Source organism: Streptococcus halichoeri (assembly GCF_009870755.1).
Lineage (GTDB): Bacteria > Bacillota > Bacilli > Lactobacillales > Streptococcaceae > Streptococcus > Streptococcus halichoeri.
Window position 1 is genome coordinate 1 of the sequence record NZ_WLZU01000003.1, and the last position, 57,671, is coordinate 57,671.

The following is a 57,671-nucleotide window of genomic DNA, read 5'->3' on the forward strand; positions in this document are numbered from 1 at the left end:
TTGCATTTAATTGGAAGAAAGGGCATCAGTGAATATTGTTGACCAATTGTTAAGACAAGGAAAGTCATTATTATCTCCCTTTGGACTATAACAAATTGGACAACAATATTAACTACGGGAATGATTCTTTAATGGTTTTACATACAAAAATGGCAAAATAGTGTATAATAAAAGGGTTATAGCAAATCAAGAAAAAATACGTTTGGTGCTAGTTGATCATTATTATTTTGCTTCTTACTTTCCTCAAGTTAAAAAGCAAGAACCCATCCTATTATTTCCAGATTTGTTACGTGAGCTTGTGGCAACTTATTTGAAAGAAAAATAACTAGAAAGGAGTTCCATGAAAAAAGAAATCTCAGAAGACATGTTTAACTACAACAAATTTCCCGGTCCGGATTTTGTCTTGATAGATCAAGTAGTCAAAAGCGGTGATATTGAGTTTCATCTTGTAGAAAATGTTAAAAATGCCTTTGACACTAAGCACTTTGGGCAACGCTACACCGATTTTCTCTTGAAATATGATTATTTAGTCGGAGACTGGGGTAATGAGCAATTAAGAATCCGTGGTTTCTATAAAGACCAAGACAATATAAGACGCGCTAGCCGTATTTCTCGTTTAGAGGATTACATCAAAGAGTTTTGCAATTTTGGCTGTGCTTATTTTGTGCTTGAAAATCCAAATCCAAAAGAAGTTACTTACGAAGAGGAGCGTCCTATGCGCCGTAAGAGGACTTCCAGAGGCAGAGGCGCAAAGGGGAGTACTAATGCGAATCGCACTGGTGCATCTAATAAAGCAAAGAAAGCTAAAAGGCAGAAAAAAGAAAGTGGTAAGGCTGATAAAGGTGTGACGTTTACTAGCAAGCAAAGGACTCCAAAGAACCGTCCTAAATCAGCAAGCCCAGAAGCGAAGCCTGAGAAAATGGCCAAAACAAAGAATTCTCATTTTATAATTCGAAAGAAAGATAAGTAATTCATGAAACCTTCAATATACAGTTTAACGTGCGATGAACTCATAGAGTGGACTCTTACACATGGTCAAAAGGAATTTAGAGCAAGGCAGATTTGGGACTGGCTTTATAAAAAAAGAGTTCAGTCCTTTGATGAAATGACGAATATTTCCAAGGATTTTGTGACGCTTTTAGCAGATAACTTTGTGGTTAATCCCTTAAAACAAAAGGTAGTTCAAGAATCAGCTGATGGGACAGTCAAATATTTATTTGAATTGCCAGATGGGATGCTGATTGAAACGGTATTGATGCGTCAGCACTATGGCCAGTCTGTTTGTGTAACCACGCAAGTTGGCTGTAACATTGGCTGTACCTTTTGTGCAAGCGGCTTAATTAAAAAGCAACGCGATTTAAATAATGGCGAAATTACAGCTCAGATTATGATGGTGCAACATTACTTTGATCAACGTGGGCAAGATGAACGCGTTAGCCATGTGGTGGTGATGGGAATTGGCGAGCCTTTTGATAATTACACAAATGTGATGAAATTTCTAAGAACCATTAATGATGATAAGGGCTTAGCTATTGGCGCGCGCCACATTACCGTGTCAACCTCTGGTTTAGCACATAAAATTCGTGACTTTGCAAACGAAGGTGTGCAGGTTAATTTAGCTGTATCTTTGCATGCTCCAAACAATGAGCTACGTTCAAGTATTATGCGTATTAACCGTTCTTTTCCACTAGAAAAGTTATTTGCTGCTCTAGAATACTATATTGACACGACTAATCGGCGTGTGACTTTTGAGTATATTATGTTAAATGGGGTTAATGACCATATTGAACATGCTCAAGAACTAGCTGATCTAACTAAGAAAATTCGGAAATTATCCTATGTCAATCTGATACCTTATAATCCTGTCTCTGAGCATGATCAGTATTCGCGTAGTCCCAAAGAGCGCGTATCAGCTTTTTATGATGTTTTAAAGAAAAATGGTGTGAATTGTGTCGTACGACAAGAGCACGGTACTGATATTGATGCAGCTTGTGGTCAATTGCGCTCTAATACCATGAAAAAAGATCGGCAAAAAATTGTTGCAGAGGCCTAAGGAGATGCGGCAATTGCTAAAGGCATTAGTGAACAGAAAAAAAGATGTGTTAGTCATCTTAGTGGCTCTCTACTCCATGTGCTGGCCTTGCAGTGTTTTTGACCGTTCACACAGGTTTTACAATATCAGACGTCTCATATTATTTACTGGGGTCACTTACCTTTCTTATTGGCCCTTTTTAACTCATTTTGGACCTTGGGATAAAGCGAAACCATCAAGCAAGCAGGCTGGCTGTTTATACAAAATACTTTGAATAGGCTGTTGTTCTTTTCCACTTGTCTTTGTGCTTCATTTTGGGACTGAGCGTTTTCACAACCCAGTGCGCAGCAGCCTCTTGCTTAGCCTAGCGATGAGCCTGACCCTGAAGAGATCCAACTTTTATAGATCTCTTATTAGATGCGAAGCGTAACTTTGAGGCAGCTGACTTATGGACCAATTCTTTGTGCGCATTGCTTGCATATTATGGCTATCGCTTTATAATAGACTATATTAGGAAATCATAAGTTCTCTCCAATGGAGAGACTTTTTCTTAGCTGTGCAAAATAAAATGAGCTGTAGAAGAAAAAACTAAAAAGTAGTAGGTAGAAAGGAAAGCCATGTCAATTATTTCCAAACTGTGGTGGTTTTTTAAACAAGAAAAGAAACCTTATCTCATCGGCATTATTTCTTTAAGTGTGGTTGCGCTGTTAAACCTTATCCCACCTAAAATAATGGGGCAGGTAATTGATGCGATTACTTCGGGTGATTTAACTAAAAGTCAGCTTTTGTTGCAACTTTTTTGGTTGGTAGTGGTTGCATTTTTAATGTATGGTTTACGCTATATTTGGCGGATGTGTATTTTTGGAACTTCTTACCGTCTAGGTCGGATTATGCGTTTTCGTTTATTTGAACACTTTACGAAAATGTCGCCATCTTTTTATCAAAAGTATCGAACGGGGGACTTGATGGCGCATGCGACCAATGATATTAATTCTTTAACGCGCTTAGCTGGGGGTGGTGTCATGTCAGCAGTTGATGCTTCGATTACAGCCCTAGTGACCTTAGTGACGATGTTTTTTACAATCTCTTGGCAAATGACCCTAATAGCTGTTTTACCCTTGCCCTTGATGGCATATGCTACTAGCCGGTTGGGACGAAAAACACACCAGGCTTTTGCTCAGTCACAAGCTGCATTTTCAGATTTGAATAATAAGGTTCAAGAAAGTGTAGCAGGGATAAAAGTAACCAAATCGTTTGGCTACCAAGAAGATGACGTTGCCGCTTTTCAGAAGGTTAATCAAGCAGCCTTTCATAAGAATCTAAAGACCATGACCTATGATGTTATGTTTGATCCAGTTGTCCTTCTTTTTATAGGAGCTTCCTATACCTTGACCCTTTTAGTTGGGGCTGTCATGATTAAAGCTGGTCAGGTCACGATTGGTAATTTGGTCACCTTTATTACTTATCTAGATATGCTGGTTTGGCCTTTGATGGCAGTGGGTTTTTTATTTAACGTGGTGCAAAGGGGTTCGGTTTCTTATGAGCGCATTACTGAGCTATTAGCACAAGAAAGTGATATTAAAGAGGCAGCACATCCTTTGCCAACCATTACAAATGGGCAGATTGCCTTTGAAATTAATGCTTTTCAGTATGCTGATGAAAAGACTTTAGAAGCCATTCACTTTGCTCTTGAAAAGGGGCAAACCCTTGGCTTGGTCGGTCAAACGGGCGCGGGCAAAACAACCCTGCTTAAGTTGCTCTTGCGTGAATACGATGTTACAGATGGTTACATTAGCTTAAATGGCTATAATATTAAAGATTATCGGCTAACAGACCTACGTTCGTTAATGGGCTATGTGCCCCAAGATCAATTTTTATTTGCCACCTCTATTTTGGAAAATATTCGTTTTGGTAATCCAGACTTAAGTTTAGAAGCTGTGCAACATGCTGCTCAATTGTCCTATGTTGATCAAGATATTATGGCGATGCCTGCGGGCTTTAATACCTTAATTGGTGAAAAAGGAGTGGCCTTGTCTGGTGGGCAAAAACAACGCATTGCGATGAGTCGGGCAATGATTTTGGACCCAGAAATTCTGATTTTGGATGATTCGCTCTCAGCAGTTGATGCCAAAACAGAATTTGCCATTATTGAAAACCTAAAAGCAAGTCGCCAGGGCAAGACAACTATCATTACAGCGCATCGTCTCAGTGCAGTTGTCCATGCTGATTTGATTTTAGTACTGCAAAATGGCCGTATTATCGAACGCGGCCGTCATGATGATTTGATACAAAACAAGGGCTGGTATGCTCAGACGTATCAGGCTCAACAAATGGAAATGGAGGAGGTTGCTGATGCCTAAACTTAATCAATGGCAAGTCTTTAAGCGCTTGCTCAGCTATCTCAAGCATTATAAGTGGCTCACGGCACTAGCCCTAGGACTGTTGCTTTTGACTACTGTTGTTAAAAGCTTGATTCCCTTGGTTGCTTCCTATTTTATTGATCATTACTTGAGCACACTCAACCAAACTGCTCTGCTTTTGCTGCTTGGCTATTATGGCATGTATATCCTACAAAGCGTGATGCAGTATTTAGGAAACCTCTTTTTTGCCAAAGTATCCTACAGTATTGTTCGTGATATTCGACAAGATGCTTTTGCCAATATGCAAAAACTAGGCATGTCCTTTTTTGATCGTACACCAGGTGGCTCCATTGTGTCACGGATTACTAATGATACCGAGGCCATTAGTGATATGTTTTCGGGGATCTTATCCAGCTTTATTTCGGCTATCTTTATCTTCAGTGTGACCTTGTATACTATGTTGGTCCTTGATGCTAAATTAACGGGCTTGGTGTTGCTCTTTTTGCCCTTTATTTTTATTTTGGTAAATAGCTACCGCAAAGTATCGGTTGCCGTCATAGCAAAAACCAGGAGTCTGCTGAGTGATATTAATACCAAGTTAGCTGAAAGCATTGAGGGCATCAGAATCATTCAGGCTTTTGGTCAACAAGAGCGCTTAAAAGCAGAATTTGAAGCCATTAATGCAGAACATGTGGCTTATGCTAATCGTTCCGTCGCACTAGATAGCCTCTTTCTTCGTCCAGCTATGTCTTTGTTGAAGCTACTGGCTTATGCCGTACTGATGACCTACTTTGGCTTTAAAGGCTTAGAGGGAGGTTTAACAGCAGGTCTGATGTATGCTTTTATCCAATACATTAATCGACTGTTTGATCCCTTAATTGAAGTCACTCAGAATTTTTCAACACTGCAAACCTCGATGGTTTCAGCAGGTCGAGTTTTTAGCCTCGTTGATGAAACGGGTTATGAGCCTCAACAAGGGACAGAGGACTTAGCAGTAACACAAGGTGATATTGCCTTTAAAAATGTCAGTTTTTCTTATGATGGCCATACAAAAATTCTCGATAATATTTCTTTTTCAGTGAATAAAGGTGAAACCATTGCCTTTGTTGGTGCGACTGGTTCGGGAAAGTCATCGATTATTAATGTTTTGATGCGTTTTTATGACTATCAATCAGGTCAAGTATTACTAGATGGTGTAGACATTCGACGATATGCCACAGCAGAACTGCGTAAGGCCATTGGTTTGGTACTGCAGGAGCCTTTTTTATATCATGGAACCATCGCCTCCAATATCAAGATGTATCAAAATATCACTGATCAAGAAATCCAAGAAGCGGCGCAATTTGTGGATGCTGACCAGTTTATTCAAAAGTTACCTGATCATTATGCAGCTGCGGTATCAGAACGCGGTCAGAGCTTTTCAACAGGCCAACGTCAATTGCTCGCTTTTGCCAGGACAGTCGCAAGCAAACCGAAGATTCTTATTTTGGATGAGGCAACTGCTAATATTGACTCGGCTACTGAACAATTGGTGCAAAACTCCCTTGCTAAAATGCGCAAAGGACGAACAACCATTGCCATTGCTCATCGCTTATCAACTATTCAAGATGCAAACTGTATCTATGTCTTAGATAAAGGGAAAATTATTGAAAGCGGCCGGCATGAAGACCTGCTTGCAGCCAAAGGCACCTACTACAAGATGTATCAGTTACAAGCTGGTATGATGAAAACATAAAATGACTAACTAACTGACTGAGAATAAGATAAGTGTGATTACCTTGAAATCATAACTGCTGTCTTAAGCTCAGTTTTTTTATTGCCAAAAAAAGACAATATAGCTAGCAAGGGAGAGAAAGGGAACAAAAGGAATGCGCTTTTTCTGGCTTAAAAGACAATATACAAAGCCAAGTAGGCTGGCTACCTGTAGTACCCACAAGAGCGCGAAAAAGGGATAGAGAAGGGCTGCTGTAGCTAGGAACAAAAAATCACCAGGACCAATGCTCCTTAGATATTGTCTAGCTATAACAGCTAAAGCCACCAGGCACCAAAAGATTGGGTTTGCAGGCCAGACACAAGTCAGGCAGATAGTTGGTATGAACCAAAAAATAAAGGGAAACGATTGCTGGTGCCAGTCATAGATGCTAAGTAGGAGTGTAAAAAGCACCCAAAACCCAGCCTTAGCTAACGGTAGTGGCCAAAGCCAAAGAAAACCAGGTAAACATGCACTGCAAGCTAAAGAAAGCCAAAGACTGGGCCATGCACTTGTACAATTAAGAAAAGCTAAAAGCCAACATAGTAGTTTTTGTAAAGTTCTCATACCTCTTTATTCGAAAATTCTATCCCAATGCATCTCCTAGTTGCCGATTTTTTTCTGGCATTGCGCTAGCTTTTTGTAGGACGTTGTGTGAAAGGCTAGTCATTGCAGGGCAAAGCAGGGAGCAAAACTGCGTAGCTGTGCGATATTATCAAAACCCAGCGAGTAAGGCAAGTGCCTTTAAATGAGTGAGGTAAGGCTAGAGCAAACGTTTGCGCCTTTGCTTGAAATGCCTTGTAGATTTTGATAAAATGTGAACATATGAAAACATTATTTGATGTTCAACAGTTGTTGAAGCGTTTTGGGATTTATGTTTATCTTGGTAAGCGTCTTTATGATATTGAGATGATGAAAATCGAATTGCAACGCCTTTATGATAATAACTTGATTGACAAAGATGACTATTTACGAGCAGAATTAATCTTACGTCGCGAGCATCGTATTGAAAGGGAACAAGAAGGGTAAGCATAATGAGTCAAAAATTATTAGGAATTGATTTAGGTGGTACTAGCATTAAATTTGGCGTCTTGACGCCAGAAGGCCAAGTGCAAGAAAAGTGGACAATTGAGACCAATATATTAGAAGATGGCAGGAACATTGTGCCAGATATTGTCGCTTCAATCAAACATCGGCTCGCGATGTATGGTTTGACTAAGGACGATTTTATCGGAATTGGTATGGGATCACCCGGTGCAGTTGATCGCACGCAAAAAACCGTTACCGGTGCCTACAATCTCAATTGGAAAAAAACACAAGAAGTTGGCTCAGTCCTGGAAAAAGAATTGGGCATTGCCTTTGCGATTGATAATGATGCCAACGTTGCCGCTTTAGGAGAACGTTGGGTAGGAGCTGGTGATAATAAACCTGATGTTGTCTTTATGACCCTAGGAACAGGTGTAGGCGGTGGTATTATCGCTGATGGGAATCTCATTCATGGTGTCGCTGGTGCAGGGGGTGAGATTGGCCACATGGTTGTGGAACCAGATGACGGATTTCAATGTACTTGTGGCAATATTGGCTGCCTAGAAACAGTTGCCTCAGCAACAGGTGTTGTCAAAGTTGCTCGTTTATTAGCAGAATCCTATGCAGGTTCTTCACGCATTAAAGCAGATATTGATAATGGTGAAGCGGTATCAAGTAAGGATATATTTAAGGCCGCAGAAGCTGGGGATCGTTTTGCAAACGCTGTTGTTGAGAAGGTTTGTCGGTACTTAGGGCTTGCTTCAGCCAATATTTCTAATATCTTGAATCCAGATTCTGTAGTCATTGGCGGAGGCGTTTCAGCAGCTGGCGAATTTTTACGAAGCCGGGTAGAAACTCACTTTATGCACTATAGCTTCCCACAGGTGCGCAATACAACGAAAATCAAGATTGCCGAGCTGGGCAATGACGCTGGAATTATCGGCGCTGCTAGCCTAGCCCTTCAATTTTTAGAAAACTAAATCCAAATAGAATAGGAGGAGCAGATGTCTCCTGTCACACTTGTCTTTTTCATTGTTCTACTAGCGATACTTGCTTACATGTTTTGGCGTTACTATGCCTTTAAAAAGAGTGTCACACAAATTGATAACGAAACCTTTAAAGCGATGATGCGCCACAGTCAAATTATTGATCTTCGCGATCCAGCAAGTTTTCAACGCAAACACATTCTTGGGGCGCGTAATTTTTCTGAGCGGCAATTTGCGGTTGCCTTATCAGCGCTGCGCAAGGATAAACCGATTTTGCTTTATGAAGGTTCAAGGCCCACTTTTGCGCCTAAGGCTGCGCGTCAATTGAAAGCTGCTGGTTACACTGATTTATACTTCTTAAAAACAGGCTTTGATGCTTGGGATGGCAAAGTCAAATAACCGTAAGTTTAAGCTAGGTCACCATCTAGCGGGAGCTTTTCTTGTGACCTTGCTGTTTGTTTTATGAAAAACGTATAAAAGGATGAAAGGGCAACTGGGTGGAGAGCATCACTTCTGTTTAGTCCTTTTTTGTTTTTGTTGGACGCATGAAGCAGCTGAAAACATTTACAATTAGCCGATTCCTGTTTTTTCAAGAAAATTATGGTATAATTGTTCAGTTATAAAATTAAATGCTACAAGAGGAAAACATGACACAAACTAGAGATGACATCCGTAACGTTGCAATTATTGCGCACGTTGACCACGGAAAAACAACACTTGTTGATGAACTATTAAAACAATCCCACACCTTAGATGCCCGTAAAGAGCTTGAGGAGCGGGCGATGGATTCCAATGATATTGAAAAAGAACGGGGCATTACCATCTTGGCCAAAAACACGGCTGTGGCCTATAATGATGTCCGTATTAATATCATGGATACCCCAGGGCACGCGGACTTTGGTGGTGAGGTTGAGCGGATCATGAAAATGGTTGATGGTGTTGTTCTGGTTGTGGATGCCTACGAAGGCACCATGCCGCAAACTCGTTTTGTGTTGAAAAAAGCTCTTGAGCAAAATCTGATTCCGATTGTTGTGGTTAACAAAATTGACAAACCATCAGCTCGCCCAGCAGAAGTCGTAGATGAGGTGCTTGAACTTTTCATTGAACTTGGTGCTGACGATGAACAGTTAGAATTCCCAGTTGTTTATGCTTCAGCAATCAATGGAACCTCATCGTTGTCTGACGATCCAGCTGATCAAGAGCATACGATGGCACCTATTTTTGATACCATCATTGATCACATTCCAGCTCCAGTTGATAATTCAGATGAGCCATTGCAATTCCAAGTGTCGCTTCTTGATTACAATGACTTTGTCGGACGTATTGGTATTGGACGTGTTTTTCGTGGTACTGTTAAAGTGGGTGACCAAGTGACCCTCTCAAAACTAGATGGCACAACTAAGAATTTCCGCGTGACCAAGCTCTTTGGTTTCTTTGGACTTGAACGCCGTGAAATCCAAGAGGCTAAGGCTGGTGATTTGATTGCCGTTTCAGGTATGGAAGACATTTTCGTTGGCGAAACCATTACTCCTACAGATTGTGTCGAAGCCCTACCGGTTCTTCGTATTGACGAACCAACACTTCAGATGACTTTCTTGGTCAATAACTCGCCTTTTGCCGGTCGTGAAGGGAAATGGATTACCTCTCGTAAAGTAGAAGAACGTCTCTTAGCCGAGCTTCAAACCGATGTTTCCTTGCGGGTTGAACCAACTGATTCTCCAGATAAATGGACTGTTTCAGGTCGTGGGGAATTACACTTGTCTATTTTGATTGAGACAATGCGCCGTGAAGGTTATGAATTGCAAGTTTCTAGGCCAGAAGTTATCATCAAAGAGATTGATGGCGTCAAATGTGAACCTTTTGAACGGGTACAAATTGATACACCAGAAGAATATCAGGGAGCTATTATCCAATCCTTATCAGAGCGTAAAGGTGATATGCTTGATATGCAAATGGTGGGAAATGGTCAGACCCGGTTGATTTTCTTGATTCCAGCGCGTGGCTTGATTGGCTATTCAACAGAATTTTTATCAATGACGCGTGGCTATGGTATCATGAACCATACCTTTGACCAATATTTGCCAGTGGTTCCAGGCGAAATTGGTGGTCGCCATCGCGGTGCTCTTGTTTCCATCGAAAATGGCAAAGCAACAACTTATTCCATCATGCGTATTGAAGAGCGCGGTACAATCTTTGTCAATCCAGGGACAGAAGTCTATGAAGGCATGATTGTCGGAGAAAATTCACGAGAAAACGATCTTGGTGTCAATATTACAACGGCTAAGCAAATGACAAATGTGCGTTCTGCAACTAAGGACCAAACAGCTGTCATTAAAACTCCTCGAATTTTGACACTTGAAGAGTCGTTAGAATTCTTAGCTGATGACGAGTATATGGAAGTCACACCAGAAGCCATTCGACTACGCAAACAAATTTTGAATAAGGCAGCGCGGGATAAGGCAAATAAAAAGAAAAAATCGGCAGAATAACCTCCCACCCTACTTGACTTGCAGTTAAACAGCTGTCAAAAATGATTGAGGTCCAATATGTTTTATCTCATAGTCGCTGTGCTGATTATTTCTTATTATTTATTTATGGCACCAAAAAGCGTGCGTAACACTCTAACAATGATTGGGGTCGTTGGGATTTTAGCAACCTTGCTGGTGCTTGCCTGCCTAAGTCTTGTCAAGTTTATGCAGTCACCCCCTGAAATTTTGATTGCCTTGGGCATGATTGCCTTAGCTGTTTTTGCGATCAGAGATATTCAGCACATGTCAAAAAAATAAACTTATAAGAGAGCTGTTCTTTGGAGCAGTTCTTTTGTGTATCCTAAAACCAGTGCCAGATCAAGTCTTAGCAAGCATGCGCTAGCCGCTGCTCAGCCGTTCCCTTTGCGGTTAAAAAGGCTAGTTAGGTTGTTAGTCAGTTTTTTTAAAATAGTTGCACTAGGAAGGTTGAGCGAAAAAAGCGACCGATTTTTAGCGCTGCTTAGGGTTTTACTTGGATGCTGCTTCATCTTGAAAAATCAACTAAATAAGGTTAGAATAGTAGGGAAATCTTAAACTAACAGATAGAGTGAACCTATGAAACAGATAACAAGCTTTTTACATAAAAAAGTCCTCATTTTAGGTCTGGCCAAGTCCGGTGAAGCAGCTGCCCGCTTGCTGCAAGCCTTAGGAGCGATCGTCACCGTAAATGATGCGAAACCTTTTGCTGAAAACCCTGCTGCTCAATCCCTCTTAGAAGAAGGGATAAAAGTCATTTGTGGTAGTCATCCTGTTGATTTACTAGATGAACAATTCGTCCTGATGGTCAAAAATCCAGGAATTTCTTATGCTAACCCCATGGTAAAAGCTGCACAAGCAAAGGGAATCCCTATTTATACAGAAGTCGAATTAGCTTATCTGGTTTCAGAAGCACCAATTATCGGCATTACTGGCTCCAACGGGAAAACAACGACAACCACGATGATTGCGACTGTTTTAGAAGCTGGGGGGCAAGCGGCCCGCCTATCAGGGAACATTGGTTACCCAGCTAGTGAGGTTGTTAAAACTGCTAAAGCGACTGATACGCTTGTAATGGAGCTCTCTAGCTTTCAATTGATGGGTGTGGAGCACTTTCACCCTCGTATTGCAGTGATTACTAATTTGATGCCAACACATCTGGACTATCATGGTTCGTTTGAGGCCTATGTTGCTGCCAAATGGAACATTCAAAAGCAAATGACTGCAGATGATTATATTGTGCTGAATTTTAATCAAAGCATTGCTAAAGAATTAGCCCAAAAAACCAAGGCCCAAGTGCTTCCTTTTTCAACGCATGAAAGAGTTGAAGGAGCCTACCTACAAGATGGTCACTTATATTTTAAAGAGGAGCGCATTATGGCTGCGGCTGAGGTGGGTGTGCCTGGCAGTCACAACATTGAAAATGCTTTAGCAACTATTGCGGTGGCAAAGCTATCTGGCATCAGCAATCAGGATATTCGGACCAGCCTAATGCATTTTACTGGTGTCAAACACCGCTTGCAGGCACTCGGTCAAGTTAAGGGAGTCACCTTTTATAATGACAGTAAGTCTACCAATATGTTAGCCACTCAAAAAGCACTGTCAGGCTTTGATAATGCTAGAGTGATTTTAATTGCTGGTGGTCTAGATAGAGGCAATGAATTTGACGACCTTGTCCCTGATTTGACTGGTCTTAAACAGATGGTAGTATTAGGTCAGTCAGCACAGCGGGTCAAACGCGCAGCTGATTTAGCCAAAGTCCCTTACATGGATGCAAAGGATGTGCGGGATGCGACGATCAAAGCTTTTGCAATGGCTAAAGCCGGTGATGTAATTTTACTAAGCCCAGCTAATGCCTCCTGGGACATGTATCAAAACTTTGAAGTTCGTGGTGAGGAGTTTATTGCCACTGTTGAAAGCTTAAAAGGAGAATAAGCGTGGCTAAAAAAATGATGTTTACGGGAGGCGGCACGGTTGGCCATGTCACCTTAAACTTGCTCCTGATTCCTTATTTTATTAAAGACGGCTGGGAAATCCATTATATTGGAGCCCAAAATGGTATAGAACAAGAGCAGATCCAAAAATCAGGTCTGCCGGTGACTTTCCATGCCATTGCTACGGGGAAATTGCGCCGCTATTTTTCATGGCAAAATTTTGCGGATGTCTTTAAAGTTGTTTGTGGTATTTTGCAATCTCTGGTCATTTTAGCTAGGGTGCGACCCCAAGCACTGTTTTCCAAAGGTGGCTTTGTTTCAGTGCCACCAGTGATTGCTGCTAAAATGCTGGGAGTTCGTGTATTTGTGCACGAATCGGATTTATCCATGGGCTTAGCAAATAAAATTGCCTACCGTTTTGCGACTACCATGTATAGCACTTTTCAGCAGCCAAGCCAACTAACCAAAGTTAAACATGTTGGTGCAATTACAAAGGTAAGAGAAGGGGCAGTTGACCCCAGTCTCTTGCCGCAAATTGAGGAGATTAAGGCTCAGTTTGACAGAAGTTTGCCAACGCTGCTTTTTATTGGGGGGTCAGCAGGTGCTAAGGTCTTTAATGAATTCATTTCCAAAACCAGTGATTTGTTGGAGCATTATAATGTTATCAACATTACAGGTGATGCTGATTTAAAGGGGTTATCAAGGCATCTCTACCGGATTGATTATGTGATAGATCTTTATTATCCTTTGATGGATTTGGCTGATATTGTGATTACCCGTGGTGGTTCTAACACTATTTTTGAATTAGTAGCGATGGCAAAACCACATCTTATCGTCCCACTTGGCCGTGAAGCAAGCCGGGGTGATCAATTAGAAAACGCGGCTTATTTTGAAAAGCAAGGCTATGCAGTCACTCTTTCTGAGGAAGATTTAACCTTTGCTCACTTGCAAGCAAAACTGAAGCATCTATTACACAACCAAAGAAGTTACCAGGACAATATGCAACATTCCAAGGAGTTGACATCACCAGAAAAATTTTATAACCTATTAAAAAATGACCTAAGCTCTAAACCGAAAGAAAACTAAATGACACAAGAAAAGCACAACAAGCCAAATGATCAAGAGCCAGTTGTTTTAACGGAATGGCAAAAGCGCAATATTGAGTTTTTACAGAAAAAAAAAGCTAAAGAAGCTGATGAATACAAATTAAAAGAAAAGCTGCGCATTAAGAAACGTCAAGAGATACAAACCAAACCAACCTCTGATGATTCCTCACCAGCTGATCAGACATCAGATTCTACAGATGATTCCAAAACATTGTCAAAATCAGTTAAAAGCTCTGGCAAGAAGGCTGCAAAGAAGACAAAGTCAGCAAAAAAAGCCAAAGCAACTAAAATCAAACCGGTTAAGAAACAGCCACGAACTAGATCTAAAAAAGAGCTAGCCTTTATTAAAGCTTTACCCGTTTTACTGATTAGCACCTTAGTCTTGGCTCTATCTGGTTATTTTGTGACGCCTTATAGTCAAGCTAAAAGGATTACAATCACTGGGAATACACATGTTTCTAAAGCACAGCTGATACAAGAAAGTGGCATCAAGTCTTCAGATTATTGGATCAAACTTTTGTTTGGTCGAAAGCATTATGAGCATAACCTTATTTCTCAAGACATTTGGGTTAAAGATGCTAAAATCAAGTACCATTTTCTTAATCACTTTACCTTTAAGATCAAGGAACACCGAATTATTGCTTATGCTCAAACGCAAAAAGGCTACCAGCCAATATTAGAAAATGGTCGGCGCGTAGCAGCAATCTCTAAGGACTCCTTACCAAAATCGTATTTGATTATTAATTTGGAAGATCAACAGGCCATTCAAGAGCTTGTTCGAGATTTAGCCAAGTTACCAGCAGACTTGGTGAAGGATATTAAATCTATCAATTCAGCAAAATCGAAAACAACCACTGATTTGCTCGTCTTAACGATGCAAGATGGAAATATTATTCGCCTTGCCCAAAGCCAGTTGCCTAAACGGTTGCCTTACTATTTAAAAATTAAAAAGAATCTCAAGGAACCTTCAATTGTGGATATGGAGGTTGGGATTTATACTACAACCCAGGCCATTGAAGCAAAGGCTGTTGATGATAAGTCTGACTCTAAGAAGGCTGATGAGCCTAAGGCTCCTACTAATCAAGCACAGGAGCAAACTATACCTGCAACCTCAACAACTCCCGCAAATGCTCAAGCGGCACCAGCAGGTACTGCTGCCCAGGTCCAAGGAGGCGATACCGCATCGCAAGAGCCACCTTCTGGTCAGGGTCATGAATGAGAAATGTGATGGGCACAAAGTGCCGTGAAATAGGTTGTTTTTACGCCTTTTAAAAAATTAAGATTCTATAACAAAAAACGTGAAATGATAACATTTTACGTTTTTTTATGGTATAATGTTTCCTGAATGATTCTGTTTTGAACAGTGTTTAGAATAGTATAAGTTTGGAAAGATAGTGAGGGCAAGTGAATGGCTAGAAATGGCTTTTTTACTGGTTTGGATATAGGGACTAGCTCCATAAAAGTGATGGTTGCCGAATATATCTCTGGTGAGATGAATGTCATCGGAGTTAGCAACGTTCCTAGTACAGGCGTAAAAGACGGAATAATTATTGATATTGAAGCGGCAGCACAAGCAATCAAAGCAGCCGTTGGACAAGCAGAAGAAAAAGCAGGCATCACCATTGAAAAAATCAACGTTGGCTTACCTGCTAATTTATTACAAATTGAACCAACCCAAGGAATGATTCCTGTCCCAAGTGAATCAAAAGAAATCAAAGACGAAGACGTTGATAATGTCGTTAAGTCAGCTCTCACAAAGAGCATTACACCTGAACGTGAAGTGATTTCCTTAGTTCCAGAAGAATTTGTTGTGGATGGCTTTCAAGGTATTCGCGATCCTCGGGGAATGATGGGAACCCGACTTGAAATGCGTGGCCTCATTTACACTGGACCAACGACTATTCTGCATAATCTTCGTAAAACAGTGGAGCGAGCAGGTATCACTGTTGAAAATATTATTATCTTGCCTTTGGCAATGACAAAATCAGTCCTAAACGAAGGAGAACGTGAATTTGGTGCGACCGTTATTGATATGGGTGGCGGCCAAACAACAGTCGCTTCGATGAAAAGCCAGGAACTTCAGTATACTAATATCTATACAGAAGGTGGCGACTACATTACAAAAGACATTTCCAAGGTTCTTAAGACATCAATGTCAATGGCTGAAGCCTTGAAATTTAATTTTGGACAAGCTAATGTTGCTGAAGCCAGCTCTACCGATACAGTTAAGGTAGATGTGGTTGGCAGTGATGAGCCCGTAGAAGTAACCGAACGCTACCTTTCAGAAATTGTTTCTGCTCGGATTCGTCACATATTGGACCGAGTAAAGCAGGATTTGGAACGGGGACGTTTGTTAGATTTGCCAGGAGGGATTGTCCTTGTTGGTGGTGGAGCTATCATGCCTGGTGTTGTCGAGGTTGCCCAAGAAGTATTTGGAGTCAATGTCAAACTTCATGTGCCAAATCAAGTAGGAATTCGCAACCCAATGTTTGCGAATGTCATTAGTTTAGTAGAGTATGTTGGTATGATGTCTGAGGTTGAGGTAATTGCTCAAAATGCAGTGGCTGGTGAAGAATTATTAAGACGAAAACCAGTTGATTTTTCAGGCAAAGAAACCTATATTCCAGCATATAATGAATCTAAGACAGGTTCGCCAACTTTTGAACCACATGCTCCGGTCTCTGACAGCTATCGTAGCAAAGATTCGGATCGGCCAAAACGTGACTATGGCGCTAAACTCCGTGGTTTCTTTGGCAGTATGTTTGACTAAAAGTAAAAGTGAGGAATAAAAATGGCATTTTCATTTGATGCAGCATCAGTACAAGGTGCTTTAATAAAAGTAATTGGTGTCGGTGGTGGCGGCGGTAACGCGATTAACCGAATGATTGATGAGGGAGTCGCAGGGGTTGAATTTATCGCAGCAAACACTGATATTCAAGCACTAAGCTCCTCTAAAGCCGAAACAGTAATTCAGCTTGGCCCTAAATTAACTCGCGGTCTTGGTGCTGGAGGCCAACCAGAAGTTGGGCGCAAGGCAGCTGAAGAAAGCGAAGAAGTATTAACAGAAGCCCTATCTGGCGCGGACATGGTCTTTATTACGGCTGGTATGGGAGGCGGCTCTGGAACGGGAGCTGCGCCGGTTATTGCCCGCATCGCAAAAGGCATCGGCGCCTTAACCGTAGCAGTCGTAACTCGTCCGTTTGGCTTTGAAGGCAATAAACGTGGCAATTATGCCATTGAAGGTATCCAAGAACTACGTGAACAAGTTGATACCCTTCTTATTATTTCTAATAACAATTTACTTGAAATTGTTGATAAGAAAACACCACTTCTTGAAGCCCTCAGCGAAGCAGACAATGTTCTTCGCCAAGGTGTTCAAGGAATTACTGACTTAATCACGAGTCCTGGTTTGATTAACCTTGACTTTGCAGATGTGAAGACAGTGATGGCTAATAAGGGTAATGCTCTTATGGGAATCGGAGTTGGTTCTGGCGAAGAACGCATTGTTGAAGCAGCTCGTAAAGCTATCTATTCTCCACTACTTGAAACAACTATTGATGGTGCAGAAGATGTCATCGTTAACGTGACAGGTGGATTGGATATGACCTTGACCGAAGCAGAAGAAGCTTCTGAAATTGTTGGGCAAGCGGCAGGTAATGGTGTGAATATTTGGCTAGGAACTTCCATTGATGACAGCATGAAAGATGAAATCCGTGTCACAGTTGTTGCGACAGGAGTTCGTCAAGATAAGGCTGATAAGGCGGCAGGTTTTCGTCAACCACGAAGCTACAATCAAAGCAACCCACAACAGTCAGCAGGTGCTCAGTATGCAAATGAACAAACACAAGCACAAACGGCTTCTCAACCTAGCTTTGAACGTCGTTCAAGCTTTGACTTTGATATGGGAGAAACACGTGATATGCCAATCTCACATGGTCGCTCACCTAAGTCAACGCATAATCAAGGCTCCGCTTTTGGTAACTGGGATTTAAGACGTGATAACATTTCTCGTCCAAATGAAAGTGAACTTGATAATCAATTACATATGTCAACTTTCGAAACTCCAAATGACGATAATGGAGACGACGAATTAGAAACACCTCCTTTCTTTAAAAATCGTTAAACATGGATTTAAAAACACATAAAGATGTTGTTTATTCACAGGTTGCTAAAGCCATTGCCAAAGCAGGTCGTCGTCCAAATGACGTAACGATTGTGGCTGTGACCAAAACGGTTGACATTCAAACGACCGCTCAGCTCATTGATTTAGGGGTCACTGATTTTGCTGAAAACAGAGTTGATAAATTTTTGGCCAAGCACCAAGCTCTAAAAGACAGACCGGTTCGTTGGCATTTCATTGGTAGCTTGCAAAGGCGAAAAGTAAAAGAAATCATTAACGACATTGATTACTTTCACGCACTTGATTCTGTTAAGTTAGCCAAAGAAATTGATAAACGAGCCGACCATCCGATTAAGTGCTTTCTTCAGGTCAATATTTCGCAAGAAGAAAGTAAGCACGGTTTTCTAGTCTCAGAAATTGATCAGGCATTAAATGAAATTGCTGCGCTTTCAAAAATTGAATTGGTTGGCTTAATGACCATGGCTCCTTTAAAGGCGAGTAATGAGGAAATTAACCGTATTTTTCTGGCAGCTAGTCAACTTCGTCAAACCTTAGCCCAAGCAAATCGCAAGCGCATGCCATTCACCGAATTAAGCATGGGGATGAGTAATGATTATCCGATTGCAATCAAAAACGGAGCAACTTACGTGCGAATTGGAACAGCCTTCTTTAAGTAAATGGAGAAAATGATGGCAGTAAAAGATTTTTTTAATAAAGCAATCTCATATTTTGATACCGATGACTTAAATGACGTTGAAGAGGAGCATTTTGAGGACGCGCAAGAAGAACCCGAGCGACCTAATCGCGTCCAAGCTACAACTGCAGCGACTCAAGCTGCTCCAAATATGAGAACAACACATGAATCCTCACAAGCCCACCCTTCTGAACGTGCTCAGCAAGCGTCAGCTCGAGCAAATATTAGCTATAAAAAAGAGCCGCGTGGTGAGAAAAGCACAGCTGCTAATCGACAAGACCATTATCAGCAGTTGGCAAATCAAGAGCAAACAACGATTGCTTTAAAATACCCACGAAAATATGAAGATGCGCAAGAAATTGTTGATTTATTAATCAGTAATGAATGTGTTTTGATTGATTTTCAGTATATGTTGGATGCCCAAGCAAGACGCTGCCTTGATTTTATTGATGGTGCAAGTAAGGTATTATATGGCAGCTTACAACGTGTCGGACCTTCTATGTATTTGTTGACCCCATCAAATGTATCTGTTAATATTGAAGATATGAATATTCCAAATCCGGGCCAGGATATTAGCTTTGATTTTGATATGAAGAGACGTTAAGCTTATGATTTTTGTACTGCTCATATTATTAAAATTAATTAAAGTATATTCTTACCTCTTGATTGCCTATGCCCTGTTATCCTGGTTTCCAGGTGCCTACAATACTTGGTTAGGAAGAATACTTAGCGACATAGTGGAACCCGTATTGAAACCATTTCAATCCTTTCACTTGCAATTTGCAGGACTCGATTTCACCATTCTTATTGTGATTTTAGTCATGAATTTTGTGAGTGACTTACTCATAAAGATTTTAGTTGGATGATAAAGGACAGTACTATATATCAGCATTTTCACCCTGACGAATATGCGTTTATTGACAAAGTAAAAGATATAATACAGCAAGTAGATCAGACCTATGCCTGGCAAGTAACCGATTTTGTCAATCCTCGGGAGCTGACCATCATTCAAAGCTTAGTTGCCCAGGCGCAACTGACTTGTTTTACGTCAAGTGATCTATTTCTAAGTGAATACCAGCGTGTTATTATTGCACCAGAGTATTATGTCTTAGATCCGGAAGATTTTGATATGGCTTTGATTGAGATGACCTATAATGCAAAGTTCAACCAGATTAGGCATTGCCAAGTTCTTGGAACCTTGCTAAATGAATTAGGTATCAAGCGATCCTTGATAGGTGATATTTTGATTACAGATGGTAACATCCAAGTAATGGTTGCACAAACACTTGTTGATTATTTGTTAGGGACAATTTCAAAGATTGGTCGTGCAAGCGTTCAGCTAAAGCAAGTCCCCCTATCTGAACTTAAACAGGTGAAGGATTTATCGGAAAAAGAGACTGATCTGTTAACGTCTAGTTTGCGACTTGATCGACTGATGGCAAGTGTACTAAAGATGTCACGTCATCAGGCTATCAGATTAATTGAGTCAGAAAAAGTAAAAGTTAACTATCGCCCACAAACCAAATCTGCCCTGACTCTTGCTGAGGGCGATTTAGTGAGTGTACGAGGCTTTGGACGGTTTCGATTCATTCGACTGAATGGTTTAACAAAACATGGTAAATATAAGGTGACGCTAGGAAAAACCTTGCATAAATAAGGAGACATAATGGTACTTACAGCACTTGAAATTAAAGATAAAACATTTAAAACAAAACTGCGTGGTTACAGCGAAGAAGAAGTTAACGAATTTTTAGATATTGTCGTTGATGACTATGAATCACTGGTTAAGCAAAATCGTCAATATGCTTCACGGATTAAGCAGCTGGAAGAAAAACTAGCTTATTTTGATGAAATGAAAGAATCATTGAGCCAGTCTGTTATTTTAGCGCAAGAAACAGCCGAAAAAGTGAAAGCTAATGCGAATTCAGAAGCGACAAATTTAGTGAGCAAGGCTAATTATGATGCGCAATATTTACTTGACGAATCAAAAGCCAAAGCCAATCAAATGTTGCGTGATGCAACCGATGAAGCCAAGCGTGTAGCTATTGAAACAGAAGAATTGAAACGTCAAACGCGTGTTTTCCATCAACGCCTCATTTCCTCAATTGAAGCACAGTTAACGTTGGCCAATGCGCCTGAGTGGAATGAATTGTTGCAACCAACTGCTATTTATCTGCAAAATTCGGATGCCGCTTTTAAAGAAGTTGTTAAAGAAGTTCTTGATGAAGACCTGCCAGAAGCTGATGACAGTGCTTCATTTGATGCAACCCGTCAATTTTCAGCCGAAGAAATGGCAGAATTACAGCGCCGTGTTGAAGAAAGTAACCGTGAATTAGAAGCGGCACAATTAGAACACACTAACAGTTTTGATACTTCCAACCAAGGCGTTAACTTAAACGAAACGCAAACCTTTAAATTAAATATTGAAGACTACGAAAAACGCGATTAAGTGTTGATATTTACAGCAAGCAAGTGATGATGAGAGACTTGTAATCCCTTGACATTTAATTATCATTTTCGCATCTTTCTAGCTGAATTCAGTAAGTTAGGAGGTCTGCTCACCTTACGAGCAATTGAGAGGCTAACTCCTTTTGTGTTAGTCTGAATTAAGGTGGTACCACGAGCTTTCGTCCTTTATTGTGACGAAGGTTTTTTATTATCAGTAAGGAGATAACTGCATGAAGTTAAAAGATACGCTTAATCTGGGCAAGACAGCCTTTCCGATGCGGGCCGGTTTACCAACCAAGGAACCTAAGTGGCAAGCCGCCTGGGATCAGGCCGATATTTATCACAAGCGTCAGCAATTAAATGAAGGCAAACCAGCCTTTCATTTACATGACGGCCCTCCCTATGCTAATGGGAATATCCATGTAGGGCATGCACTTAACAAAATTTCAAAAGATATTATTGTTCGGGCAAAATCAATGTCAGGCTTTCGTGCTCCCTATGTCCCTGGGTGGGACACTCATGGCCTTCCTATTGAGCAGGTCTTAGCTAAGCAAGGGGTTAAACGCAAAGAAATGGATCTGGTTGCCTATCTTGACATGTGCCGTGATTATGCCCTTAGCCAGGTAGATAAGCAACGCGCTGACTTTAAAAGGCTAGGAGTCTTGGCAGATTGGGAAAACCCATACATTACCTTGAAGCCTGAATACGAAGCTGAACAGGTGCGTGTCTTTGGAGCGATGGCAGCTAAAGGTTATATTTATCGCGGTGCTAAACCAGTTTACTGGTCCTGGTCGTCAGAATCAGCATTAGCTGAAGCAGAAATTGAATACCACGACATTGATTCTACATCGCTCTATTATGCCAATAAGGTCAAAAATGGTAAGGGCGTCCTAGACACTGATACTTACATTGTTGTATGGACGACAACTCCCTTTACCGTGACAGCTTCGCGTGGGTTAACTGTTGGTCCGGATATGGACTATGTAGTGGTACAACCAGCAGGTCAAAGCCGGAAATATGTGGTCGCACAAGGTCTTTTAGATAGCTTAGCGGAGCGTTTTGGTTGGACAAGCTTTGAAATCCTAGCTCAGCATAAGGGGACTGAGCTGGAAATGATTGTGACAGAGCATCCGTGGGATCCAGAAGTTGACGAGCTTGTTATTCTTGGTGATCATGTTACCCTTGATTCAGGTACAGGTATTGTCCATACGGCGCCAGGCTTTGGTGAGGATGATTATAATGTCGGAATTAAATATGGCCTAGAAGTTGCTGTTACTGTGGATGAGCGCGGCTTGATGATGGCTAATGCAGGTCCTGATTTTGCTGGTCAATTTTATGCCAAGGTCACCCCTTTGGTTCAGGAAAAATTGGGTGACCTCTTATTAGCCAGCGAAGTCATCACCCATTCTTATCCTTTTGATTGGCGGACCAAAAAACCAATTATCTGGCGAGCTGTGCCTCAATGGTTTGCATCGGTTTCGGATTTTCGGCAGGAAATTTTGTCGGCAATTGAAAAGACCAGCTTTAAACCAGCTTGGGGTCAAAAACGTCTCTATAATATGATTCGTGACCGGGGCGACTGGGTTATCTCGCGTCAGCGTGCCTGGGGCGTGCCACTTCCTATTTTTTATGCTGAAGATGGCACAGCTATCATGACAAAAGAAGTTACTGATCATGTCGCAGATCTCTTTGCAGAACACGGCTCGATCATCTGGTGGCAAAAAGAAGCCAAAGATCTCTTGCCAGTTGGTTTTACCCATCCAGGTTCACCAAATGGGCACTTCACTAAAGAAACGGATATTATGGATGTCTGGTTTGATTCAGGTTCTTCTTGGAAGGGAGTCATGGCTGCGCGAGAAGAGTTAGCCTATCCTGCTGATCTTTATCTGGAAGGCTCAGATCAGTACCGCGGCTGGTTTAATTCATCCTTGATCACTTCGGTTGCTGTTAACGGCCATGCTCCTTACAAGTCCATCTTATCACAAGGCTTTGTGCTTGATGGTAAGGGCGAAAAAATGTCCAAATCATTAGGGAATACCATTCTTCCTAGTGATGTTGAAAAGCAATTTGGAGCGGAAATTTTACGGTTATGGGTCACTTCGGTTGATTCAAGTAATGATGTCCGGATTTCGATGGATATTTTGAAGCAGACCTCTGAAACTTACCGTAAAATCCGCAATACCTTACGCTTCTTGTTAGCTAATACTTCTGATTTCAATCCTCATCAAGATGCAGTTAGTTATGAAAATCTTAGCGCAGTTGACCGTTACATGGTAATCAAATTTAATCAATTGATTGCAACCATTAACCAAGCCTATGCTGACTATGATTTTATTAGCATCTATAAATCAGTGGTGAATTTTGTTACAGTAGATTTATCAGCCTTTTATCTGGATTTTGCTAAGGATGTGGTCTACATTGAAGCAGCCCACAGCATTGAGCGCCGCCGCATGCAAACCGTGTTCTATGATATTCTGGTGAAAATCACTAAACTCTTAACACCAATTCTTCCTCATACAGCAGAAGAAATTTGGTCTTATCTAGAATATGAATCAGAAGAATTTGTCCAACTTACTGAGATGCCTTTGGCTGAATCCTTCCCTGATCAAAAAGCAATTCTAGAAGAATGGGATGCTTTTATGACTCTACGAACACAGGCTCAAAAGGCACTTGAGGAAGCTCGTAATGCCAAAGTAATCGGCAAGTCATTAGAAGCCCACTTAACAATTTATGCTAGCCAAGAAACCAAAACCCTCTTGACCACACTAAATAGCGACATTGCCTTGTTAATGATTGTGTCACAATTAACCATTACTGATGAAGCAGCTAAGCCAGCAGACGCTGTGACTTTTGATGGTGTAGCCTTTACAGTTGAGCGGGCTCAAGGTGAGGTTTGCGAACGTTCTCGTCGCATTGATCCAACAACACGCATGCGCTCTTATGGGGTGGCTGTTTGTGATGCTAGTGCTAAGGTCATTGAAGAAAATTTCCCAGAGGCTGTTGCAGAAGGCTTTGAAAGATAGGCCTAAATTCTGTGTGACAGATAAGGAGACAAACAAAAAAAGAAACCAGAGCTTTCTTGTTTAGATTGAAGAAAATGTCCGTTGTGACGATTTTTTTCAATCTTTTTTTACGGTATCGCTAAAAACAAAAAAACTCCTAGAAGGTTGACATGTCAACATTTCTAAGAGTAGTCACTTATTTAGCCACCGTATTTTTTACTAAAAATAAGAAGGGATGTTTGCATTTTTGAAAGAAGTCCGAGTTTTTTTAGCCTTGGGCCTTGGCCTTAATAGGAAAAGACATTTCAATTAAATTATTGGTATGAATGGTTTTGATGTGTTCATTCTGCACGATATGGGGATTTATCTTTCGTTTTAGGAAAAATTCGCGAATGACTGCTAATTCTTCGTCCTTGATAGCCCGGTATTTATTAGAAATTAAAATCTCATAATGCTTTGGCGCCTGCGTGAAAACCACATCTGTATTTCCAGCCGAATAGACTTCGACCAGCCGTGCATCAGTGTTTTGTAATTGACTCATGACGAGCTCAGGATGACTACTAGTTGTGTTAATTAGTCTCATAATTTCCTCCTTTTGCTCTGCTAGCTTCACAGGGCAAATCCTATAAACAATCGTTTTAATGATGGCGGGCTTGCCATGCTTTTACGCCCCATTGATGACTTCCGCGTTTGAGAAGTTTGATAGCTTCTGGAATAGGAAACCAAGCTAGCTGGTTAAAATCCTCTAGAGGTTCAGCTAAGTCGATATAGTCGGTGACTTCATAAAGATAGGCAGGATTGTGGAAATAGGTATCTCGGTGACGGGAATAGAAGTATTCATCAGCTTGGCCATAGTAATAACCAAGCGTGGCCGAAAAGCCGAGTTCTTCTTTCAATTCTCGCTCAAGTGCCTGCGTATGGGTCTCTGGGCCTTCAATTTCACCGCCTGGTAAAAACCATGCGCCATTGGGGGCTTGAACGAGAATGATCTGATCTTTATTTTGATTTGGAATAATGGCATAGACTCCTAAGCGTTTCTGATAGTCTACATTATCTTTTTTTTCTCCGAAAACTGGAATTGCCATAAGCTTTCTCCTTTGCCCTTATTATACTAAAAAATAGGGAAATAATCTTTGATTTTGCTAAAAATTTAGCGCTGGATGAAAAAACCTTCATTTTCAAAATTAGAAAATGAAGGTTTTGGGCTTTAATGGCTGGGCTGAGCAGCTTCTTCGCTTTGATTGGCTTTGATTGCAATGTGTCCATTACTTGTCATCATGGCACGTAAGTTTTTCTCAGTTGGGTGTTCAAGGTAATAATCGGTAATAGCATCTTCAATATGCTCTTGGATGGTGCGACGTAAGGGCCGTGCCCCCATTTTTGGATCATAACCAAGCTCTACCAATTTTTCTTTAACTTTGGTAGTGACATCAAGGTGGAGACCGTTGCGTCCAAGCCGATCATTGACATTGACTAGCATTAGATCAACAATTTTAAGAAGGTCTGGTTTAGAGAGTGCAGCGAATTCAACAATGGCATCAAAACGGTTCATAAATTCAGGGCTAAAGAAGTTACCTAGTTGTCCCAGTACCGAATTGGTCCGACCTTCGCGCGCAGCACCAAAACCAACTGACGCTTCAGCATTGCCTGTTCCAGCATTTGAGGTCATGATAATAATGGTATCTTTAAAGCTAACTGTGCGCCCTTGACCATCAGTGAGGCGACCATCATCAAGTACTTGAAGAAACATATGCATCACATCTGGATGGGCCTTTTCGACTTCGTCAAGAAGAATGAGCGAGTAGGGATTACGACGAACTTTTTCAGTTAGTTGACCAGCCTCATCATAACCAACATAGCCTGGAGGTGCTCCGACCAATTTGGATACGGCATGTTTTTCCATGTATTCAGACATATCAAAACGAATCATATTTTCGTCAGAGCCAAATAATTCAATAGCTAATTGCTTAGAAAGCTCGGTCTTTCCTACACCGGTTGGTCCTACAAACAAGAAGGAGCCGATTGGTCGATTGAGGCTGCCTAAGCCGACCCGGTTACGCCGAATGGCCTTGGCGATTTTTTCCACGGCTGCATCTTGGCCAATGACATGGCTCTTAAGATCATCAGCCAAGTGAATCAATTGTGACTGTTCTTTTGCTTTTAAGTCGCCAACTGGGATATTCGTTTTTTCCTCTACGATTGCCTCAATGGTTTTTTCAGTAATCAAAGGAATATCTTGGTCTGTGACCTCTTGTTTTTGCATTTCTTTTAGTTTGAGGATTTGGTCACGGAAATAAGCTGCGCGTTCAAAGTCTTCTTGACGGGTAGCTAGCGCTTTTTGATTTTCAGCGTCTACTAGCTTTTGATCAATTTCTTTTGGATCAACGAAATTAAGTGTTAGATTCATTTTTGAGCCTGCTTCATCCAGCAGGTCAATGGCCTTGTCTGGTAAGAATCGGTCTTGGATATAGCGATTCGAGAGATGAGCCGCAGCTAAAATAGCATCATCGCTATATTGAACATGGTGGTATTCTTCGTATTTCTTTTGAATACCCTTTAAGATAGTAATGGTTTCATCAACAGAAGGTTCATTGACTTTAACAGGTTGCATCCGCCGCTCTAGGGCAGCGTCTTTTTCAATAATCCGATATTCGTTGAGAGTGGTAGCGCCCACTAATTGGAGTTCACCACGTGCCAGAGCTGGTTTTAAGATATTACCAGCATCCATGTTACCATCGCCTGCATTGCCAGCGCCGACAATTTCATGGATTTCATCAATAAATAAGATGACGTCTTTGCGGTTACGAATTTCTTCCATGAGCTTTTGCATGCGCTCTTCAAATTGACCGCGGATACCAGTACCTTGGACCAAGCTGACCACATCTAAACGAATGACATGTTTTCCTTGCAGTTTATGCGGAACATCGCCATCAATAATTTTTTGAGCTAGGCCTTCTACAACAGCTGTTTTACCAACACCTGGCTCACCAATCAGGACGGGATTATTTTTTGTTCGCCGGTTCAGAATTTCAATCACGCGGCGAATCTCATCATCGCGCCCAATGACAGGGTCAATGCCGCCACGACTGGCAATATCGGTCACATCAATACCAAATTCATCTAAGAGTCCTTGAGGAGCTTGCGGATCTTGACGGCGGGTCGCTTGTCCAGACATGCGGTTATTTCGGCTGTTTGGATCATTTGAGAGATTATCTTGTTCTGAGCGTGGACTATTTGGAAGTTTACTAAACGGTTGGAAATTATTTAAATCATCCATAAAGTCTTCAAAAAGTGGTTTAATAGAGTCAGAAAGGGTACCTTGTTTTTGATTGCCCAATAAGCTATTTTGGGGATCTGTCTTCATAATTTGATAACAATTTTGACAAAGGTCAATTTGGCGTTGTTTGCCGTTCACATTAGTATATAGGTGAATAGAGGCTTCGTTTAAGTTACAATTTTGACAAAGCATAGGCTTTACCTCCAGTGAGTGATACGAGTTCAACTTTTAGTCAATAAAGGTCAAACTCTATATGTTCATTATAGCACCCTTTAAGCAGAAAGCAAGTAAAAAGTTTCCTAATTTAGCACTCTTAACTTTTGAGTGCTAATAGCTTGGTCTAGCTTCTAGGGGGCAAGTCATAAGCTGATAGCTACTACAAAATCAGGCCAAGCCAGGAAATAATTCACTTTTAGTGTCTGTTTATAGGTTTTTATGTTAGAATATAGTGAACACTAAACGAAACGAATAGGAGAATGGAAATGGAATCACATCTTGTGAGAATAATCAACCGTCTAGAATTGATGGTAACAGACGATGGGAACCTCAAGCGCAATTTTGAACGTGATGGTGTTGTCGTTGCTGAAGTTTCTTTTTCAAATGACCCAGAAAATGGACCAGTTTTTACCTTACGTGACGTGGAAGCACGGGAATCATACTCATTTGATAGTATTGACTTGATTGCAATGGAAATCTACGATTTATTATATTAAGTTAAAAGACTTGCTTGGGCAAGTTTTTTGTGCTTCCAGACGTTTTTAAGCCTTAAGTTGACAGCTCCTTAAGTGATGGTTTTAGGTTGGTCGCTCCTATTTTGGTCAAATGTTAACCTTAATAATGATTCGGTGGTGAAAGCCACTCTTTTTTTGCTATAATAGGTAACAGACTAAATAAAGAGGTACAAAATGATGGTAGAATTTTTAGATGGAAAAGCATTAGCCCAAAAAATGCAGGCTGAATTAGCTAAGAAAGTAACTGAACTTAAGCGTCAACATCAGATTGTTCCGGGCTTGGTTGTTATTTTAGTAGGTGATGATGCAGCTAGCCAAATCTACGTCAGAAATAAAGAGCGTGCTGCTCACGCTGCAGGTTTTAAGAGTCAGACCGTTCATCTGTCTGAATCAATCAGCCAAGAAGAATTGATTAATGTCATTATGACCTACAATGACGATCCGAGTATCCATGGCATTTTAGTTCAGCTCCCCTTACCAGACCACATTAATGACAAAAAAATTATCCTATCTATTAACCCAAGTAAGGATGTTGATGGCTTTCATCCGATGAATACAGGTCATCTCTGGTCAGGTCGGCCCCAGATGGTGCCTTGTACACCTGCAGGAATTATGGAGTTGCTCAGTGCCTACTCTATTTCATTAGAAGGCAAGCATGCGGTAATTATCGGCAGATCCAATATTGTTGGTAAGCCCATGGCCCAACTGTTGCTAGCAAAAAATGCCACAGTTACCTTAACCCATTCACGAACGAAACATTTAAAGGCCTTTACCAAGCAAGCAGATCTGCTAATTGTAGCGATTGGTGCTGGGCACTTTGTGACAAAGGATTTTGTCAAGGCTGGCGCGATTGTTGTAGATGTTGGGATGAACCGTGATGACAATGGCAAGTTAATTGGTGATGTAGACTTTGCTTCGGTTTCTCAGGTAGCTAGCATGTTAACACCTGTCCCAGGTGGCGTTGGCCCAATGACCATTACCATGTTGTTGGAGCAAACCTATCAAGCGGCCTTGCGTAAAGCAGCTAAAAACTAAATGATGTATGAGCGCCAGCTTTTGCCTTAATGACAAAGGAAGCCTTCCCTTTCAATCTGTGAAGCCGTAGGGCTTCTTTTGTCCTTTATCTTCTCATTTGTAGGGGAAAAATGGTATACTACATATGTTAGATGCACTATTATGTATGTTAGATATAACTTTTAACTCTCATAGAAAGAAAACACGATGGCTAATTATCTCTCAGTGTCTGAGCTGACGAAATACCTAAAAATGAAGTTTGATCGTGATCCTTATCTGGAACGCGTTTATTTGACAGGACAGGTGTCCAACTTTCGCCGGCGTCCTAACCATCAGTATTTCTCCATTAAGGATGAAAAAGCAGTTATTCAGGCGACCATGTGGGCAGGACAATTTAAGAAATTAGGATTTGAGCTAGAAGAAGGGCTCAAGATTAATGTCATCGGACGTGTCCAGCTCTATGAACCCAGCGGCTCTTACTCCATCATAGTTGAAAAGGCTGAGCCTGATGGCATTGGTGCCCTAGCACTGCAATTTGAACAACTAAAGAAAAAACTCGCAGAAGCAGGGTATTTTGATGCAAGGCACAAGCAGTCTTTGCCACAATTTGTTCAAAAAATCGGAGTGGTCACTAGCCCAAGTGGAGCGGTCATTCGTGATATTATTACCACTGTTTCTAGACGCTTTCCCGGCGTGGAAATTCTTTTGTTTCCCACCAAGGTCCAAGGTCAAGGCGCAGCACAAGAAGTGGTCGCAAATATTGCTCGGGCAAACCAGCGCGATGACCTGGATTTACTCATTGTAGGTCGTGGTGGTGGGTCGATCGAAGACCTCTGGGCCTTTAATGAAGAAATGGTGGTTCAGGCTATCTTTGAATCACGATTGCCGATTATTTCCAGTGTTGGCCATGAGACAGATACGACTTTGGCTGACTTCGTCGCAGATAGCCGAGCAGCCACGCCAACTGCTGCTGCTGAACTAGCCACACCGGTCACCAAACGTGATCTCTTATCCTGGATAGCTGAGCGAGAGAATCGGGCTTATCAGGCGAGCTTGCGTTTACTTAAACAAAAAGAAGAAAAATTGCAAAAAGCGCGCCAATCTGTTATTTTTCGCCAACCTGAGCGTCTCTATGACGGTTTTTTACAAAAACTAGATCGCCTCAATCAGAAATTAACGTATGGTATGCGCGAAGAGCTGCAACAGGCTAAGCAGGCGCAAGGTCTTGTGTGGCAGCGTCTGCAAAGCCTTGATTTGCAAAAGCAAGTGCAACGCTATCAAGATCAGATCTTACAAGATCAACGCCGATTAATGCGCGCGGCGCAAGGCATTTATGATAGCAAAGCAACTCGTTTTGACAAGGCACAAGATGCGCTTTTATCACTAGATAGCTCTCGCATTGTCGCGCGTGGCTATGCGATTGTCCAAAAAAATCACCAATCACTATCATCAGTTCAAGGGATTAAAGCAGGCGATTCTTTGCAAGTTCAAATGCAAGATGGCCAGTTAGAAGTGGAGGTTACACATGTCAAACAAGACAACATTTGAAGCACAATTACAAGAACTTGAAGCAATCGTTACACGCTTAGAATCAGGTGATGTTGCCTTAGAAGAGGCGATTACTGAATTTCAAAAGGGAATGACTATTTCCAAACAATTGCAAAAGACACTCAAGGAAGCTGAGGATACTTTAGTTAAGGTCATGCAGACCGATGGAACAGAAGTAGAAATGGATGCTTAATGATTAACATTGAACTGATTAATGAAGCAATTCACCGTTATTATCACAACAGTGCTAGCCCAGTTTCGCCCCAGCTTATTGAATCCATCTTGTATTCAGTTGATAGTGGCGGCAAACGCCTTCGCCCGCGGCTATTCTTAGAATTACTAGAAGGATTTGGTTTGGAACTCACCCAAGCTCATTATGACTTGGCTGCGGCCTTGGAGATGATTCATACTGGCTCTCTCATCCATGATGATTTACCTGCTATGGATAATGATGATTACCGGCGGGGGCGCTTAACCAACCATAAGCAATTTGATGAAGCTACGGCGATTTTGGCTGGCGATAGTCTCTTTTTAGATGCCTTTGCCCTGATTGCCCAGGCTGGTTTTCAAGCAGAATTAACGGTGCAGTTAGTGGCTTTATTATCAAAAGCCTCAGGTACTTTTGGCATGGTTGGTGGCCAAATGTTAGATATGCAAGGAGAAGAGCGGCATTTAAGCTTGGCCGAACTAGCCCAGATTCATCGCAACAAAACAGGGCAATTGCTGAGCTATCCCTTTACAGCAGCCAGTATTTTGGCCCGACAACCTCTGGAAATTCAAAGCCAAATGACCCAAGCTGGCTACTTGATTGGCCAGGCTTTTCAAGTTCGTGATGATCTTTTGGATCTGACTGCTAGTTTTTCAGAGCTTGGGAAAACGCCCAAGAAGGATGTTCAGGCTGCAAAAGCCACCTATCCTAGTTTGCTAGGTATGGAAGCATCTTATCGTATTTTAAACCAAGATTTAGATCAGGCGCTCGCTATTTTTCACACAGTGGCAGAGGAGACCCAGTTTGAGATGACAAAAATGACCCATTTGGTAGAAGGATTACGATTGCATGGCTAAAGAACGTGTTGATGTACTTGCTTATAAACAAGGACTTTTTGATACCAGAGAACAGGCAAAACGTGGTGTTATGGCAGGCCTGGTCATTAATGTCCTAAATGGCCAACGCTATGATAAACCAGGAGAAAAAATTACCAGCGATACAGAACTTAAACTAAAAGGGGAAAAATTAAAATATGTTAGCCGTGGTGGTTTGAAATTAGAAAAGGCCTTGCGGGTTTTTGATATTTCAGTGGAGGACCAGGTTACACTTGACATTGGGGCTTCTACCGGCGGCTTTACGGATGTGATGTTGCAATCGGGTGCGCAATTCATTTATGCGGTAGATGTTGGAACAAACCAATTGGTCTGGCAATTGCGGCAAGATGCGCGTGTGCGCTCAATGGAGCAGTACAATTTTCGCTACGCCACACCAGCAGATTTTACAGAAGGCTTGCCGACCTTTGCTTCAATTGATGTTTCCTTTATCTCTTTGCAGCTGATTCTGCCAGCTTTGCATCAGATTTTAGCCGATGATGGTCAGGTTGTTGCCTTAATTAAGCCACAATTTGAGGCGGGGCGCGAGCAAATTGGCAAAAACGGAATTGTTAAGGATCCTACTGTTCATGAAAAAGTTTTAGAAAAAGTGACAACTTTTGCTTGTGACTACGGATTTACAGTTAAGGGGCTTGATTTTTCTCCTATTCAAGGGGGACATGGAAATATTGAATTTTTGATGTTTCTGCAAAAAGCTGCTGGCGCACACAATGAGGTCTTGCCTTTGATTCATCCCCTAACGCAAAAGGCACATAAGGAATTTAAAGATAATGAAAAAGAGTGAACGCTTAAATCTGATTAAAAAGATGGTGCTTGAGCAGACAATCGAAACCCAGCATGACCTGTTAGCTCGGCTAAAAGAGTATGGCTTAGAACTCACTCAAGCAACCATTTCACGTGATATGAACGAAATTGGGATTGTCAAAATACCATCTGAAAATGGACGCTATATCTATGGCCTATCACAAGATAGCGGCAAAAAGCTTGTTCAACGGCCAGCATCCATTCGGCGAACTATTTTAACCATATCAGAGCCTATGCCAGGTCTGGACACTCACTTGTTTTTGCAAGTTATACCAGGCAATGCTATGGTTATCAAGAAGTATGTGACAGCAGATTTTTCTGATCGGCTATTTGCCATATTGGCAGATGATGATAGTATTTTAGTGATTGCTAAAACAGCGGCTGACTGTGAGCTCATCCGACAGACAGTTACCAAGTGGAAAGAAAGCGCACAATAATTGAGGGAGTGCCTATGTTACTAGAGATTTCAATTAAAAATTTTGCCATCATTGAAGCTATCTCCTTAAATTTTGAAAATGGGATGACGGTATTAACAGGGGAGACTGGGGCTGGAAAATCCATTATTATTGATGCGATGAACATGATGCTAGGTGCCAGAGCTAATACAGAAGTTATCAGGCACGGGGCTGATAAGGCTGAAATTGAAGGTTTCTTTACCATTGCACAAACCTCGCCTCTCCATGACATCCTTAGCGAATTAGGCATTACAGCCCAAGAAGAACTCATCATCCGGCGGGAGCTTTTTGCCAACGGTCGTAGTGTAAGCCGGATTAATGGCCAGATGGTGACTCTAGCTAACTTAAAACGCGTTGGTCAATTATTAGTTGACATCCATGGGCAGCACGACCAAGAGGAATTAATGCGCCGTAACCGCCACCAAGCTATCTTAGATGCCTTTGGCGATAGTTCTCTAAAGACTGCAAAAACTAACTATCAGACCATTTTTGATACCTATAAACACGTGCGGCGTCAGGTGCTTGAGCATCAAAAAAATGCGCAAGACCATAAAGCACGGATTGAGATGTTAGCCTTTCAATTGGCTGAAATCGAAGGTGCGGCCTTGCAGCGAGGCGAAGATGACCGGCTCATGTCAGAGCATACTAAACTGCTCAATCATAAAAAAATCGCAGATACGCTGACCAATACAGCGGTGCTCCTGGATAATGAAGATTTCTCCAGCCTAAACAATATCCGCTTTGCGATGAATGATATGGCTAGCATTGAAACTCTTGATCCGGATTACCAACAGCTTTCAAGCAATTTATCAGAAGCCTATTATATCCTAGAAGATGTTAGCAAGCAGTTAAATGATATTATAGAGGGCCTTGATTTTGATGGCGGCCGCTTACAAGCTATCGAGCAGCGCTTAGATGTCTTAAACAGCTTAACCCGTAAATACGGCGGCAAGATCAATGATGTGCTTGACTATTATGACAATAGTTTAAAGGAATATCACTTACTAACTGGCGGCTCTGATGATAGCGGTCATCTGGCCTTAGAGCTCAAGCAGCTGGAAAAACAGTTGCGAGAAGCAGCCGATGTCCTTAGCCAGGAGCGCCGCAGATGTGCTGAGCGACTAGAAAGCACCATTAAAGCACACCTACAAGAATTATACATGGAAAAGGCAGACTTCAAGGTGCAATTTGACAAGGCAAAGTTCAGTAAAGATGGCAACGAAACCATTGAATTTTATATCCTCACCAACCCTGGTGAAGGCTTCAAACCCCTGGTCAAGGTGGCTTCTGGTGGTGAATTATCTCGCTTAATGTTAGCCATTAAGTCAGCCATCGCCCAAAAAGAAGATCGGACAAGCATTGTCTTTGACGAAGTTGATACAGGAGTATCTGGCCGAGTTGCCCAGGCCATCGCCCAAAAAATCTATAGCATTGGCCAACATGGCCAAGTCTTAGCTATTTCGCATCTTCCCCAGGTCATTGCTATTGCTGATTATCAGTATTTTATTTCCAAAGAAAGCAGTGATGATACCACTGTCTCTAGGTCGCGTTTGTTAAGCAAGGAAGAACGCATTGAAGAAATTGCCAAAATGCTAGCAGGCAGCACAGTGACCCAGGCTGCCCGCATTCAAGCTAGCCAATTATTGGACAAATAGCTGGTAGAAATCCATTTGATTTATCCTACTTAGAAAGAAGGAGTGACTGAGACATAAGTCGATTTTTCTCCTTCTTTTTTTGATGATTCCGCTAAAACAAGCGACTGCTTTTGATTTATTTGCCAATCAATGCTAAAATAAAGAGAAAAACATGTACTAGAACGGAAAAAAAGTTATTATGGGAAAGATTAAAATTGTTACCGATTCCTCAATAACCATCGAACCTGAACTTATTGATAAATATGACATTACGGTGGTTCCCTTATCTGTGATGGTTGATGGCAAGTTATATAGTGATAAGGACTTGAAACAGCCAGGCCAGTTTTTACAATTGATGAACACAAGTAAGGACTTACCAAAAACCAGTCAACCACCAGTCGGCTTGTTTGCTGAAACCTATGAACGCCTAGTAGCAGAAGGCGCACAAGCCATTATTGCCATTCACCTCTCTCCTGCCCTTTCTGGAACCATAGAGGCTTCACGCCAAGGAGCAGAAATTGCTAGCGCCCCAGTAACTGTTTTGGACTCTGGTTTTACCGACCAGGCTTTAAAATTTCAAGTCGTCACTGCCGCTAAATTAGCTCAAGCAGCTGCTGATTTAGATACCATTCTAGCCAAGATTCAAGAAGTTAAAGAAAAAACAGTCCTCTACATTGGTGTCTCTACCCTAGAAAATCTTGTCAAGGGAGGCCGGATTGGCCGAGTGACAGGTTTATTGAGTAATCTCTTAAATATGCGGGTCTTAATGGAACTCAAGAATGAAGAACTAAAATCGATTGCAAAAGGTCGTGGCAATAAAACATTCTTTAAATGGCTGGACAATTATTTAGCAGAAAATGGTGCGCGTAAGGTGTCAGAGATTGGTATTTCTTATGCGGGGGATGATTCTTTAGCAAAGCAAATCTATGCTAAAGTACAACCTGTTTTCCAAAGACCAATCAGTGTGTTAGAAACAGGCTCGATTATCCAAACGCATACAGGCGCAGGCGCTTTTGCTATTATGATCCGCTATGAATAAGAAATCATTTTGGGGCGGTTTGTTGTTTTTCCTAGTAGTGTTTGGAGTTAGTCTGGTACTATTTCAGCAGTTCATCCCCCAGTCTGACTCCCAGCTCAAAAAAACGGATTTTTTAAAGCAAAAACCTAAGACTTTATTTTACCTTGCTCTTGGAGACTCTTTAACAGAAGGAGTCGGAGACTCAACTGGGCAAGGCGGCTTTGTCCCGCTTTTAGCAGATGATATTGCTGATTATTATCATGTACAAGTCAAGCATGCCAATTATGGGGTTTCTGGAAATACCAGTCAACAGATTTTGACCAGAATGCAGACCCAAGAACCCCTGCAAAGAGACTTAAAAAAGGCCAAGTTGCTTACCATTACGGTAGGGGGCAATGATGTTTTAGCAGTTATTCGTAAACAGTTGACCGAGTTGCAGGTCTCTAGCTTTGATCAACCACGTCTGGCCTATCAGGAACGTTTACGGCAGATTATTGACCTGGCCCGTAAAGACAATGCTGATTTGCCCATTTATATCCTGGGCATTTATAACCCCTTTTATTTAAATTTTCCCGAAATAAAGGACATGCAGACTGTGGTTGACCAATGGAATCAGGGGACCAAAGAGGTCACTAAGGAATACCAATCCGTTTACTTTGTGCCAATCAATGACCGGCTTTATCGAGGCGTTAATGGTCAAGAAGGCATTGATGAAGCTTCAGACAGCACTAAACCCGTTATTAACGATGCCCTTTTCTCACAAGACCACTTTCACCCTAATAATATTGGGTACCGAATAATGTCCACTGCAGTTATGGAGAGTCTTAAAAAACATGAAAACAAAACCTTCAATTAATGGCTGGAAATGGGCTTTTTTGCTCATTCTTGCTTTGAATTTGGCTTTTTTAATTATTCTTGGGAGTCGCTTGATTCAACCCAGGGAAACCAAGGATTCTCAGCAAAGCATTTCTCAAAAAGCTACCAATGTTAAAGTAGGTACCTTTACGACCAACCGCCAGCAATTAAATAAAACCATTTCTGCTTATTTAAAGGCCCATCAGTCGTCTAAAATGAGTTATAAAGTCTACCTGGCTCAATCCTCTATTTTGTTTGAAGGGAAGTACCAACTTTTAGGCTATGAGGTGCCCTTGTATGTTTATTTCCAACCTAACAAGTTAGAAAATGGAGCGGTGCAATTACAGGTCACGTCATTCTCAGTTGGAACTTTACCACTGCCAGAGGCGGAGGTTTTACAGTATATCAAAGGCCGCTATGACCTGCCTTCCTTTGTAACAATTAAGCCTAAACAGTCGTCCATTGTCCTCAATGTTCAAAAGTTAAAAAATAATGCAAACATCTATTTGAAGGCGAAAAAGATTGATCTCTTAAATGACCAAATCAGTTTTGATATTTATAAGAAATAGCGTTAAATGACGTTAATCACTTGACCTGTAGGCTTTTTTTCGTTATGATTATAACTGTTAAAGCTTATTGCTTACTAAAATTTGGAGGATTTGTTAAATGGCTAACAAACAAGATTTAATTGCAAAAGTTGCAGAAGCAACAGAACTAACAAAAAAGGATTCAGCAGCAGCTGTTGATGCCGTTTTCTCTGCAATCGAAGCATTCTTATCTGAAGGCGAAAAAGTTCAATTAATCGGTTTTGGTAACTTTGAAGTACGCGAACGTGCTGCTCGCAAAGGTCGCAACCCACAAACTGGTGCAGAAATTGAAATCGCAGCTTCAAAAGTACCTGCTTTCAAAGCTGGTAAAGCCCTTAAAGACGCTGTTAAATAATGATATTAAAAGAAGCCTATTGCCTCGCGCTTTCTAGCTTGAGCAGTGGGCTTTTTCCTTTTTAGGGGGGTACAGAGGGGGCATAAAATGAGTCACTTTCCATAGTGTCGCGAGATGTGAGGTCATCTTGTAAGCGCCCAATAACAAAGTAGCTATAAAAAATAATTCAACCTTCATTAAACTGTTAATAGAAAACAGAAAATGGAGGTTTTTCATCATGTCAACACCGATTGTCCGTTATTGGGCACTTACGTCATGTTCTTTGTACTATGGTGGTAGATTTGCAGTAATGATGTCAAAAAGTGACTGAGGCCTGTTTCTGTGTGATGAGGAATTGTTTTTTTGACTGGCTTGCCCTTTGCAGTAGCTTGGTCTTTTAAGAGTCTTGTTAGAAATAGCGATTGTTTTTTGAGCACTTGGCAATTCAGGATGTACCGTCACCCTTTTTAAAAGCCTAAGGACGAAAAAGTAGCAGCTTGGCAATGATGCTAAGTTTACTTATAGAATGCTCTTTTGCGTTGAGCTTACCAGACTTTTTTTAGTCAGCAGAATTATTGCTCAGTTCCTTTTGGGGTTTTGCCGCATCTTATTTTATCAACTAGATGAGTGCTCAACTTTTTCTGGTTACTTTTTAGAACTTCCATAACTGGTCAATTAATTTAGAATCATTCTAAATTACTTGACTTTTTATTTAGAATTATTATAATTAATATAAAGAATTATTTAGAACAATTCTAAATGGGAGGGAATTATGAGTTGGCTTAAAGAACACCTACACCTGCTTGAAACAGGGATATGTCTTGGCTTTTTATTATTGGGCGGGGCCTTGCTATCAGTCTACCCCCAAGTGGCATCTGCTTTTTTCATAGTTGCTTTTTTAATAGGCGGCTACGCTTCTGCCAAGACAGGGCTAACTGAGCTATTTCGTTATCACCATCTCTCGGTAGACATCTTAATGATTCTGGCAGCTATTGGTGCTGGGCTGATAGGTTACTGGTTAGAAGGTGCCCTGCTAATCTTTATCTTTTCTCTCTCAAACACTTTAGAAGAGATGGCTATGGAAAAGAGTCGCCATGCGATTTCTTCCTTAATGAGCTTAAGACCTGATATTGCTTGTAGAATTGATGATCAAGGTATAGCTACCACAGTTGAGACAAAGGATTTAGTCATTGGTGATCGGCTACAGGTTCGTAAAGGCGAAGCTGTACCTATTGACGGGGAATTGTTGAGTGATTTTGGTCAATTTGATGAATCAATGGTTACTGGTGAACCCCTTATCAGTGACAAGACGCAGGGAGCTGTGCTTATTGGTGGAACAATCAATCAAGGGCAAGCCATTGAGATGCAGGTAACGGTGGCAAATCAAGATACCCTTTTTGCTAAGATAATTACCCTTGTTGAATCAGCCCAGACGAAAAAGAGTCAAACAGCCACCTTTATTGAAAGCCTGGAAGACAGTTATGTCAAAGCCGTACTGATTTTAGTGCCTGTTTTTATACTTATTAGTCATTTCATCAGTGGTTGGACATGGCTAGATGCTTTTTACCGAGGCATGATCCTTTTAACTGTTGCATCACCTTGTGCTTTAATTGCCTCAACAGCTCCGGCCAGCCTTGCGGCTATTAGCTGTGCAGCTCGTAAGGGCTTAATTATCAAAGGCGGGGAAATTGTGGATAAGATGGGGCAGATTGAAGCAGTTGTTATGGATAAAACCGGAACCTTGACCCAAGGTAAACCAGCGGTGGTTGATAGTTACTATTGTATTGATAAAACCACAGTAGATGCTCTTGTGAAATCGGCTGAAGCAGCTTCGACCCATCCGATTTCAATCGCTTTGCTGGACTATACACAAGGACAAGCTAGCTTGCCCTTACAAACGATTGAAGAAATCCCTGGCCAAGGCTTTAAAGTACATTACCAAGAACAAGAATGGCGTATTGGGAAGAAATCCTTTGCCCTAGGGCAGCACCCCGCCATTAGTGAGTCCCTAGTAAAAGCGATTGATCGCTTAGAAAGGCAAGGAAAAACCTTAGTCTTTGTTAGTGTGGATGGTCAGTTGGCTGCCTATTATGCGCTCTTAGATACCCTAAAACCAGAAAGCCTAAAAGCAATTCAGGAATTGCATGCCATGGGCATCAAAACAATCATGCTAACGGGTGATCAAACAAAAACCGCAGACTATGTGGCACAACAATTAGGAGTAGATGAGGTTGTAGCCAATTGTCTCCCCCAAGATAAGGCTGCTTATCTGAGTGAGCTTAAAGCCAAATACGGCTTTGTGGCGATGGTTGGTGATGGGATTAATGATGCTCCAGCCTTAGCACAAGCGGATGTTTCTTATGCCATTGGCTCTGGCACCGATATTGCTATGGAAAGTTCAGACAGTGTCATTATGGATGATTTAACCCGAATCCCTTATTCGATACGCCTGTCCCGCCAGTTGCGTACCATTGTTAAAGAAAATATTGTTTTTGCTTTAGCTGTTATTACTTTGTTGATTTTGGCCAATATTTTCCAACTGGTCAATCTTCCTCTAGGAGTAGTGGGCCATGAAGGATCAACCATTTTAGTCATTTTAAATGGCTTGCGCCTTTTATCTTTCAAATAAGGAAACTTGTTATTCCCCTTTTAATTGGTTATAATGAACTTAAGTGAATGTAATAGGGGGTTGCTATGATTTATATCATCCTAGCTGTTTTTTTGGGCTTTAGCCTTATTAAGATTATAGCCTTTAAAAAATATTTCGAGCAATTTGCTCCAAGCAAGCGCCGTAAGGGTCAGCGCAGCCATAAAGATTATTTTCATGGTTACATGGAAGAAGATGACAAAGATGATCGTTCCCTATTTTAAAAAAGGAAGTTGAGCAAAAGCCCAGCTTCCTTTTAGCTTATTTGGTGCAGATAGACTGCACGGTCTAGGTTTTAACCACAGGATAAATAGTGCAGTTTTCCACGGAAATCCGCTAATGTTTCATAACCTTTCTCTGACATGATAGCCTTAAGTTCTGTGGTAATGCGCTGGAAAATCTCAGGGCCTTCTTGTTGGAGAGCAGTGCCGATTTGGACCATGCTTGCTCCGCATAAAATATGCTCAAAGGCATCGCGCCCACTTGCCACACCACCCGTACCAATAATCGCAATGGATGGTTTTAAGCGTTGATAAAAGGCGTGCACATTGGCCAGGGCAGTTGGCTTAATATAAGCACCTCCAATACCACCAAAACCGTTTTTGGGTTTAATAACCACTTGCTCATCGTCAAGGACAAGCCCATTGCCAATTGAGTTAACACAGTTGACAAAGCTTAGAGGGTATTGGTTAAAAATTGCTGCCGCTTGGTCAAAATGAACCATATCAAAATAAGGAGGTAACTTGATACCCAAGGGCTTAGTATAGTACTGGAAAATCTCTTTTAAAATGAGATCAGTTGCTTCAAAATCATAGGCAATTTGTGGTTTACCAGGAACATTTGGGCAAGAAAGATTGAGTTCTACGAGCCCTTGATAATCTGATTGCTGTACCGTTTTTAAAATAGTATGGGTGTCCTCAGGTGATAGACCAACCAGGGATAAAAAATGCTGTTTACTATTGGGCTTTTGTTGCAATTCGGTCACAAAATCTAAATAATAGGCAAAACCATGATTGGGTAAGCCCATTGAATTAATAGAGCCCAGTTTTGTTGCCTTGTAGCGTGGTTCAGGGTTGCCAGACCGAGCCTCCAGGGTGCCTGTCTTGGTGACAAAAGATCCCGCTAGGGATGCATCAATAGCCAAGAGTTCTTCTTTTGTCATACAGTAAACGCCGGCTGCATTCATCAGACAATTATCAAAAGTAAACGTTGCAATCTGTGTCGCAGTTGAAACCATGAGATCCTCCAAAAGTTGACAAATTTTTTCTATTCTATCACCGATAATCAGTTCAGGCAAGCTAAAACTGATGATGTTAAGGAAAAATATGAAATTTCCGAACAATGAATAGTTTCATGATAGTCTCATAAGCTTTTCAATTTTATGGGAATAGGCTAGCTTTTTCCCCACTTTTTTAGTAAAATAGAGGGTGAAATAGGTTTTAAACCTTAAACAAAAGGAGACATTAACGAATGGTAAAATTAGTTTTCGCTCGTCATGGTGAGTCTGAATGGAATAAAGCTAACCTTTTTACTGGCTGGGCAGACGTTGACCTATCAGAAAAAGGAACCCAACAAGCAATTGATGCTGGAAAATTAATCAAAGAAGCAGGTATTGAGTTTGATATTGCCTTCACCTCAGTATTGAAACGTGCGATTAAAACAACAAATCTCGCCCTTGAAAATGCGGATCAACTCTGGGTACCCGTTGAAAAATCATGGCGCCTAAACGAACGTCACTATGGTGGTTTAACAGGTAAAAACAAAGCAGAGGCAGCAGAACAATTTGGCGATGAACAAGTTCATATTTGGCGTCGTTCTTATGATGTTTTACCTCCAGATATGGCAAAAGATGACGAATATTCAGCACATACCGATCGTCGTTACAGTCACCTTGATAACTCTGTGATTCCAGATGCCGAAAACCTAAAAGTTACCTTGGAACGTGCACTTCCATTCTGGGAAGACAAGATTGCCCCAGCACTTGTTGATGGTAAAAATGTCTTTATCGGTGCGCACGGTAACTCTATTCGCGCTCTTGTAAAACACATTAAACATCTATCAGATGATGAAATCATGGATGTGGAGATTCCAAACTTCCCACCACTTGTTTTCGAATTTGATGATCAATTAAACCTAACTGCTGAATATTATTTAGGTGGAGAATAAGCTGAGAATGCATCAGTCAGCCACTGATGACAGATTGGAGCTATCATCTCATTGAGATGATAGCTTCATTTTTTTTTAACTTGAGCAGCCGGATCGGTCATATCAGCTTTGAGCTCCTTACCTTGAAATGACGCTTTCATCGGTTTTATTGATTTTCTCTTTAAGGCTTCCACAAAGCAGTGCTTGATGCCTGTGTGCTTTGGCTCTGCCCTCATTTTAGCAGTGTTAAACAGTCACTTCCTAACCATTGGTGGAAGAAGGGCTGCCATCAGAGCTTGAGAAATGCCTTTAGCACAATTGCGCTTTACATATGTCTTGACACCTGTAAAGTGAATGCTTATAATGAATGGAGAAAGGAGTAGACATGTCACAACACAAATCACGCACGATTGCCTTATCTGCTATTCTAACAGCCTTTGGTATTCTCATTCCTCTCATTATGCCCTTTAAGGTTATTATTGGCCCAGCTTCATTTACCCTAGCCAGTCATGTTCCCTTGTTCTTAGCCATCTTTGTATCACCTCTTGTGGGTATCTACGTTAGTCTGGGGGTAACACTTGGTTTTTTCCTTGCTGGTTTTCCCATTGTCATTGTCTTACGAGCACTGTCGCAAATTGTCTTTACTATCATAGCAGCCTGGTACTGGAAGTACCATCAAGCTAAACTAAAGCAAAAACCACTAGCTCTCTTTTTGTTTGCCTTTGCCATTAATGTTATTCATGGCCTGGGTGAATTATTAGCAGTCTTGCTCTTTAGCCTGACCGGCCAAATCAATTTGCCTTATCTAGGCTCCCTAGTTGTCTTGGTTGGGCTTGGGACGCTGATTCATGGACTTTGTGATTTTTACCTCGCCTACTATTTAATGAAGATTATAAAACTACGGTAAGCCCCAGTCCTTTCTGCATGAAAGGGCTTGCTTTTTTGTTTAGAAATGCTATACTTGTTAATAAATTCACATAAAAAGGGGACAAACGATAAGGTGAAAAGTCCAGAGCAGATTTTGGCTGCCACGGTGGTAGCTGGTCATCATAAGCTTGAAAAGCCTTTCTTAGCAAAGGCAATTTTAGGTTTTATTGGTGGGACCATGATTAGTTTAGGGTATCTCTTATATATTCGCATTGCAGCCAGTGCGCTAGAGACCTTTGGCCCCTTTTCAAGTATTTTAGGTGCTTGTGGTTTCCCAATTGGCTTGATCATTATTCTCATGGCAGGGGGCGAACTTATCACTGGCAATATGATGGCTGTTTCTGCTGCCTTTTTTGCAAAAAAGGCCAAAGGTTGGGATTTGCTTAAAAATTGGTTAATGATTACGATATGTAATGTGCTTGGCGCAATTTTTGTGGCTTATGTCTTTGGTCATTTTGTCGGCTTAACAGCTCATGGTATTTTCAAAGCAGAGGTCATTGAGGTTGCCCATACCAAAATTGCAGCGGGCCCCTTACAAGCATTTGTCTCGGGCATAGGTTGTAATTGGTTTGTTGGCTTATCCTTGTGGTTGAATTATGGTGCACAAGATGCTGCTGGCAAGGTTTTGGGAATCTGGTTTCCAGTAATGACATTTGTAGCTATTGGCTTTCAGCATAGCGTAGCAAATGCTTTTGTCATTCCGGCAGCCATCTTTGAGCATGGCGCTACTTGGTTTGCTTTTTTAGAAAATTTTGTCTGTGTTTATCTCGGGAATGTTGTTGGTGGGGCAGTCTTTGTTAGCCTTTTCTATTATTTAGCCTATAAACAATCGCTGGCGCTAAAAGCAGACTAAAAATTATGAGACTGGGTTAGTAAAACTCAGTCTTCTTTTTGGGTTTTGTGATAAAATAGAAAGATAGTCTGTGAAGGAGGATAAACCCATTAAAACAAGTCATGTAACCGAGGCGCACGATGTTAAGAAACCTAATATCCTTCGTCGCATTTTATTACTGTTTTTCATTATTGTTAGTCTATTTTCCATCTTGCTTGTCCGTTTAGCCTACATGCAGATAACTAATCATGCCTTTTACATGAAAAAATTACAGGCATCAACGGTTTATCGGGTGAAAAGTTCCAGACCGCGCGGCAAAATCTATGATAGCCAGGGGAAAATGCTAGTGTCAAATGCGGTTTTGGATGTGGTGTCCTTTACCCGCAGTCAAGATGCCACGGCAAAAACGATTAAGTCCTTGGCCAAGGACTTGTCGCAATATGTGCGTTACTCTGAGCAGCCTGTTTCTTTAAGAGCCCAAAAAGATTATTACCTTGCTGATCCAGAGACTTATCAAAAAGTTGTTAAGGCTTTGCCCCATTCTGACAAATATGACAAATTCGGCAATAAACACACAGAAGCTACGATTTATAAACATGCACTGCATGCGATTCCTAAAAAGGCCCTCAACTATTCGACCGAAGAATTAAAAATAATTGCTGTCTTTAATCAGATGAATCATGTGCCAACCTTTAATACTGTATCTTTAAAGACCAAGGCCCTAACAGAACAAGAAATTGCTTACTTAGTTGCTAATAAGGATAAATTACCAGGAATTTCTGTCTCAAGTGATTGGAATCGTCGCATCACAGATAGTAGCCTAGCTTCTATTATTGGTAAGGTATCAAGCCAAGAAGCAGGCTTACCCCAGGAAGAGGCACAGGAATATTTAAAGCGAGGCTATTCTTTAAATGATCGTGTTGGCACCTCTTATCTGGAAAAAGCATATGAAAAAGAATTGCAAGGACAGCATGAAATCAGAGAAATTAAAACCAACAAGGAGAATAAGGTTGTTTCAGATAAGGTGATTGCCCAAGGACAAGCCGGACAAAACCTTAAATTAACCATTTCGACTGACTTCCAAAACGAGGCGGAAGCTATCGTTACGCAACGCTTTAACGAAGAACTCTCAAAAGGCATCGCTAGGTATTCAGATGGGGCTTATGCTGTGGCTCTCAATCCTAAAACAGGGGCAATTTTGGCTATGGTAGGTTTAGACCATAATCCAAGCACAGGAGCCCTACAAAAGAATGCTCTAGGAACTATTACCAATGTCTTTACACCTGGTTCTGTGGTCAAAGGAGCAACCCTTGCTGCTGGTTGGCAAACAAAAGCTATTAATGGCAATCAGGTGTTAACAGACCAGCCCATTCAGTTTGGTAATTCCAAGCCTATTAATTCATGGTTTACAGTTGGCCAGCAAAATATTACCGCAGTACAAGCGCTTGAATACTCATCCAATACCTATATGGTTCAGGTTGCCTTAAAAATGATGGGCCAAGAATACCATACAGGCATGGCATTGATGACGAAAGGGACGAAAGAAACCATGGATAAGCTGCGAGCCACCTATGCTGAATTTGGCTTAGGAACAGCAACAGGCATTGACTTACCAGGTGAGTCAAAAGGATATCTAACAAAAGATTACAGTGCTTCAAATGTGATTACAGAGGCCTTTGGCCAGTATGATAACTACACACCCATGCAATTAGCCCAATATGCTGCTACGGTCGCTAATGGAGGAAAACGGCTTGCGCCTCACCTAGTAGCAGCCTTCTACCAGAATGATGGAAGTGATAAGTTGGGTAAAAAAATCAAAGAGCAAGCCACGCACCTGCTCAATAAGGTTAACCTGCCCGCAGAAAATATGGCTCTCATTCAAGAAGGTTTTTATCAAGTGGTCAATAGCTCTAGCCCTTATGCAACAGGTAAGTATTTGGCAGGCGGACCGACAGTTATCAGTGCTAAAACAGGGACAGCTGAAACTACTAGTAAGGATAACTTAGGGAACCCTATTGATACCTTTAACCTGAATGTGGTGGCTTACGGGCCAAGTGCGGATCCGCAAATAGCTGTAGCTATTATGTACCCCCATACGACAGATGCCTTGGCTAAGGCACATGAATTGATGGCTAAAGACATTATTAATCTTTATATGACCAAATATGCAAATAAATAAAGGAGGGTGCTTGTGCTTTACCCAACACCAATTGCAAAATTAATCGAAAGCTATGCAAAATTACCCGGCATTGGTATTAAAACGGCAACTCGTTTGGCCTTCTATACGATTGGTATGAGTGATGAGGATGTCAATGATTTTGCCAAAAATCTTTTGGCTGCAAAACGCGAACTGACTTATTGCTCAGTTTGTGGAAATCTAACCGATGACGATCCCTGTGCGATCTGTCAAGATCCCAGCCGAGATAAATCCTTGATTTTAGTGGTTGAAGACTCCAAGGACGTCAGTGCTATGGAAAAGATTCAGGAATATCATGGCCTCTATCATGTTTTGCAAGGCCTCATCTCACCCATGAACGGTGTTGGACCTGATGATATTAACCTTAAGTCCTTGATTACCCGCCTCATGGATAACCAAGTAGAAGAAGTCATTGTCGCCACCAATGCAACGGCAGATGGTGAAGCCACCTCTATGTATATTTCCCGCGTATTAAAGCCAGCTGGTATTAAAGTTACCCGCTTAGCTCGTGGCTTAGCCGTTGGCTCTGATATTGAGTATGCTGATGAGGTCACGCTCTTACGAGCCATTGAAAACCGAACAGAATTATAGTATACGACAAAAAGCGCAAAAATATTTTACAGTGATGCTAGCTACTAAAAGAGAGTGCTCATCGGTAATTAACAAAAGGCCAGGTTAGCACTGATTATGAGCGGCAGCGCCTTAGTTGGTATTGACTTTGAAATGCCCTGCAATTTTTGTTATAATGAGTTGACTTTGATACAGAAATGGGAAGAAGACAATGGGAAAAGAAACAATCATTTTATTGTATGGCGGACGTTCTGCTGAACGGGAGGTTTCGGTCTTATCAGCGCAAAGCATTATGCGGGCTATTGATTATGATAAGTATGTTGTGCAGACCTATTTTATTTCGCAAGCAGGTGATTTTTACAAGACACAAACCTTTTCTCAAACGCCTGATTCGACCGAGCAGTTAATGACAAATGCTAGTATTGACGAGGCTTTTGCTATTAAACCAAGTGATATTTATGACAAAAATGCAGTTGTCTTTCCCATCTTACATGGGCCAATGGGAGAAGATGGTTCCATCCAGGGTTTTCTTGAAATTCTCAAAATGCCCTATGTGGGCACAAATATCTTAACCTCAAGTGTTGCTATGGACAAAATCACGACTAAGCGCGTGCTAGCATCAGTTGGCGTACCACAAGTTGCCTATACTGTCTATATTGAAGGGCAGCCCCTAGAGGCAAGCATCCAAGAAACGATGGCCACATTGGATTTTCCTGTATTTGTCAAACCAGCTAATATGGGTTCTTCCGTTGGCATTTCCAAAGCTGAGAACAAAGATGAGCTAGTGGCAGCAATACAAGTGGCCTTAACATATGATAGCCGTATTTTAATTGAACAAGGCCTTGATGCCCGCGAAGTAGAAGTTGGTTTACTGGGAAATAGTGACATCCAAACGACCCTACCAGGCGAGATTGTTAAAGACGTAGCCTTTTATGATTATCAGGCCAAATACATTGACAATCAGATTACCATGGCAATTCCAGCCCAGCTACCAGCTGATAGTGCTGAACAAATGCGGCACTACGCCCGCCTGGCCTTTCAAGCCCTGGGCGGCTGTGGCCTTGCTCGGTGTGATTTTTTCTTAACCACAGATGGTCAGATCTATCTCAATGAGTTAAATACCATGCCTGGCTTTACCCAGTGGTCCATGTATCCCTTGCTATGGGAACATATGGGTCTTAGTTACAGTGACTTGATTAGCCAATTAGTCGCGCTAGCTAAGGAAATGTTTGCTGGTCGTGAGAGCCATTTAATTTAAAAAAGAAAAATAGAGTGGGATGTCACTCTATTTTTTAGTTGAGATCAGATAGTTTTTTCACTTCGGGAATATTTTGCAGAGCTGGCACGACGAGCATAGTGACAAGCACACGAATCGGGATTTCAAAGATTTTTAGCCACCGACCTGCTGCAAATTGAGCCCAAAAGGGCACATGATAGTAAATCTGGATTAATAAGGGCGTAAAAATAAAGGTCCCAATCAGCATGATTAAAATGGTTGCCACTGAAACATAGAGCCAGTCTTTTTTACGATTGATAGATAAGGGTTTATGATAGAAAAACCAGCCATAGAAAAATCCTTGTGTGGCTTCCATCAATGTCCACCAGATGATAAAATTGCTTGAACCGCTGGTGAGATTGTCAACCACATCAATGAGGGCAAAACTTAAGAAAGCCCAAAGTGGCCCAGCAATCATCCCAATAACGATATTAACAATAAAAACAAATGAGACCACTAACTGTTGGGGAATAATGGGAATGGAAAATTTTCCCACTACAATGGCCAAAGCTACTAGCATAGCAAGCGTGACGAGACGTTGCACAGTCATGGTCGGTAATTTCATAAAATGTGTCATAGTTACTCCTTTTTAATTAGTGGAGCTGTTAATCGGTAACAGCGGATGCAGTGATTTATCGCACCTAAAGTTTCGTTGCATGACGACATCCCATTCATGCACACTTAACGCAAATCACTTACTCTGTTGGAGTTAGTTTTAAACTAAACTCCACTGTTTATTGTAACATAAATTTCACCATTGAAAAGAAGGAGTTGAAATGGGGAAAATGTGTTATAATGAAGAAGAATCACTACAGATAGCGTTGAAAAAGGATAGTATATGAAATTAACATTACATGAAATAGCACGTGTGGTGGAGGCCCAAAATTCAGTTTCCGAATTTGATGACGTTCCGCTGAAAAACATTGAATTTGATAGTCGTAAGATTACACCAGGAGATTTCTTTCTCCCTTTAAAAGGGCAGCGTGATGGACATGATTTCATTGCCCAAGCTTTTGAAAAAGGCGCTGTTGCGACTTTTTCAGAAAAACCAGTGCCAGGTCATACCTATATTTTAGTAGAGGATTGCCTAAAGGCCTTCCAACAGTTAGCCAGCTACTACCTTGAGCGAAAACGAGTGGATGTGATAGCCGTAACCGGCTCAAATGGTAAAACAAGCACCAAGGATATGATTGCATCCATCTTAGCAACGACCTATAAAACCTACCAAACCCAAGGAAATTATAATAATGAAATCGGCTTGCCTTATACTATCATGCACATGCCAGCAGAGACAGAAAAGATTGTTCTTGAGATGGGGCAAGACCGTATGGGTGATATTCATCTTTTATCTGAGATTGCTAAACCTCATATTGCCGTTGTAACCTTGATTGGCGAAGCACATCTGGAATTTTTTGGCAGCCGCGAAAGGATTGCCCAAGGTAAAATGCAAATTACAGATGGGATGGATTCTCATGGGATCTTGATTGCTCCAGAAGACCCAATCATTGATCCTTATTTGCCTGAAAACCAGATGGTCATCCGTTTTGGTGCTGGCCAGGAAATCTTTGTTGAAACAATTCAAGAAGCAAAAGACTCCTTGATTTTTAAGACAAACATTTTGCCACGGCCTGTTCATTTGCCATTGACTGGGAAATACAATGCTACTAATGCAATGGTTGCAAGCTATGTTGGTAAGCTTTTAGCAGTTGCTGATGAAGACATTATTGACGCTTTAGAACACATCCAACTGACCAAGAATCGTACGGAATGGAAGTACACTTCAAATGGCGTTTCCATCTTATCTGATATTTACAATGCTAACCCCACTGCGATGCGACTTATCTTAGAAACCTTCACAAAGATTGAACCAGCAGGTCAGGGGCGTAAGATTGCTTTATTAGCTGATATGAAAGAGCTGGGCTCTGACTCAATAGCGATGCATTCTCAACTCATTACCAGTCTTGAGCCTGAGCATTTGGACTACCTAATTTGTTATGGCTCTGATATTTCTGAGCTAGCTCAGTTGGCAAGCCAACTGTTCCCTCTTGGTCATGTTTATTATTTTAAAAAGACAGCAGAGGAGGACCAATTTAGAGAAATGATGGCTTGTTTAGAACACTTGCTCCAAGCAGATGATCATCTTTTATTAAAAGGTAGCCATTCTATGCAGTTAGAGCGCATTTTAGAACAATTACTATAACTGAGTGAAAATTCATACATTTTCTTTTGGAATTATTTTTTGCATCTTGTCCTCTCATTGGGGTTAGGGTATAATGAAAAAACGAGAAAGGAATGCTATGGATTTTTTTAATATTGCCCCGGGAAGTTTTCCACAGCCATCAGTAGCGTTCTACATTAGTACGCTTTTGATGGCCCCTTTATTGATTTTAATGACTTGGCGTTACCATCATAATCGCTATTATCGAGCTTGTTTTTTAATCTTACAATTTTCACAATTGCTCGCCCTTTATGGTTGGTTTGCTCTCAAGGGCTTTCCCTTAAGTGAAGCTCTCCCCCTTTATCATTGTCGTATTGGGATGCTGGCTATTTTTTTCTTTCCTGATAAAAGCCGCCTCAAACAGCTGTTTATGCTGTTAGGAGTGGCAGGCTCATTGCTTGCCTTGTGTTGTCCAGATTTTTATCCTTATCCCTTATTCCATGTTTCCAATGTAGCTTTTTATCTGGGACATTATATGCTTTTAGTGAATGCGATGATTTATCTCTTTCAGTATTATCAGCCAGCTAAAACCAGTCTGCACTACTGTCTGACGCGTTTAGCTGTGATTAATGCTTTGATTGTAGCGGTCAATACTGTGACAGGTGGTAACTATGGCTTTTTAGCTGACCCACCAATCATCCATACCCACTTTGTCCCTGTCAATTTCCTTTTGGTAACAGGAGTTCTTGTCTTAATTGCAAAGCTGGTTGAATTGATTTGGCTTAAGCTCATTTACCTATCACAAGATAAAACACTTCTATTGAGTAAGTAGGCCTATATTGCGAAAGCCTTTAAAATTAGCTATAATAAAAAAGCTGGAAAGTTACTTTCAAGCTCTTATGAGAATCAAGACCTACTTAGGCTTAGGGCATCTATCGCTTTGATTCTCTAGTGAGCACAACAAAAGGATAGGTTAGAAAAAATCAATAAGGTACCATCTGATACTAATCTCTTATAAACCAAGCTAGTAATCGGCTGATCTTTGATGAATACTGGTCTAGAGATGGGAAAAAAGCTGCTTGTCTACCTTGTTTTAAGCCAACCTTTAAATAAGGAAGTGAGTGAAAGTCGCTTTAACGCAAACCGACTTTTGACCCACTCCCTTTTATGTTTTTGAGGAGAAAATAGTCCAATGTAACTAGAATGATTCGTTCAACATGCTATTAAGTCACACTAATGAAGGAAAGATTATGACATTACAAGAAGAAATTCAAAAGCGGCGAACATTTGCCATCATCAGTCACCCGGACGCGGGGAAGACAACCATTACCGAACAATTGCTTTATTTTGGAGGCGAGATTCGTGAAGCCGGTACGGTTAAAGGGAAAAAAACTGGAACTTTCGCCAAATCAGATTGGATGGATATTGAAAAGCAACGGGGTATCTCAGTGACCTCCTCTGTGATGCAGTTTGATTATGCTGGTAAGCGTGTGAATATTTTAGATACGCCAGGCCATGAGGACTTCTCAGAAGATACCTATCGAACTTTGATGGCTGTTGACGCTGCTGTCATGGTGGTGGATTCAGCCAAGGGGATTGAAGCTCAAACCAAGAAACTTTTCGAGGTGGTTAAGCATCGCAATATCCCAGTATTTACCTTTATTAATAAGTTAGACCGCGATGGCCGAGAACCGCTGGAACTCTTGCAAGAATTAGAAGACATTTTAGGCATTGCGGCCTATCCGATGAACTGGCCCATTGGGATGGGAAGAGCCTTTGAGGGCTTATACGATTTACATAATCAACGATTAGAACTCTATAAAGGGAAAGAGCGTTTTGCTTCCTTGGAAGCCGGTGCGCGTTTATTTGCCAGTAACCCTTTTTACAATCAAACCCTTGAAGATATTGAACTCTTAGAAGAAGCAGGCAATCATTTTTCAGCCCAAGCCGTTACCAAAGGCCAGCTCACACCAGTTTTCTTTGGCTCAGCTTTAACTAATTTTGGTGTGCAAACCTTTTTAGATACCTTCTTAGAATTTGCACCTGAGCCCCATGGTCATCAGACAAGTGATGGTCAGCTGATTGATCCTTTTGCAAAAGATTTTTCAGGCTTTGTCTTTAAGATTCAGGCTAACATGGATCCACGTCACAGGGACCGGATTGCTTTTGTGCGGATTGTTTCGGGCGAATTTCAAAAAGGCATGGCTGTTAACTTGACCCGAACTGGCAAGGGAGCGAAGTTATCCAATGTTACACAATTTATGGCCGAGGCGCGCGAAAATGTGCAAAATGCGGTGGCCGGAGATATTATTGGGGTTTATGATACGGGAACTTATCAAGTTGGTGATACTTTAACCGTCGGTAAGCACAAATTTGAGTTTGAACCACTACCGACCTTTACGCCGGAATTGTTTATGAAGGTTTCTCCTAAAAATGTCATGAAGCAAAAGTCCTTCCATAAAGGGATGGAACAGCTAGTGCAAGAAGGAGCTGTGCAGCTTTATAAGAATTACCAGACGGGTGAGTACATGTTGGGTGCTGTTGGACAACTCCAATTTGAAGTGTTTAAACACCGCATGGAAGGCGAATACAATGCCGAAGTGGTGATGACACCGATGGGGAAAAAGACAGTCCGTTGGATTAAAGAAGAAGATCTTGATCAGCGGATGTCTTCAAGTCGTAATATCCTAGCCATCGATCGCTTTGAGCAACCCGTTTTCCTTTTTGAAAATGATTTTGCCTTACGTTGGTTTGCAGATAAGTATCCAGATGTCACTCTGGAAGCTAAAATGTAAGAACCTGTCTCATGTGGACAGCAAAACATTTGTTTTACATAAGATAATAGGTTAATGCGCCCAAGAGCTTAGAACAAAGCTTTTGGGCTTTTTTGGCACATTGGCTCACTTGAGGGTTGGCGAACAACTAGGATCACCAGGTAAGCCCCAGGCCCATCTCAGTCTATTCTTGTGCTTAAGGCTACGTCATCTGCTACAAACACTAAAGAGCCGATTCTTGTGAGAAGGTACGGTTACTTTTGCTTAACATATTGGTTAAAAAAGCTGCCCAAAATGTCATATTTGTAATAAAGTTTACAAAAATATTACAAAACTATTGAAAAAATATTTTGGTGATGCTATACTAATAAAAAAATAAAAGGATTGTGTTAATTATGATTAAAAAATTAGCAAAATATATGACTGCTTTTGTGCTTATTTTGGCTCTTAGCTCTTCTTTAGTTGGTTGCCACAAGCAAAAGCCAGCAAAATTGCCGAAATCAGCCGCTGATCACTTTCAAAAGAACAGTAAGTCCATAAGTGACTCAAACGAGTCGCAGTCGCAGACTTCTGATTCGTCAAAGGCAAGTAAGGGCAAAGCACCAAGGAAAGCCTCACCTCAGCCAGCTGATCAGTCCTCCAAAGCAAGTATACAGGCCTCGGTTGCTGCAGCTCCCGTTCAAGGACAAAAGCAGGCTGCTAGTCAAGCTGTTACTCAAGCGCCGAGTAACTTTCAGTCAAGCATTGCTATTTCAGCATTATTAAAGGGTGACTATTCAAGCATTGCTGGTAAATGGCAAAATGACTTGGGTCAGGGCTTGCTTATCCATCCTAATGGCCAGGTGAGCACCTATCAAGTTGGTGATGGCAATGACAAAGAACTCGGCCAACAAATGATTGTGCCACATAACACAACTAATGTCCAAAACGTTTATCAGGGCGGTATTAGTAGTGTAGGAGCAGAGTCAATCGGAGCTGCCTTTTTTGTGACCCCTGCTGGTCAGACAGTACCAAATACCAATACTATCTTAGAAAGAGATACCATTTTTGTCGGTCAAAGTACTGAAGAACTGCAGCATCTCTATGTCCGAGTTCAATAAAAGGCTTTTAATAAAACTAAAGCCAGTCAAGGAAAGGACATCAGCCAAAAGAAGCAAGAAAAGGGATATAGAGATTGCTTAACAATGACATGCTGGATTAAAACATCAAAAAGACCTTCTTTTGTTTATCCTTTATTAGGGTTAGTGTTTTTGTACAAAGAGGAGGAACTCAAAGAAAGCCTAAACGAAGGTGCAAACTAATTAAGCAGGTATTGTGATAATCAGATATTTTGCCAGGGCTAATAGGATAAAAAATAAAGCAAAAGCATATTAAAACCCTTACATAGCTTATTTCCTATCTTTTTAGCTTTTATTATGTTACACTAAATAGGTTGTTAATCGAACGACAACTATTAAAAGGTTTATAAGGCAGCTTCGCACTGCCTTTTTAGAAAAGAGAAACAATTGAAATTTACAGAATTTAATTTATCAAAAGACATCCAATCAGCTGTTGTAACAGCAGGATTTGAAAAAGCATCTCCTATTCAGGAAATGACCATCCCTCTAGCACTAGAAGGAAAAGATGTCATCGGTCAAGCCCAAACCGGTACGGGGAAAACAGCGGCCTTTGGTTTGCCAACTTTAAATAAAATTGTGATTGAACGCAATACAATCCAAGCGCTTGTGATTGCACCAACACGTGAATTAGCGGTGCAAAGTCAAGAAGAACTCTTTCGCTTTGGTCGCCAAAAAGGTGTCAAGGTCCGCTCTGTCTATGGTGGTTCCTCAATTGAAAAACAAATTAAGGCCCTAAAATCAGGTGCTCATGTTGTTGTGGGAACGCCCGGCCGACTACTTGATCTCATCAAACGCAAGGCGCTCAAGCTAGATCATGTGGAAACCCTGATTCTAGACGAAGCTGATGAAATGCTTAACATGGGCTTTTTAGAAGATATTGAGGCCATTATTAGTGAGGTTCCCACAGAACGTCAAACCCTTTTGTTTTCAGCAACCATGCCTGAGCCTATTAAACGCATTGGTGTCAAATTTATGAAAAATCCTGACCATGTCAAGATTGAAGCTAAGGAATTGACCAATGTGAATGTGGAACAATTCTATATTCGTGTTAAGGAGCAAGAAAAATTTGATACCATGACCCGCTTGATGGATGTTGACCAACCAGAGCTTTCGATTGTGTTTGGTCGGACAAAGCGGCGTGTGGATGAATTGACGCGCGGTTTGAAATTACGAGGTTTTCGTGCCGAAGGCATTCATGGAGATTTAGACCAAAATAAACGCCTTCGTGTGATTCGTGATTTTAAAAATGACCAGATTGATATTCTCGTTGCCACTGACGTTGCCGCGCGTGGTTTGGATATTTCTGGTGTTACTCATGTCTACAATTATGATATTCCACAAGATCCAGAAAGCTATGTTCACCGCATTGGCCGAACTGGTCGTGCAGGAAAATCAGGCCAATCCATTACCTTTGTTTCGCCAAATGAAATGGGTTACTTGACCATTATTGAAAATTTAACGAAAAAGCAAATGCGTGGTTTAAAGCCACCAACTGCAAATGAAGCCTTTCAAGCTAAGAAAAAGGTTGCCCTCCAAAAAATCGAACGTGATTTTGCAGATGACACAATTCGCAGTAATTTCGACAAATTCAAAGGCGATGCCGTCCAATTAGCAGCTGAGTTTAGCCCTGAAGAATTAGCTCTTTATATCCTTAGCTTAACAGTGCAGGATCCAGATTCCCTGCCAGCTGTCGAGATTGCGCGTGAAAAACCGCTACCATTTAAATATGTTGGTGGTGGCCATGGCAATAAGTCCAATAAGGGTGGCCGTAATCGTCAAAACAAAGATCGCTATGGTCGTGGCAAGCGTCGAAATGATCGTAAACGTGGTTATCATGACGGAGAAAAACGTTACAACCAGCGTGATCGCCGTGACAGCCATGATAATGGTGGTAATCGCAAGGCAAAACGCCATGCAAATGATTACTATAACAAAGATAAACAGACCTCAAGCAAAGATAAGGGCTTTGTTATCCGCCATAAAGGTGAATAAATAGAATCTGTTATAATGGTCTCATCCAAATTTGGAATTTTTAATTAGGCTAGGAGGACGATTGGGATGTCTAGTGCCAATCACCTGCCCTTTGACAAAGCGACAAAGGCAGGCTTTATTATTGCTCTTGGAATTGTTTATGGTGATATTGGGACCAGTCCCTTGTATACTATGCAATCGTTAGTGGAAAATCAAGGAGGATTAAGGCAGGTGTCAGAATCTTTTATTATAGGTTCTGTCTCTTTAATTTTCTGGACTTTGACACTCATTACGACTATTAAATATGTTTGGATAGCTCTAAAAGCTGACAATCATCATGAAGGAGGGATCTTTTCGCTCTATACTTTGGTTCGTAAAATGTCACCATGGCTAATCGTTCCAGCCATGATTGGAGGCGCTACCCTTTTGTCAGATGGAGCACTGACACCAGCAATGACAGTAACTTCAGCTATTGAGGGTTTAAAGGCTGTACCGGGCATTAGTGCCATTTATCAAAATCAAACCAATGTGATTGTCACCACTTTGCTCATACTTTTGACGCTCTTTGGTATTCAGCGGTTTGGCACGGGCTTTATTGGCAAATTATTTGGCCCGGTCATGTTTATCTGGTTTAGTTTCCTTGGTCTGACGGGTCTTTTTAATAGTTTTGGCCATCTCGCTATTTTTAAGGCCATTAACCCTTATTATGCCATTCATTTGCTTCTTAGTCCGGAAAATCATCGTGGTATTTTTATTCTAGGCTCAATCTTTTTGGCAACGACAGGTGCAGAAGCCCTGTACTCTGATATGGGTCATGTTGGGCGGAGTAACATTTATGTGAGCTGGCCTTTTGTCAAGGCTTGCATCCTTTTATCTTACTGTGGACAAGGCGCTTGGATTTTAGCTAATAAGCATAGTGGGATTGACCTTAATCCTTTTTTTGCCAGTGTTCCTGAAAACTTTCGCGTCTATGCAGTTATTTTGGCAACTCTGGCAGCTATCATTGCCTCGCAGGCTTTAATAACGGGCTCTTTTACCCTCGTGTCTGAGGCTATGCGCTTGAAAATCTTCCCACTATTTCGGGTCACCTATCCGGGGGCTAATTTAGGGCAACTCTATATACCGGTGATTAACTGGGCACTTTTTCTGATTACATCTAGCACAGTGCTGTATTTTCGTAGTTCGGAACATATGGAAGCAGCCTATGGCTTAGCGATCACTATTACCATGCTGATGACGACTGTTTTGCTTAATTACTTCTTAATTAAAAGGGGTACCAGTTCCATCTTAGCCCACCTGCTCATGTCTTTTTTTGCCCTGATTGAGTTTATTTTCTTCTGGGCTTCCGCGGTCAAATTTTTACGTGGCGGTTATGTTGTTGTCTTGATTGCACTTGCGATTATCTTTTTAATGTTTATCTGGCATCAAGGAACGCGTATTGTTTTCAAGTATGTGAAATCTCTTGATTTAATGGATTATAAAGATCAAATCAAGGCCTTGCGTGATGATGAGCGGATTGATTTTTACCAAACCAATGTTGTCTACCTAACAAACCGCATTCGGGATAATTTAATTGATCGTTCCATTCTTTACTCTATTTTGGATAAGCGGCCTAAACGCGCACAAGTTTACTGGTTTGTTAATGTCAAAGTAACAGATGAACCCTATACGGCCAAATATAAAATTGATATGCTAGGAACCGACTATATGGTTAAAGTAGAGCTCTTTTTAGGCTT

The 57,671-nt window shown here is 41.3% G+C and carries 51 protein-coding genes, 1 pseudogene and 1 riboswitch (1 of these 53 running past the window's edge); of the genes and pseudogenes, 47 read left to right on the plus strand and 5 right to left on the minus strand.

The genetic code is table 11. From position 1 onward, the window contains the following. Positions 1 to 136 precede the first annotated feature (136 nt). From GWD08_RS08725 to ileS, 21 genes and pseudogenes are all read left to right on the plus strand, one after another. A pseudogene (locus tag GWD08_RS08725) lies at positions 137 to 325 on the plus strand (bifunctional metallophosphatase/5'-nucleotidase); the annotation flags it as partial. A gap of 15 nt (positions 326 to 340) precedes the next feature. Beyond that, positions 341 to 970, plus strand: a complete 630-nt coding sequence (locus tag GWD08_RS01330) for a YutD family protein (RefSeq protein ID WP_159543595.1) — start codon at positions 341 to 343, stop codon at positions 968 to 970. A gap of 3 nt (positions 971 to 973) precedes the next feature. Then, entirely contained in the window at positions 974 to 2,053 is a 1,080-nt protein-coding gene (gene rlmN, locus GWD08_RS01335; RefSeq protein ID WP_159563957.1) for a dual-specificity RNA methyltransferase RlmN, read from the plus strand. A 596-nt stretch (positions 2,054 to 2,649) separates the two neighbouring features. Beyond that, positions 2,650 to 4,392: an ABC transporter ATP-binding protein gene (locus GWD08_RS01340; protein ID WP_159559782.1), complete on the plus strand. Its 1,743-nt coding sequence runs from the start codon at positions 2,650 to 2,652 to the stop codon at positions 4,390 to 4,392. Continuing rightward, positions 4,385 to 6,127, plus strand: coding sequence for an ABC transporter ATP-binding protein (locus GWD08_RS01345; protein WP_159563958.1), 1,743 nt, complete (start codon positions 4,385 to 4,387; stop codon positions 6,125 to 6,127). The genes GWD08_RS01340 and GWD08_RS01345 overlap by 8 nt, the downstream gene beginning before the upstream one ends. An 840-nt stretch (positions 6,128 to 6,967) precedes the next feature. Further along, positions 6,968 to 7,171 (plus strand): YqgQ family protein, encoded by a 204-nt coding sequence (locus GWD08_RS01350; protein ID WP_159543603.1) that lies wholly within the window; start codon positions 6,968 to 6,970, stop codon positions 7,169 to 7,171. A gap of 5 nt (positions 7,172 to 7,176) precedes the next feature. After that, positions 7,177 to 8,148, plus strand: a complete 972-nt coding sequence (locus tag GWD08_RS01355; protein WP_159543605.1) for an ROK family glucokinase — start codon at positions 7,177 to 7,179, stop codon at positions 8,146 to 8,148. Positions 8,149 to 8,172: 24 nt separating this feature from the next. Next, positions 8,173 to 8,553, plus strand: coding sequence for a rhodanese-like domain-containing protein (locus tag GWD08_RS01360; protein ID WP_159563959.1), 381 nt, complete (start codon positions 8,173 to 8,175; stop codon positions 8,551 to 8,553). Between the two features lie 248 nt (positions 8,554 to 8,801). Further along, positions 8,802 to 10,643, plus strand: coding sequence for a translational GTPase TypA (typA, locus tag GWD08_RS01365; protein ID WP_159543609.1), 1,842 nt, complete (start codon positions 8,802 to 8,804; stop codon positions 10,641 to 10,643). Between the two features lie 57 nt (positions 10,644 to 10,700). Next, complete coding sequence (locus GWD08_RS01370) at positions 10,701 to 10,940, plus strand: DUF3165 family protein (RefSeq protein ID WP_159543611.1); 240 nt, start codon at positions 10,701 to 10,703, stop codon at positions 10,938 to 10,940. Positions 10,941 to 11,237: 297 nt separating this feature from the next. Continuing rightward, the gene (gene murD / locus GWD08_RS01375; RefSeq protein WP_159563960.1) at positions 11,238 to 12,593 is read left to right on the plus strand and encodes a UDP-N-acetylmuramoyl-L-alanine--D-glutamate ligase; all 1,356 of its coding nucleotides are present in this window, start codon (positions 11,238 to 11,240) and stop codon (positions 12,591 to 12,593) included. A 14-nt stretch (positions 12,594 to 12,607) separates the two neighbouring features. Further along, the gene (locus GWD08_RS01380; protein WP_159564000.1) at positions 12,608 to 13,678 is read left to right on the plus strand and encodes a UDP-N-acetylglucosamine--N-acetylmuramyl-(pentapeptide) pyrophosphoryl-undecaprenol N-acetylglucosamine transferase; all 1,071 of its coding nucleotides are present in this window, start codon (positions 12,608 to 12,610) and stop codon (positions 13,676 to 13,678) included. Beyond that, entirely contained in the window at positions 13,679 to 14,917 is a 1,239-nt protein-coding gene (locus GWD08_RS01385; protein WP_159563961.1) for a cell division protein FtsQ/DivIB, read from the plus strand. A 246-nt stretch (positions 14,918 to 15,163) separates the two neighbouring features. Beyond that, complete coding sequence (ftsA, locus tag GWD08_RS01390; protein ID WP_413251605.1) at positions 15,164 to 16,468, plus strand: cell division protein FtsA; 1,305 nt, start codon at positions 15,164 to 15,166, stop codon at positions 16,466 to 16,468. A 21-nt stretch (positions 16,469 to 16,489) separates the two neighbouring features. Further along, positions 16,490 to 17,821, plus strand: coding sequence for a cell division protein FtsZ (ftsZ, locus tag GWD08_RS01395; RefSeq protein ID WP_159543621.1), 1,332 nt, complete (start codon positions 16,490 to 16,492; stop codon positions 17,819 to 17,821). A gap of 2 nt (positions 17,822 to 17,823) precedes the next feature. Next, on the plus strand, positions 17,824 to 18,495 hold the full coding sequence (locus GWD08_RS01400) for a YggS family pyridoxal phosphate-dependent enzyme (protein ID WP_159563963.1): 672 nt from the start codon (positions 17,824 to 17,826) through the stop codon (positions 18,493 to 18,495). Between the two features lie 12 nt (positions 18,496 to 18,507). Beyond that, positions 18,508 to 19,116 carry a cell division protein SepF gene (locus GWD08_RS01405; RefSeq protein WP_159564001.1) on the plus strand — a complete coding sequence of 203 codons (609 nt, stop codon included), beginning with the start codon at positions 18,508 to 18,510 and terminating at the stop codon, positions 19,114 to 19,116. 4 nt (positions 19,117 to 19,120) lie between these two features. Then, on the plus strand, positions 19,121 to 19,378 hold the full coding sequence (locus tag GWD08_RS01410) for a YggT family protein (RefSeq protein WP_159543628.1): 258 nt from the start codon (positions 19,121 to 19,123) through the stop codon (positions 19,376 to 19,378). Continuing rightward, complete coding sequence (locus GWD08_RS01415) at positions 19,375 to 20,169, plus strand: YlmH family RNA-binding protein (RefSeq protein ID WP_159543630.1); 795 nt, start codon at positions 19,375 to 19,377, stop codon at positions 20,167 to 20,169. The genes GWD08_RS01410 and GWD08_RS01415 overlap by 4 nt, the downstream gene beginning before the upstream one ends. 9 nt (positions 20,170 to 20,178) lie before the next feature. Next, positions 20,179 to 20,961 carry a DivIVA domain-containing protein gene (locus GWD08_RS01420; protein ID WP_159543632.1) on the plus strand — a complete coding sequence of 261 codons (783 nt, stop codon included), beginning with the start codon at positions 20,179 to 20,181 and terminating at the stop codon, positions 20,959 to 20,961. Between the two features lie 229 nt (positions 20,962 to 21,190). Next, on the plus strand, positions 21,191 to 23,983 hold the full coding sequence (gene ileS / locus GWD08_RS01425; protein ID WP_159563964.1) for an isoleucine--tRNA ligase: 2,793 nt from the start codon (positions 21,191 to 21,193) through the stop codon (positions 23,981 to 23,983). A 247-nt stretch (positions 23,984 to 24,230) separates the two neighbouring features. On the opposite strand, the gene GWD08_RS01430 is transcribed toward ileS, so the two are convergent. The 3 genes from GWD08_RS01430 to GWD08_RS01440 all read right to left on the minus strand — a co-directional run bounded on the left by GWD08_RS01430 (position 24,231) and on the right by GWD08_RS01440 (position 27,431). Beyond that, positions 24,231 to 24,545 carry a DUF1827 family protein gene (locus GWD08_RS01430; protein WP_159543636.1) on the minus strand — a complete coding sequence of 105 codons (315 nt, stop codon included), beginning with the start codon at positions 24,543 to 24,545 and terminating at the stop codon, positions 24,231 to 24,233. Positions 24,546 to 24,600: 55 nt separating this feature from the next. After that, positions 24,601 to 25,047 carry an NUDIX hydrolase gene (locus GWD08_RS01435; RefSeq protein ID WP_159543638.1) on the minus strand — a complete coding sequence of 149 codons (447 nt, stop codon included), beginning with the start codon at positions 25,045 to 25,047 and terminating at the stop codon, positions 24,601 to 24,603. Between the two features lie 122 nt (positions 25,048 to 25,169). Further along, on the minus strand, positions 25,170 to 27,431 hold the full coding sequence (locus GWD08_RS01440) for an ATP-dependent Clp protease ATP-binding subunit (protein ID WP_159563965.1): 2,262 nt from the start codon (positions 27,429 to 27,431) through the stop codon (positions 25,170 to 25,172). A 290-nt stretch (positions 27,432 to 27,721) separates the two neighbouring features. Here GWD08_RS01440 and GWD08_RS01445 point away from each other — a divergent pair, with 290 nt between their 5' ends. The 14 genes from GWD08_RS01445 to GWD08_RS01510 all read left to right on the plus strand — a co-directional run bounded on the left by GWD08_RS01445 (position 27,722) and on the right by GWD08_RS01510 (position 40,191). Next, entirely contained in the window at positions 27,722 to 27,952 is a 231-nt protein-coding gene (locus GWD08_RS01445; RefSeq protein ID WP_159543642.1) for a YkuJ family protein, read from the plus strand. A 195-nt stretch (positions 27,953 to 28,147) separates the two neighbouring features. Further along, positions 28,148 to 29,005 (plus strand): bifunctional methylenetetrahydrofolate dehydrogenase/methenyltetrahydrofolate cyclohydrolase, encoded by an 858-nt coding sequence (locus tag GWD08_RS01450; protein ID WP_159564002.1) that lies wholly within the window; start codon positions 28,148 to 28,150, stop codon positions 29,003 to 29,005. Between the two features lie 186 nt (positions 29,006 to 29,191). Continuing rightward, positions 29,192 to 30,532: an exodeoxyribonuclease VII large subunit gene (gene xseA, locus GWD08_RS01455; RefSeq protein ID WP_159563966.1), complete on the plus strand. Its 1,341-nt coding sequence runs from the start codon at positions 29,192 to 29,194 to the stop codon at positions 30,530 to 30,532. Next, a complete protein-coding gene (locus GWD08_RS01460) occupies positions 30,510 to 30,725 on the plus strand; it encodes an exodeoxyribonuclease VII small subunit (protein ID WP_159543646.1) in 216 nt (71 codons plus the stop codon). The genes xseA and GWD08_RS01460 overlap by 23 nt, the downstream gene beginning before the upstream one ends. Further along, positions 30,725 to 31,597: a polyprenyl synthetase family protein gene (locus GWD08_RS01465; RefSeq protein ID WP_159563967.1), complete on the plus strand. Its 873-nt coding sequence runs from the start codon at positions 30,725 to 30,727 to the stop codon at positions 31,595 to 31,597. Before GWD08_RS01460 ends, GWD08_RS01465 begins: the two co-directional genes overlap by 1 nt. Beyond that, positions 31,590 to 32,417 (plus strand): TlyA family RNA methyltransferase, encoded by an 828-nt coding sequence (locus tag GWD08_RS01470; RefSeq protein ID WP_159563968.1) that lies wholly within the window; start codon positions 31,590 to 31,592, stop codon positions 32,415 to 32,417. Before GWD08_RS01465 ends, GWD08_RS01470 begins: the two co-directional genes overlap by 8 nt. After that, on the plus strand, positions 32,404 to 32,874 hold the full coding sequence (locus GWD08_RS01475; RefSeq protein WP_159543653.1) for an arginine repressor: 471 nt from the start codon (positions 32,404 to 32,406) through the stop codon (positions 32,872 to 32,874). Before GWD08_RS01470 ends, GWD08_RS01475 begins: the two co-directional genes overlap by 14 nt. A gap of 14 nt (positions 32,875 to 32,888) precedes the next feature. Continuing rightward, on the plus strand, positions 32,889 to 34,547 hold the full coding sequence (gene recN / locus GWD08_RS01480) for a DNA repair protein RecN (RefSeq protein ID WP_159563969.1): 1,659 nt from the start codon (positions 32,889 to 32,891) through the stop codon (positions 34,545 to 34,547). Between the two features lie 178 nt (positions 34,548 to 34,725). Further along, on the plus strand, positions 34,726 to 35,565 hold the full coding sequence (locus tag GWD08_RS01485; protein ID WP_159563970.1) for a DegV family protein: 840 nt from the start codon (positions 34,726 to 34,728) through the stop codon (positions 35,563 to 35,565). Next, positions 35,558 to 36,400: an SGNH/GDSL hydrolase family protein gene (locus GWD08_RS01490; RefSeq protein WP_159563971.1), complete on the plus strand. Its 843-nt coding sequence runs from the start codon at positions 35,558 to 35,560 to the stop codon at positions 36,398 to 36,400. The genes GWD08_RS01485 and GWD08_RS01490 overlap by 8 nt, the downstream gene beginning before the upstream one ends. Continuing rightward, a complete protein-coding gene (locus GWD08_RS01495; protein WP_159559752.1) occupies positions 36,378 to 36,968 on the plus strand; it encodes a YpmS family protein in 591 nt (196 codons plus the stop codon). The genes GWD08_RS01490 and GWD08_RS01495 overlap by 23 nt, the downstream gene beginning before the upstream one ends. 97 nt (positions 36,969 to 37,065) lie before the next feature. Beyond that, positions 37,066 to 37,341 carry an HU family DNA-binding protein gene (locus tag GWD08_RS01500; protein WP_003104951.1) on the plus strand — a complete coding sequence of 92 codons (276 nt, stop codon included), beginning with the start codon at positions 37,066 to 37,068 and terminating at the stop codon, positions 37,339 to 37,341. 751 nt (positions 37,342 to 38,092) lie between these two features. After that, positions 38,093 to 39,949 carry a heavy metal translocating P-type ATPase gene (locus GWD08_RS01505; protein WP_159563972.1) on the plus strand — a complete coding sequence of 619 codons (1,857 nt, stop codon included), beginning with the start codon at positions 38,093 to 38,095 and terminating at the stop codon, positions 39,947 to 39,949. Between the two features lie 65 nt (positions 39,950 to 40,014). Next, positions 40,015 to 40,191 carry a hypothetical protein gene (locus tag GWD08_RS01510; protein WP_159543665.1) on the plus strand — a complete coding sequence of 59 codons (177 nt, stop codon included), beginning with the start codon at positions 40,015 to 40,017 and terminating at the stop codon, positions 40,189 to 40,191. A gap of 71 nt (positions 40,192 to 40,262) precedes the next feature. On the opposite strand, the gene GWD08_RS01515 is transcribed toward GWD08_RS01510, so the two are convergent. Continuing rightward, a complete protein-coding gene (locus GWD08_RS01515; protein WP_159563973.1) occupies positions 40,263 to 41,204 on the minus strand; it encodes a dihydroorotate oxidase in 942 nt (313 codons plus the stop codon). 233 nt (positions 41,205 to 41,437) lie between these two features. Between GWD08_RS01515 and GWD08_RS01520 the strand changes: the two genes are divergently transcribed. From GWD08_RS01520 to GWD08_RS01545, 6 genes are all read left to right on the plus strand, one after another. Beyond that, complete coding sequence (locus GWD08_RS01520; RefSeq protein WP_159559746.1) at positions 41,438 to 42,133, plus strand: phosphoglycerate mutase; 696 nt, start codon at positions 41,438 to 41,440, stop codon at positions 42,131 to 42,133. 364 nt (positions 42,134 to 42,497) lie between these two features. Next, positions 42,498 to 43,019 carry a hypothetical protein gene (locus tag GWD08_RS01525; protein WP_159563974.1) on the plus strand — a complete coding sequence of 174 codons (522 nt, stop codon included), beginning with the start codon at positions 42,498 to 42,500 and terminating at the stop codon, positions 43,017 to 43,019. Positions 43,020 to 43,112: 93 nt separating this feature from the next. Then, positions 43,113 to 43,892 (plus strand): formate/nitrite transporter family protein, encoded by a 780-nt coding sequence (locus GWD08_RS01530; protein WP_159563975.1) that lies wholly within the window; start codon positions 43,113 to 43,115, stop codon positions 43,890 to 43,892. Positions 43,893 to 43,962: 70 nt separating this feature from the next. Next, positions 43,963 to 46,050, plus strand: coding sequence for a penicillin-binding protein PBP2B (gene pbp2b / locus GWD08_RS01535; protein ID WP_408022831.1), 2,088 nt, complete (start codon positions 43,963 to 43,965; stop codon positions 46,048 to 46,050). A 12-nt stretch (positions 46,051 to 46,062) separates the two neighbouring features. Continuing rightward, on the plus strand, positions 46,063 to 46,659 hold the full coding sequence (gene recR, locus GWD08_RS01540; protein ID WP_159543675.1) for a recombination mediator RecR: 597 nt from the start codon (positions 46,063 to 46,065) through the stop codon (positions 46,657 to 46,659). Positions 46,660 to 46,849: 190 nt separating this feature from the next. Then, positions 46,850 to 47,896, plus strand: coding sequence for a D-alanine--D-alanine ligase (locus GWD08_RS01545; protein WP_159563976.1), 1,047 nt, complete (start codon positions 46,850 to 46,852; stop codon positions 47,894 to 47,896). A 34-nt stretch (positions 47,897 to 47,930) separates the two neighbouring features. On the opposite strand, the gene GWD08_RS01550 is transcribed toward GWD08_RS01545, so the two are convergent. Continuing rightward, entirely contained in the window at positions 47,931 to 48,491 is a 561-nt protein-coding gene (locus tag GWD08_RS01550) for a folate family ECF transporter S component (protein ID WP_159563977.1), read from the minus strand. Between the two features lie 37 nt (positions 48,492 to 48,528). Then, positions 48,529 to 48,619, minus strand: a riboswitch (THF riboswitch). 133 nt (positions 48,620 to 48,752) lie between these two features. On the opposite strand from GWD08_RS01550, the gene GWD08_RS01555 reads away from it, so the two are divergent. The 6 genes from GWD08_RS01555 to GWD08_RS01580 form a co-directional block, all read left to right on the plus strand. Then, positions 48,753 to 50,114, plus strand: a complete 1,362-nt coding sequence (locus GWD08_RS01555) for a UDP-N-acetylmuramoyl-tripeptide--D-alanyl-D-alanine ligase (RefSeq protein ID WP_159563978.1) — start codon at positions 48,753 to 48,755, stop codon at positions 50,112 to 50,114. Between the two features lie 97 nt (positions 50,115 to 50,211). Continuing rightward, positions 50,212 to 50,904, plus strand: a complete 693-nt coding sequence (locus GWD08_RS01560; RefSeq protein ID WP_159543683.1) for a TMEM164-related integral membrane acyltransferase — start codon at positions 50,212 to 50,214, stop codon at positions 50,902 to 50,904. A 418-nt stretch (positions 50,905 to 51,322) separates the two neighbouring features. Continuing rightward, positions 51,323 to 52,867 carry a peptide chain release factor 3 gene (locus GWD08_RS01565; protein WP_159563979.1) on the plus strand — a complete coding sequence of 515 codons (1,545 nt, stop codon included), beginning with the start codon at positions 51,323 to 51,325 and terminating at the stop codon, positions 52,865 to 52,867. A 374-nt stretch (positions 52,868 to 53,241) separates the two neighbouring features. Then, positions 53,242 to 53,946, plus strand: a complete 705-nt coding sequence (locus GWD08_RS01570) for a DUF6287 domain-containing protein (RefSeq protein WP_159563980.1) — start codon at positions 53,242 to 53,244, stop codon at positions 53,944 to 53,946. Positions 53,947 to 54,351: 405 nt separating this feature from the next. Then, positions 54,352 to 55,956 carry a degradosome RNA helicase CshA gene (gene cshA / locus GWD08_RS01575; protein WP_159563981.1) on the plus strand — a complete coding sequence of 535 codons (1,605 nt, stop codon included), beginning with the start codon at positions 54,352 to 54,354 and terminating at the stop codon, positions 55,954 to 55,956. A 66-nt stretch (positions 55,957 to 56,022) separates the two neighbouring features. Further along, a protein-coding gene (locus GWD08_RS01580; RefSeq protein ID WP_159559730.1) for a KUP/HAK/KT family potassium transporter crosses the window boundary here: on the plus strand, positions 56,023 to 57,671 show its 5' portion. Its footprint extends 364 nt past the window's final position; only the first 1,649 of its 2,013 coding nucleotides appear in the window; its start codon is at positions 56,023 to 56,025; its stop codon lies beyond the right edge, outside the window.

Excerpts from the sequence above, each read along its gene's own strand:
- GWD08_RS01570 (WP_159563980.1), top strand. The coding sequence starts at position 53,242 with ATGATTAAAAAATTAGCAAAATATATGACTGCTTTTGTGCTTATTTTG.
- GWD08_RS01450 (WP_159564002.1), top strand. The coding sequence starts at position 28,148 with ATGGTAGAATTTTTAGATGGAAAAGCATTAGCCCAAAAAATGCAGGCT.
- GWD08_RS01460 (WP_159543646.1), top strand. The coding sequence starts at position 30,510 with ATGTCAAACAAGACAACATTTGAAGCACAATTACAAGAACTTGAAGCA.
- GWD08_RS01490 (WP_159563971.1), top strand. The coding sequence starts at position 35,558 with ATGAATAAGAAATCATTTTGGGGCGGTTTGTTGTTTTTCCTAGTAGTG.
- ftsZ (WP_159543621.1), top strand. The coding sequence starts at position 16,490 with ATGGCATTTTCATTTGATGCAGCATCAGTACAAGGTGCTTTAATAAAA.
- GWD08_RS01350 (WP_159543603.1), top strand. The coding sequence starts at position 6,968 with ATGAAAACATTATTTGATGTTCAACAGTTGTTGAAGCGTTTTGGGATT.
- GWD08_RS01385 (WP_159563961.1), top strand. The coding sequence starts at position 13,679 with ATGACACAAGAAAAGCACAACAAGCCAAATGATCAAGAGCCAGTTGTT.
- GWD08_RS01400 (WP_159563963.1), top strand. The coding sequence starts at position 17,824 with ATGGATTTAAAAACACATAAAGATGTTGTTTATTCACAGGTTGCTAAA.
- GWD08_RS01415 (WP_159543630.1), top strand. The coding sequence starts at position 19,375 with ATGATAAAGGACAGTACTATATATCAGCATTTTCACCCTGACGAATAT.
- GWD08_RS01430 (WP_159543636.1), bottom strand. The coding sequence starts at position 24,545 with ATGAGACTAATTAACACAACTAGTAGTCATCCTGAGCTCGTCATGAGT.
- GWD08_RS01445 (WP_159543642.1), top strand. The coding sequence starts at position 27,722 with ATGGAATCACATCTTGTGAGAATAATCAACCGTCTAGAATTGATGGTA.
- GWD08_RS01410 (WP_159543628.1), top strand. The coding sequence starts at position 19,121 with ATGATTTTTGTACTGCTCATATTATTAAAATTAATTAAAGTATATTCT.
- GWD08_RS01330 (WP_159543595.1), top strand. The coding sequence starts at position 341 with ATGAAAAAAGAAATCTCAGAAGACATGTTTAACTACAACAAATTTCCC.
- GWD08_RS01380 (WP_159564000.1), top strand. The coding sequence starts at position 12,608 with ATGATGTTTACGGGAGGCGGCACGGTTGGCCATGTCACCTTAAACTTG.
- GWD08_RS01510 (WP_159543665.1), top strand. The coding sequence starts at position 40,015 with ATGATTTATATCATCCTAGCTGTTTTTTTGGGCTTTAGCCTTATTAAG.
- GWD08_RS01475 (WP_159543653.1), top strand. The coding sequence starts at position 32,404 with ATGAAAAAGAGTGAACGCTTAAATCTGATTAAAAAGATGGTGCTTGAG.
- GWD08_RS01470 (WP_159563968.1), top strand. The coding sequence starts at position 31,590 with ATGGCTAAAGAACGTGTTGATGTACTTGCTTATAAACAAGGACTTTTT.
- GWD08_RS01495 (WP_159559752.1), top strand. The coding sequence starts at position 36,378 with ATGAAAACAAAACCTTCAATTAATGGCTGGAAATGGGCTTTTTTGCTC.
- GWD08_RS01435 (WP_159543638.1), bottom strand. The coding sequence starts at position 25,047 with ATGGCAATTCCAGTTTTCGGAGAAAAAAAAGATAATGTAGACTATCAG.
- ileS (WP_159563964.1), top strand. The coding sequence starts at position 21,191 with ATGAAGTTAAAAGATACGCTTAATCTGGGCAAGACAGCCTTTCCGATG.
- GWD08_RS01520 (WP_159559746.1), top strand. The coding sequence starts at position 41,438 with ATGGTAAAATTAGTTTTCGCTCGTCATGGTGAGTCTGAATGGAATAAA.
- GWD08_RS01345 (WP_159563958.1), top strand. The coding sequence starts at position 4,385 with ATGCCTAAACTTAATCAATGGCAAGTCTTTAAGCGCTTGCTCAGCTAT.
- recN (WP_159563969.1), top strand. The coding sequence starts at position 32,889 with ATGTTACTAGAGATTTCAATTAAAAATTTTGCCATCATTGAAGCTATC.
- GWD08_RS01405 (WP_159564001.1), top strand. The coding sequence starts at position 18,508 with ATGGCAGTAAAAGATTTTTTTAATAAAGCAATCTCATATTTTGATACC.
- GWD08_RS01550 (WP_159563977.1), bottom strand. The coding sequence starts at position 48,491 with ATGACACATTTTATGAAATTACCGACCATGACTGTGCAACGTCTCGTC.
- murD (WP_159563960.1), top strand. The coding sequence starts at position 11,238 with ATGAAACAGATAACAAGCTTTTTACATAAAAAAGTCCTCATTTTAGGT.
- GWD08_RS01555 (WP_159563978.1), top strand. The coding sequence starts at position 48,753 with ATGAAATTAACATTACATGAAATAGCACGTGTGGTGGAGGCCCAAAAT.
- GWD08_RS01515 (WP_159563973.1), bottom strand. The coding sequence starts at position 41,204 with ATGGTTTCAACTGCGACACAGATTGCAACGTTTACTTTTGATAATTGT.
- GWD08_RS01465 (WP_159563967.1), top strand. The coding sequence starts at position 30,725 with ATGATTAACATTGAACTGATTAATGAAGCAATTCACCGTTATTATCAC.
- GWD08_RS01565 (WP_159563979.1), top strand. The coding sequence starts at position 51,323 with ATGACATTACAAGAAGAAATTCAAAAGCGGCGAACATTTGCCATCATC.
- GWD08_RS01500 (WP_003104951.1), top strand. The coding sequence starts at position 37,066 with ATGGCTAACAAACAAGATTTAATTGCAAAAGTTGCAGAAGCAACAGAA.
- GWD08_RS01545 (WP_159563976.1), top strand. The coding sequence starts at position 46,850 with ATGGGAAAAGAAACAATCATTTTATTGTATGGCGGACGTTCTGCTGAA.
- GWD08_RS01370 (WP_159543611.1), top strand. The coding sequence starts at position 10,701 with ATGTTTTATCTCATAGTCGCTGTGCTGATTATTTCTTATTATTTATTT.
- GWD08_RS01355 (WP_159543605.1), top strand. The coding sequence starts at position 7,177 with ATGAGTCAAAAATTATTAGGAATTGATTTAGGTGGTACTAGCATTAAA.
- GWD08_RS01360 (WP_159563959.1), top strand. The coding sequence starts at position 8,173 with ATGTCTCCTGTCACACTTGTCTTTTTCATTGTTCTACTAGCGATACTT.
- ftsA (WP_413251605.1), top strand. The coding sequence starts at position 15,164 with ATGGTTGCCGAATATATCTCTGGTGAGATGAATGTCATCGGAGTTAGC.
- GWD08_RS01420 (WP_159543632.1), top strand. The coding sequence starts at position 20,179 with ATGGTACTTACAGCACTTGAAATTAAAGATAAAACATTTAAAACAAAA.
- GWD08_RS01560 (WP_159543683.1), top strand. The coding sequence starts at position 50,212 with ATGGATTTTTTTAATATTGCCCCGGGAAGTTTTCCACAGCCATCAGTA.
- GWD08_RS01525 (WP_159563974.1), top strand. The coding sequence starts at position 42,498 with ATGTCACAACACAAATCACGCACGATTGCCTTATCTGCTATTCTAACA.
- rlmN (WP_159563957.1), top strand. The coding sequence starts at position 974 with ATGAAACCTTCAATATACAGTTTAACGTGCGATGAACTCATAGAGTGG.
- GWD08_RS01340 (WP_159559782.1), top strand. The coding sequence starts at position 2,650 with ATGTCAATTATTTCCAAACTGTGGTGGTTTTTTAAACAAGAAAAGAAA.
- typA (WP_159543609.1), top strand. The coding sequence starts at position 8,802 with ATGACACAAACTAGAGATGACATCCGTAACGTTGCAATTATTGCGCAC.
- GWD08_RS01440 (WP_159563965.1), bottom strand. The coding sequence starts at position 27,431 with ATGCTTTGTCAAAATTGTAACTTAAACGAAGCCTCTATTCACCTATAT.
- xseA (WP_159563966.1), top strand. The coding sequence starts at position 29,192 with ATGGCTAATTATCTCTCAGTGTCTGAGCTGACGAAATACCTAAAAATG.
- GWD08_RS01485 (WP_159563970.1), top strand. The coding sequence starts at position 34,726 with ATGGGAAAGATTAAAATTGTTACCGATTCCTCAATAACCATCGAACCT.
- GWD08_RS01505 (WP_159563972.1), top strand. The coding sequence starts at position 38,093 with ATGAGTTGGCTTAAAGAACACCTACACCTGCTTGAAACAGGGATATGT.